The following is a 40,742-nucleotide window of genomic DNA, read 5'->3' on the forward strand; positions in this document are numbered from 1 at the left end:
ACGATCAGATGGACCGGCTCGCTCAATCCCGCGACGCTCTTGCCGACTACATCGATGCGGCCGAGCGCATGGCCGGCGAGAGCTATCCGCCCTTTCACGATGCCGACCAGGAGCCCGTACCCGCCTGAGCGATCTGCTGGGTTTCCTGCCAGGAAACCCTGGGTCCCCGTCTTGACCCGTTCGCGCCGGATGGCGGTCCGCGCCGCGGTCGGAAGCCACCTGGATGTACCTAGGGCATCACGCCTCGATGCTGACGGCGGCACGGCGGGGATGCGGGGCCTCGATCTCGTCGAGCAGCGCCACCGCGAAGTCCGCGTACGTGATCCTGCTGGCCGGGTCCGCATGGTCGGCGATCCGGTACCGGCCGGTGCGCGTTCCGGCATGGTCGAAGTCGCCTGCCGGAGCGACGTACGCCCAGTCGAGGTCGCACTCCTGAAGCACGGCGAGACCCGCCGCGTGGCCGAGGTAGAAGGCGCGGTATTCGTTGGGATAACCGGGCTCGTCCATCAGCGGAGCACCCGAAGCCCCGGGCATGATCGATGCCAGGCCGACCACCGCCAGCCGGCGCACGTTCGCCTCCGCCAGACCGGTGGTCAGGGCGCGGGCCGACGCGGTGAAGAACTCGTGAGGCGGCGCGGACAGGTCAGCGGCGGCGCTGATGGCCGCGTCATGGCCCGCGGCCGCATGTGCGACGCCCGTCCCGTCCGTGACGTCACCCGCCACCACGCGTACGTCGGTCAGATCGCTGTGGCTCGCGGGGTCACGCACCACGGCGGTGACCCGGTGCCCCCGCCGGCGCGCCTCGGCGACGGCCTGCCTACCGGCTCTGCCGCCCGCGCCGAAGACCACAATGTTCATCGTGAACCGCCTTTCACCGGGGCCGGGTCCCGTTCGCCCGGCCGCTTCCCGGACGCTACCGAGGGCTGCGGTTACCACGGGGATACCGGTTATCGTGAGGCCATGAGGGAACCCCTGCCCGCCGACATGTTCGACGAGCTGTGCCCGTCCTCGCTCAATCCGATCCGGTTCGGCGACAAGTGGGCGGCGCTCGTCATCCGTTGCCTCGAGCACGGGCCGCGCCGGTTCTCCGAGCTGCGTGTGCCGCTGAGCCGCGTCACCCCCAAGGTCCTCACCCAGTCGCTGCGCTCCCTCGAACGGGACGGTCTGGTCGAACGCACCGTCTACACCGGCGCCGCCCCGCATGTCGAGTACGGGCTGACCCCGCTCGGCCGTAGCATGCTCGGGCCGATGGCGATCGCCTGCGCCTGGACGCAGGAACACTGGGACGAACTGCTCGACGCCCGCGAGTCGTACGACAACAGCTCTCGTCTCGACCGCGCCGGCTGACGCGATGGCCATGGTCGTCAGCTTCAGCTACGACGGCATCCCCATCACCCACCTGACCGAGGCTCACCTGGAACAACACCTCACCGAAGCGGAAGCCCTGATCGCGCCGAGCGGACAACAACGAGCCGTACGACCTTTCGCAGACCCCTGAAGCATGCGAGCGCTGGCGTCAGGACCTTGACATGTACCGGGGCGCGCTGTCTTCTGCCCCCGGACTCTGGTGCAGGAGCATGATCCGGCACTGGATCGACTTCGACGGGACCACAATCTCGCGTTCGCCCCGCATAGAGCAGGGTCATCCTGCTGTGCGCAGCGACGCGCCGCTCTCCCCACGGATCGGGTTTCCGTGCGGGCACCGGAAGGCCGCGGCGGGTCAGGTGAGCAGGCGCTGCGGGTGCATGCCGTCAACCAGCCCCGTGTCCGGCGGATGCACGCTGTAGCCGAGCATGTGGCGGACCCGCCGGCTCAGTTGCCTGGCCACCTCCCGGCCGGGTGACAGGGTGAACGCCTCCCTTGTGCGCAGCCACGGCTCACAGTAGTGCGCAGTGATCGTCAGATTGGGGCCGCCGGCCGGGGGGACTTCGGCGGCGCCGTGCCAGAGGGTGCCGAGGATGATCACGCAAGAACCCGGCGGGGGCGTGAGGGCGACTCCGGGCTCGTCCGGACGGCGGGCCGAGGGCCAGCGGTGGCTGCCCGGCCACAGGGTGAGAGTGGCCCCTTCGTCGAGGGTCCACGTAGCGACGACCGAGAGGGCGGGCCGGGGACGGGGAACGGGATAGTGGTCGTCGTCCGCGCGGGGCGGGCGGGCGGCGGCGCCAGGGGCCCTTTCGATCACGTCCAGTTTCGAGAGCAGGAAGTTCGGCAGCAGGAGCCGATCGAGCAGCGCCACGACGTACTGGTGGTCGAGGAGGGCGTCGACGGCGCGGGTGTTGTGCAGGACGCCGAAGATCTGCCGAGTGTGACGCGACCTGAAGGGGTCGCGACCGGCCGGCACCAAGAGGGGGGCGAGCTCCGCTCGGATGCGCCGGCGGCGGCCGGCCGCGAGGAGGCCGGGGAGCACGAGGTAGCCGTCGCGGTGCAGGCGCGACATGGCGCCCGGATTCATGGCGCACCGCCGTCACGATCGCCGGTGACACCCAGTGCGGAGACGGTGAACAGCCAGACCTCGCGCATCACGGCCTGCTGATCGGGGCGCGGGCTCTGGTTCAGGACGATGGCGAGGATGGCGCGCATGCCGCCGACCACCGCGGCGGCCAGGAGCTCCGGGTCGCGATCGCCGGCCACGTGTCCTTCGGCCTGGCTCGCCGCGAAGTGCTTGGCGCCCAGGTCGATGACCCGTTTGAAGCACTGGGCTTCCAGTGCGGCCACGCGGGCGTCGCCGACCATGCGGCCGAGGACGACGGGCGCGAGTGGGTCCGCGTACATGTGCTCGACCCAGGTGGCGACCTGCGCCCGCCACCGTTCGAGCCAGGTCGCCCCCTCGTAGTGTCCGAGCACGGTGTCGGCTATGAGCCGCTCGTAGAAGTCCTCCAGCAGGGCGCTCATGAGGCCGCTGCGGGTGCCGAAGTAGTGGTACGGGAGTCCGGTGCTCATCCCGGCGCGTCTTGCCACGGCGGCCACCTCGACGTCACCGCTGGCGATCAACTCTTCCGCGGCGGCTTGCAGGAGGCGCCGGCGGCTGGCGCCGGCACGGTCGGAGACGCGTTCCATGGCTACAATTTTGGTTGAGCTCAACTCAATCCGCAAGCGACATTTCGTCTCGCCTGTCGTCGGCGGCGGGCGAGACGGCCGTTCCCCGCCCGACGAGGCCAGTACGGCAGCCAAACTGAAAGAGACCGCCATGGTTGAAGACACAATGCTGAGCGGCGGCAACTGGTTACTCAGGGCGGTGACCCCCAGAAACAGCTGGACGAGCGACAGCGTCCAGAAACCCATCTGCGCCCAGTTGAGAAGGCACAGCACTTGAACGCCGCGAGGCATGAACCGCGCCAGCTCGCCTCCTCCGTCGCACTCTGGCCGTGCCGAGACGCTGCGTGGATGCGCTCAAGGTCGACCGCGAACGCCGGGAGGTAACCAAGAAGGCAGTAGATGAGAGCTGGCAGGACAACGACCTCGTGTTCGCGTCCAAGGTCGGCACCGAGCTGGACTCTCACAATGTCCGCCGCTCGTTCCGTACCGTCCTCGTCCTCAAGAAGGCTGGCCTCAACCCCTTGAACGGGGTACCCAGGGAGATGCGGCACATCTCACTGCTCTCCGACTCGGGAATGCCGATCGAGGCCATCTCACGCCGGTCGGCCATCGCAACACCAGCGTGACAGAGACCGTCTACCGCAAGCGGCTGGAGGGCGCCGAGGCAATGGATCGGATCTTCGACCCAGGTCAGTGATCTTTGAGCCAGGATTCCAACACGTTCAGCTCGTACCAGAGGGCTTGTCTCGCTCAGGAGGACGAACGCCTCTCGCCCTCCGTCGTCGTTCCGGCCTCGTCCTGTCCTGGAACTTGAGAATGCCTAGCCGTACCGCATCGTCCTCATGCGTGAAGATCCATCGATGCTCGGTGGGCTCGTCATCCCAGGAAAAGCGGTGTCATCGCCCTGAGTGACCCGCACCAGGCCGTACAGAGGTCCCGGAGAGCATCGGTCACATAAGACACGACCATCCGGGCCTCACGCCCTTCATGGGAGATGGTGACCACAGCCCACCCATGCTCCGGCGCTCCATAGGAGAACTCGATCCTCGACATGGTGGTTATCGTCGCCGAACCGCTAGTCACTCAGAAGATCACAAAGGCCCTTCCCGATCACCCAGAAGGGCCTTTAACCTGGGTGGGGTGTTCACGAGAGCGGATGGCCTGGCGGAATAGGCGCCGTTTGAAGATCGCTTCCCGCGTGCAGGTTGATCGTTTCCCAGTGCTGTCGGTGGACTTGCACGTACAACGCGAGCGGTTCTCTCGGCAGGTGCCGTTCCCGTTCGGGACATCAGCGGGGGCGCGGGTCTGCGTGTGTCCGAGTACGGGTTCAGGGTTCGAAGCCAGGTATGGACGGGACGGTAACGAGGTTGTGTGCCGCTTCCCTGACAGGCGATGATCAGCTACTGCACCGCGGAGAAAGGGAGCCTCATGGGAAATGTGCTGGTGACTGGGGCCACCGGAGGGATTGGGACGGCACTGGTCAGCGCGCTTGTGGAGGCGGGGCACCGGGTGATCGCCGTGGGGCGCGATGTCGGGCGGCTGGATGTGCGCGGCATCGAGGCGGATTTGGCCGAACCCGGGACCCTGGCTGCCGCGTTGGGAGCACTGGAGGATGCGGGAGAACTGCAGGACGTGCAGGCGCTGGTGCATTGCGCGGGAATCTCTCCCGTCGAAGCCGTTGCCGAGGCAGTCCCCGAGACGTGGCGGCGGACGCTGGCGGTGAACGTGGCCTCCGCCGCCGAGCTGGTGCGGCTGACGTTGCCCGCGTTGCGGCGGTCCAGGGGGCATGTGATCTTCGTCAACGCCTCGCCCGGGATGACCGGTGTCCCCCGCTGGTCGGCGTTCGTCGGCAGCAAGGCGGCACTGCGGGAGTTGGCCGATTCTCTGCGCGAGGAGGAGGCAGCCCATGGGATACGTGTCACCACGGTCTATCCCGCAGCGACGGCGACCGACCTGCTGGGAGAGGTAAGGAGCGCCTTTGGGCGCCCATATGATCCCGAGCTGTGCATCCGGCCGCAAACGCTGGCGGCGATGATCGTCTGGGCGCTGAGCGCGCCGGCTGACTCCTACGCCTGCGAGCTGTCCGTCCTGCCGTCGCCGCGCTGAGCTTCTTGCCTGGGAGTTGGGCTGCCGCTTTCCGCGACAACGTCGATCACGTCTGCCGCCACGGCGTCCGCTACATCGCCGAGCCGGGTGGTTCGATCCGGTCCGGGGAGGTGCACGACGCCTGCCGGGAGCACCAGAGCGCGCTGGCCGCACCGGCCTTCGAGTGTTCCGCCATTGAGGATGCATGGCCTGAAAGGATCTTTAGGCCCTATAGTGACTGCCAGTGTTTCGCCGTTTACAGTGCGGAGTTGTTGGCTGCATGGCGTGAATGCGGCAGGCGCGTACGGCTGCTTCTCCTGTGGGAGGCGATGGCGGGTGTCACTGTTGGAACGCGTGGCCCTGCCGAGACGGCTGCGCTACGGCAGGCCGAGGACTTGCGGGCGCAACTGGCCGCGGTCGAGGAACGACTGCAGCGTTTGGCCATCACGCGTGAGACGCTGGCCTGCCCGCTGATGCCCGCCAGGCTCGCGCAGGCCACCACCGGCCTGGACGACGCGGCCATCCGAACACCATCGGGAGAACTCACCGCGCTGATCGCCTCGCGAGAGTCGTACTTGCTGCGTCTCAAGCAGAGAGCGAACGCAGGCGGCGCGATCCGCTTGCAGTGCCGGGCAGCAGGCACCTTCCCGTCGCTCACCTGCCCCGCTTCGACCACCTCTACCAGCGCGGGCCCCGCCGGTCCACCGCGGTCGATCCGACCGACGCCCGGCAGCGAGCCGCCCACGCCGCGGCCAAACCTCGTGTCCTGCCCTCGACCCCTGACCACAAGACCGGCGACCTGCCGAAGATCTACCACCAGCAGACCATCACCCTGCATCCCGGCGACCTCGGCCACCCCGACAAGTTCCGCCAGGACCTGCCTTACCTCAGCCCCTCCTGGCGAGGGACGTACTCCACTGCCAGGGCTATGACGGAGGGGCTGAACGGCCGCCTCAAGGGCCACGACCTCGACCTGAGTGACCCGAAGAACCGGCTCACCCACGGCCGCGTCGCCCAGACCATCCTGGTCGCTCTGCTCGTCGCCGTCGCCAACGACCACTTCCTCGACCAGTGGCGCCACACCCACCAGCCCCCAGACGAGCCGGACACATCCACCGACATCTTCGAGATCCCGGCAGAGCGCCTCGACCGCTCGCCGCTCACCGGCCGGAGCAGGCCACCACCCGTCCCATAACCTGAACGTCAGATCACCTTGTCGCAGCACCCAGCCCGGAGCCGATTTCGCCATGCCCGGCTACGCGAACTCCGGCCTCCACCAGCGCCTCGACACCACCCGGGCCTCCCCAGGCACCTGCTCCGCGGCTCCCGAACCAGGACGAACCCGATTCGGAAACCCCTGAAACGACGAGATCCCGCCCGATCGCGATGATCAGACGGGATCCCGTCAACTTCAGTCCGGCCGTTTCAAGAACGGCCTCTGGTGGAGATGAGGGGATTCGAACCCCTGACCCCTTCGATGCGAACGAAGTGCGCTACCGGACTGCGCTACATCCCCAAGACCTCGACCAGGTTAGCAAACAACCGAGGGTCCTCGCGCCACAGTATTCAGTCACCCACCGCTCGCCGAGGCGGTTCGGCGTACTGGTCGAAGAGAACGTCCTCCTGCGCCCCGGTGAACTCGATGACCTCTGCCTCCCTGGCCGCGATTTCCTCGGCGCGGCGGCGGGCGCGGATGCGGCGGGTGCGCTCGCGGGCCTGGAGGGCGCGCTGGCGGCGTTCGCGGTCGACCTTGACGGCGATGCGCAGGAACACGAGGTAGAGCAACATGACGGCGCCGGACGGCGCGACGCCCCACCAGGGGATCATCTGGACCGAGGCCGTGACCACCGAGGCCACCACCAGCAGGACGGTGAAGAACAGCAACCGCCGCCGGCGCGCTACGATGATCGCCCGCCGCCGGTAACGGAACTGGCGCGGGTCGACGCGTTCGGTCTCCACCGGCTCCTCGTCGGGCGCGGTGGTGAGGTCGGGGATCTGGTGTTCGCCGGTGTAGTGCTCTTCGAGCTCGGCCAGTTCGGCGAGGTTGGATTTGTCCCGGCGCAGCCACATGGGCACCAGCACGCAGAGCCACATGATGACGATGGCGAGGTAGAGGAGAGCACCGCTCACAGGCACCTCCGGGCAGCACGAGAACGCCTCGGTGCGTCGGGCGTTCTCATTGTGCTCACGTCACGCACCGTAAGACCGCGTGTCACTGATTGACGAGCATTCGATGCGGTGTGTCGCGAGATCGTCAAACCTCTTCCACGGACGACCGGGCGCGACGCCACTGTACGAGCAGGCCGCCGGGGACGTCCTCCGCGGTCAGCGCGTAGCAGATGTGGTCGCGCCAGGCTCCGTCGATGTGGAGTTGGCGACGCCGGGTGCCTTCTTCCCGGAAGCCCAGTTTCTCAACCACTCTACGGCTGGCTTGGTTCTCGGGGCGGATGTTCGCCTCGATCCGGTGCAGGCCGGTGGTGAAGAAGCAGTGGTCGACGGCCATGGCGAGGGCGGTCGGCGTGATGCCGCGGCCGGCGAGCGCGCCGTCGATCCAGTAGCCGACCTGGGCGGATCGGGCCGAGCCCCAGACGATGGCGCCGATGGTGAGCTGCCCGGCGAAGCGGCCGCGGTAGGTGACCACCCAGGGCAGGGCGAGGCCCTGCCGGGCCTCGCGGCGCAGGGTGGCGACCATGGTGATGTACGGGCCGAGCCCGGTGCGGAAGAGCGGTGTCTCGGGGTTGCTCGGCTCCCAGGGGCGCAGCCAGTCGGCGTTGCGCACCCGGGTGTCGCGCCAGACGCGTACGTCGCTCAGCCGGAGCGGCCTGAGGGACACCGGGCCCTCGGTCAGCGTCGCAGGCCAGCCGCGTAGTCGATCCACATCTGACATCATCCCCCGATTCGGCGCGATGCCGCCACGGGTCTGGTGGCGCATCTGAGGTCAGCGTGGGTGGTCGCCGCCGCGGATCTGGTCGACGGCGTGCTTGAGCACGGGGGCGAGCACGGCGACGCCGTCGCGGACGCCTCCGCTGGAGCCGGGCAGGTTGACGATGAGGGTGTGGCCTGCCTGGCCGGCGAGGCCGCGGGAGAGGATCGCGGTGGGCACCTGGTCACGGTTGGCGGCGCGGATGGTCTCGGCGATGCCGGGGATCTCCCGGGTGATCACGCGGGCGGTCATCTCGGGGGTCAGGTCGGTGGGGGTGAGGCCGGTGCCGCCGGTCGTCACGATCACGTCGTACGCCTTGGTGACGCCGTGGCGCAGAGCGGCCTCGACGGGTTCGCCGTCGGGGACGACGAGTGGGCCCTCGACGGTGCAGCCGGCCTCGGTGAGCAAGGAAACCAGGAGCGGTCCTGACTTATCGGCATAAATCCCAGCAGACGCCCGGTTCGACACCGTCACCACCAGCGCCCTGATCACGCCCGCCTCCACTCGCCGGTCTTGCCGCCCGTCTTCTCCTCAACCCGGATGTCGGTGATCACCGCTGCCGGATCGGCCGCCTTCACCATGTCGAACAGCGCCAGCGCCGCCGTCGACACCGCCGTGAGCGCCTCCATCTCCACGCCGGTGCGGTCGGCGGTCTTGACCCGGGCGGTGATCGTCACCCCCCAGTCGGCCACGTCGAGCGTCACCTTGACGCCGTGGATGGCGATGGGGTGGCACAGCGGGATGAGGTCGGGTGTCCGCTTGGCGCCCATGATGCCGGCGATGCGGGCCACGCCGAGCGCGTCGCCCTTGGGCACGTCGCCGGACCGCAGCAGCGCCACCACCTCGGGCGACAGCAGCACCCGGCCGGTGGCCGTCGCGGTGCGGGCGCTGACGTCCTTGGCGGACACGTCCACCATGCGCGCGGCGCCGGTCTCGTCGACGTGCGTCAGCTCGCTCACAGCCTGATCACCTCCACCTGCTCGCCGGCGGGCACCTCGGTGACGTCCTCCGGCACCACGATGAGCGCGTTGGCGGAGGCCAGGGCGGCGAGCTGGTGTGATCCCTGGCCGTGCACGGGGGCGACGGAGCCGTCGGAACCGAGCATGCCACGCAGGAACGACCTCTTGCCGGCCGGGGAGCGCAGCGGCGCCGTGGTGCGGACGGTGACGGTGGCGGGCGGCCCCGCCGGGAGGCCGCGCATCTTGTCGAGCGCGGGCCGGACGAAGAGCGTGAACGACACGAACGACGAGACGGGGTTGCCGGGCAGCGCGAAGATCGGCACCTGGTCGTCGCCGACGGTGCCGAACCCCTGGGGCATGCCGGGCTGCATGGCGACCTTGTCGAACCGTACGGTGCCGAGCGGGCCGAGGGCTTCCTTGACCGGCTCGTACGCGCCCATGGACACCCCGCCGCTGGTCACGACGGCGTCGGCGCGGACGAGCTGGGCGTCGAGACGCTCCAGGAACGCAGCCGGGTCGTCGCCCACGGTGGGGGCGCGGAAGCCGTCGGCGCCGGCGGAGCGGGCGGCGGCGGTGAGCGTGAAGCTGTTGGAGTCCCAGATCTGGCCGGGGCCGAGCGGCAGCCCCGGCTCGATCAGCTCGGCGCCGGTCGCGAGCACGACGACGCGCGGCCTGGGCCGGGCCAGGACGCGGCGGCGGCCGACGCCGGCGATGATGCCGAGCTGGGCGGGGCCGATGACGGTGCCGGGCTTGAGGACGACCGCGCCGGCCTGCACGTCCTCGCCGGCCAGGCGGATGGCGTTGCCCTCCCGCACGGTCTCCTCGATGCGGACCTGGACGGTGCCGCCGTCGGTCAGCTCGACGGGCACCACGGTGTCGGCCCCCGAGGGCATCGGGCCGCCGGTCATGATGCGGACGGCGTGGCCGGGGCCGACGGCGAGCAGTTCGCCGGCCCCGGCCGCCACGTCGTCGATCACCGGCAGCGTGACCGGCGCGTCCGCGATGTCGCTCGCTCGTACGGCATATCCGTCCATGGCGGAGTTGGCGAACGGCGGGAGCGGCACCGGGGAGGTGATCTCTTCCGCGAGCGTGGCGCCGAGGGCCTGCTCCAGCTCCAGCTCCAGCGGCGCGAGCGGGCGCACCGTGGCGAGGATGTCGGCCAGGTGCGCGTCAACCGATTTCATCGAGGAACTCCCGCAGCCAGGGCAGGAAGTCGGGGGCGAGGTCGGGCCGGTCGGCCGCGAACTTCACGACCGTGCGCAGGTAGTCGAGCTTGTCGCCGGTGTCGTAGCGGCGGCCGCGGAACAGCACGCCGTGCACCGGCCCGCCCTTGTCGGCGTCGCGGCCGGCGAGGGTGCGCAGCGCGTCGGTGAGCTGGATCTCGCCGCCGCGGCCCGGCGGGGTCTCCTCCAGCACGGCGAAGACCTCCGGGTCGAGCACGTAGCGCCCGATGATCGCCCAGTTGGAGGGCGCCTCCTCGACCGGAGGCTTCTCCACCAGGTCGACGACCTTGACGACGTCGTCCTCGCCGGTCGCCTCGATGGTCGCGACCCCGTACAGCGAGACCTGCTCCCTGGGGACCTCCATCAGCGCGATCACACTGCCGCCGTACGCGCCGCGCACCTCGATCATGCGCTGCAGCAGCGGGTCGCGCCGGTCGATCAGGTCGTCGCCGAGCAGGCAGGCGAACGGGTGGTCGCCGACGTGCTGCTTGGCGCAGAGGACCGCGTGCCCGAGCCCCTTGGGCTCGCCCTGCCGCACGTAGTGCAGGGTCGCCAGTGAGGCCGGCTCGCGGACCTGGGACAACCGGTGCTCGTCGCCCTTCGCCTCGAGCACGTCCTCCAGCTCGTACGCGCGGTCGAAATGATCCTCTATGGACCGCTTGTTCTTGCCAGTGACCATCAGCACGTCGAGCAGGCCAGCGGAGGCGGCCTCCTCGACGACATACTGGATGGCGGGCTTGTCGACGATGGGCAACATCTCCTTGGGTGTCGCCTTGGTCGCCGGAAGGAACCGGGTGCCCAGACCCGCGGCGGGCACGACGGCTTTCGTCACAGGGTCGAAGTCAGCCATGCCTAGACCCTAGTGGAGGTACCTGTGGACAAGCCGCACCTGCGTCGCGAACTGCTCGCGGCGCGCGCCTCGCTCACCCCCGATCAGCTCCGCGCGAACGCCACCAAAGTCCGCGAAACCCTGCTCGACCAGCCCTGGGTCCAGATGGCCGGGCTGGTCGCCTGCTACTGGTCGATCGGCGCCGAGCCCGGGACGCACGGGCTGGTGTTCGCGCTGTGGAAGCACGGCGCGACCGTGATGCTGCCGGTCCTGCGCGAGGACGACGACCTCGACTGGGCGGTGTACGACGGGCCTGACACCCTGGCGCCGGGCCGGTTCGGCCTGATGGAGCCGGTCGACACGCGGCGCGGAGTCGACGCGATCCGCACGGCGGCGCTGGTGATCGCGCCCGCGCTGGCCGTGGACCGGCGCACCGGGGTGCGGCTGGGCCGCGGCGGCGGCTCGTTCGACCGGGCGCTGGCCCGGGTCGGGCCGAACGTGCCGACCGTCGCGCCGCTGCACGAGGGCGAGCTCAGGGACGACATCCCGGCGGAACCGCACGATCGGGCCGTCCGCTTTGCGATCACACCTTCGGGACTAATTAAACTTACCTAGACACAGGTGATCAAAGGGGGCCAGATGACGCTGGATGTCTGGCTCCTCGTCAGTGCCGTCATCGTCATCGCCGCCGTCATCTCGGTACGGGTCGCGCACCGCAGCGGGCTGCCCAGTCTGCTGCTGTTCCTCGGGTTCGGGCTGGCCCTGGGAGACGCCGGGTTCGGCATCCCGTTCGCCGATCCCGGCCTGGCCAAGGACATCGGCTTCCTGGCGCTCGCGGTGATCCTGGCCGAGGGCGGCCTGACCACGAACTGGAGTCAGGTCCGCCGATCGGTGCCGCTGGCGCTGATCCTGGCCACGGTCGGCGTCGCGGTCAGCATCCTGGCCGTGGCCATCCCCGTCCGTTACCTGCTGGGCGTCGACACCATCACCGCGCTGATCATCGGCGCGGTGCTGGCGCCGACGGACGCCGCCGCGGTGTTCTCCGTCCTGCGCCGGCTGCCCCTGCCGCCCCGGCTGGCGGGCATCCTGGAGGCGGAGTCCGGCTTCAACGACGCCCCGACGGTGCTCGCCGTGGTGCTGCTGAGCGGCACCGTCCACGCGTCGCCCGACCTCGGCTCGTTCCTCGTCGAGACCGGCAGCGAGCTGGCCATCGGCGCCGCCGTCGGGCTGGCGATCGGCCCGGCGGGCGCGTTCGCGCTGCGCCGCATCGCGCTGCCCGTCTCGGGCCTCTACCCGATCGCGGTGCTGGGCCTCACCCTCTTCTCGTACGCGGGAGGGGCGCTGCTGCACGGCTCCGGCTTCCTCGCGATCTACTTGACCGCGCTCGTCCTGGGCAACTCGAAGCTGCCGCACCGAGCCGCCACCCGGGGGTTCGCGGAGGGCATGGCGTGGCTGGCGCAGATCGGGCTGTTCGTGATGCTGGGCCTGCTGGCCAGCCCGATGGAGATGTCGTCGGCGATCGTGCCGGGGCTCATCGCCGGCACGGTCATGCTGGTGCTGGCACGGCCGCTCGCGGTGCTGGTCAGCGCGTCTCTCGGGCGGCTGATCGGGCAGGGCTGGGTGTCGTGGCGGGAGCAGGCCTTCCTGTCGTGGGCGGGGCTGCGCGGCGCGATCCCGATCGTGCTGGCCACGATCCCGTGGGCTGCCGGGGTCGAGGGCTCCAAGGACATCTTCAACGAGGTGTTCGTGATCGTCATCGTGTTCACCCTGCTCCAGGGGCCCACGCTGCCGTGGGCCGCCCGCCTGCTCAAGGTGACCACACCCGTCGAGGCGCACGAGCTGGAGGTGGAGGCGGCTCCGCTGGAGGAGCTGAACGCCGACCTGCTGCAGGTGTCGGTGCCGCCCGGGTCACGGCTGCACGGGGTGGAGATCTTCGAGCTGCGGCTGCCGCGCGACGCCCAGGTGACGCTGGTCGTGCGCGACGGCAGGTCGTTCGTGCCCGGCGAGACCACTCGGATCAGGGCCGACGACCAGCTCCTGCTCGTCACCACCGCCGCCACCCGTGACCAGGTCGAACACCGGTTACGCGCCGTCAGCCGCCGCGGCAAGCTCGCCGGATGGTACGGGGAGCGGGGATTGGAATAGGCGTTTGACCGCATCGGTTACCATTAGCAGTCGCAAGGCATGAGTGCCAAAGCCTGCTAGGAGGAACGCGTGCCGACCTACCAGTACGCCTGCAACGACTGCGCCGAGCAGCTCGAGGTCGTTCAGAAATTCAGTGACGACGCGTTGACCGTGTGCCCCGCGTGCGAGGGGCAGCTGCGCAAGGTGTTCTCGGCGGTCGGGATCGTCTTCAAGGGCTCGGGCTTCTACAAGACCGACAACCGCTCGTCGTCGGGCTCCTCCTCGTCCTCTTCCTCGAAGTCCGACAGCTCGTCCTCTTCGAAGTCCGAGTCGAAGTCGGACAGCAAGCCCGCCGAGTCGGCCCCCGCCCCCGCCGCCGCCTCCAACTAGCGAGGGCGGTCCACCAGGGCTCCGAGCAGATCCGGAGCGACCCGGTCGAGCAGCTCCTCCAGCTGCGGATGCGGCCCCCAGTCGGCGACCGACCTGCTCAGCGCCTCGCGTGAGCAACGCAGCAGCCGCAGCGCGGCTTCCTGGCCGCGCTCGGTGAGCCGCAGCATCTCGCCGTCCGCCGAACGCTCCAGAAACCCGTCGTCGACGAGCTGGTCGGCGTACGGTCTGCCCTGCTCCCTGCTGACCCGCGCCCGTTCCGCCAGGGCGGCGGCCGACACCCAGCCCTTGCCGCCCAGCCGGGCGATGATCCACACCCCTTCCGGCCTCATGCCCGCCAGCCCGGCCAGATCGCCCATCCGGGTGTAGTAGCCCGTGCGCAGCTCGGCGTCGGCGAGCCGGACCAGGCCCCGCTCCACCTCCTCCAGCGACGAACGCTCGGCGGACGTCGCGCCCAGGCATTCGCCCAGGTCGGCCGCCTTCGTCGTCTCCCTGAGCCGCTGCTGCGGGATGAACCACGACAGCAGGAACGCCACCAGCATGACCGGCGCCGCCACCCGGAACACCATGGCGATCGAGTCGGCGTACGCGTGGAGGAACTCGGCCGCGAGGCCGGGCGGCAGCCGCCGGACCACCGTGGGATCCTTCTGCACCTCGGCCGGGTCGAACCCCGGCGGCAGCGACGACCCGGCCAGCACCTCGCGCACGTCCTGCGCGAGCCGCCCGGTGAAGACCGCCCCGAGCGCCGCGACCCCGAACGACCCGCCGATCGACCGGAAGAACGTCGCCCCCGACGTGGCCACCCCGAGGTCCTTGAACGAGACCGCGTTCTGCACCACGATCACCAGCACCTGCATGGTCATGCCGATGCCCACGCCGAGGATCAGCAGGTAGACCGCCAGGGCCGGCATGCCGCTCGACTCGGTCAGCGTCGACAGCAGGAACATCCCCACGGTCGCGATGCCCGTGCCCGCGATCGGCAGGAAGCGGTATTTACCGGTCTTCGAGATGACGAACCCGCTCACGACCGACAGCGTGAGCATGCCCGCCATCATCGGCAGCAGGTAGACCCCCGACAACGTGGCGCTCACCCCGTGGACCACCTGCAGGTAGAGAGGCAGGTACGTGAGCGCGCCGAACATCCCGAACCCGACCACGAATCCCACGACCGACGACGCCGCGAATGCCTGGTTCCTGAACAGGGCGAGCGGCAGCACCGGCTCACGCGCCCGGCGCTCGGCCGCCACCCAGCCGGCCAGCATCACGACCGCCGCCACCGCCAGCCCGACGATCACCGGGTCGGCCCACGGGTAGACGGTGCCGCCCCAGGTGGCGATCAGCACCAGGCAGGACGTCGCGCCGCCCAGCAGGACCACGCCCGCGTAGTCGATGGTGTGGCGGGCGCGCTGGCGGTCGCCGGGCAGCGCGGCGGTGATCACGAGCAGCGCGACGGCGCCGAGCGGCAGGTTGACGTAGAACACCCAGTGCCACGACAGATGGTCGACGAACAGGCCGCCGACCAGCGGCCCGACGACGCTCGACACGGCGAACACGGCGCCGAAGAACCCCTGGTACTTCCCCCGGTCGCGGGCCGAGACCACGTCGCCCACGATGGCCTGGGCCAGCACCATCAGCCCGCCGCCGCCGAGTCCCTGGAGGCCGCGGAAGCCGATCAGCTCGCCCATGTTACGGCTGAGCCCGCACAGCGCCGAGCCGGTCAGGAAGATCACGATGGCGGCGATGAACAGCCGCTTGCGCCCGTACTGGTCGCCGAGCTTGCCCCACAGCGGCGTGGACACCGTCGAGGCGAGGATGTAGGCCGTCACCACCCACGACAGGTGATCGAGCCCGCCCAGGTCGCCGACGATCGTGGGCAGCGCCGTGGACACGATGGTCTGGTCGAGCGCGGCCAGCAGCATGCCGAGCATCAGCGCGATGATGATCAGCCCGAGGCCCCGTTGCCGCATGCGCCGATAATACGCCGCGTATCGTATCGGCCACGTTGGGTGGTCGCGCCTTGTCCACAGCCCTCACCCCGCCCGCCCGCGATATCCACAGAACGAGATTCGGCCTCTTCGACCCCATTCCCCCGCCCGCTACTCTCAGCGCCATGGTCATTCGCGCAGACATCGGCGTCATCGGCGGCTCCGGCTTCTACTCCCTGCTCGACGAGGCGGAGGAGGTGGAGGTCGCCACCCCCTACGGCCCGCCCAGCGACGTCGTCACGGTGGGCCGCATCGGCTCGCGTCCGGTGGCCTTCATCCCCCGCCACGGCCGGGACCACCGGTTCCCGCCCCACCGCATCCCCTACCGCGCCAACCTGTGGGCCCTGCGCTCCCTCGGCGTCCGCCAGGTCCTCGCCCCCAGCGCGGTCGGCTCGCTGAAGCCCGAGCTCGGCCCCGGCGCGATCGTGGTCCCCGACCAGCTCGTCGACCGCACCTCCGGCCGCGTCCAGACCTACTACGACGCCGGCGGCGCGGTCCACGTCTCCTTCGCCGACCCCTACTGCCCGTCGGGCCGCGAGGTCGCCGTCGCCGCCGCCCGCGCCGGCGAGTGGCAGACCGCCGACGGCGGCACGCTCGTGGTCATCGAGGGCCCGCGCTTCTCGACCAGGGCCGAGTCGCAGTGGTTCCAGCGCAACGGCTGGACCATCGTCGGCATGACCGGCTTCCCCGAGGCCGCGCTCGCCCGCGAGCTGGCCCTCTGCTACACCTCGCTGTCGCTGGTGACCGACCACGACGCCGGCGTGGAGGCCGGCGAGGGCGTCACCCACGAAGAGGTGCTGGCGTTCTTCGCCCGCAACGTCGCCCGCATGCGCACCCTCGTCTCCGACACGGTCCAGGCCCTGCCGGAGGAACGCACGTGCTCCTGCGGCTCCGCCCTCGACGGCATCAAGCTTCCCTTCGAGCTGCCGTGATCCGCGCCTGGCTGCGGCGGTGCGAGCGGCGCCGCCGCCTCGTCGCCGCGGTCCTGGCCGCCCTCGGCGTCCTGTGCGGCCACCTCGCGCTGCGCCCGCCCGCGGGCCCGGCCGTGCTGGTCGCCGCCCGCGACCTGTCACCCGGCGTGCTCCGTCCCGGCGACCTGCGCGCCGTGCCCATGCCCGCCCCGCCCGACGGCGCCCTCCGCACGGGCGCCACCGGCCGCGTCCTGGCCGCCCCCATGCGCCGCGGCGAGCCGCTCACCGACGCCCGCCTCCTCGACCGCTTACGCCTGCCGCCCGGCATGGTCGCCACCCCCGTACGCATCTCCGACCCCGACGCCGTGCGCCTGATCTCCCCCGGCTCCCGCATCGGCGTCCTCGCCGCCGGCGACACCCAGACCGCCTCCCTGGTCGCCGACGACGTGACCGTGCTGACCATCCCGTCGGCCGACGACGACCACGGCGCCCTCGTCGTCCTGGCCACCACTCTCACCCAGGCGGAGTCCCTGGCAGGCGCCCAGGCGTCGGGCCACCTGTCCATCGCCATCAAACCGGCCTGAAGGCCCTCGTGTGATCGAGAATGGCGTCGACGACCGTGTCCCACTGGGCGCGAGGGAAGACCTCGTGACCGGTTTGCTCCATCGCCATGAAACGTGCGCCGGGGATCTCCTCGGCCAGGGCGCGTCCGTGCTCGATGGGGAACATGGGGTCCTCGGTGCCGTGCAGCACCAACGTCGGCGCGGTGATCTGCCCGAGCCGGCCCCGCCACGGCTCCCCGGCGTCGATCATGAAAGGGTTGGTCAGCTGGGCGGCGATGTTCCTGGTGCGTCCGGCCACCCGGGCGGCCATGGCCCGCATGCCCGCCTCGTCGAACGGCCTTGAGGCGGCGGCGAACGGCCGCTCGGCCTCCACCAGGTAGTCGATGACGCCTGCCCGGTCGGACCAGTCGGGCCCGGGGTCTTCCTCCGCGAACAGGGCCTGGAGGTCCGCCGACATCCGCGGCAGGTCCGGATGCTCGTGCCCGGGCCCGCCGGGCGTGGCGGAGGCGAGGGTGAGCGAGGCGACCCGGCCGGGGTGATCGAGCGCCAGAAGCTGACCGATCGCCGCGCCCTGCGACATGCCGACGACGTGGGCGCTGGTCAAGCCGAGGGCCTCGATCAGGCAGGCGGCATCGGCGACCAGGTCACGCAGCTCGTACGCCGGCGCTCCCGCCGGATAGTTCGTCGACAGGCCGGCGTCCCGGCTGTCGTAGCGGATGACGTATCGGCCCCCGGCCACCAGTCGCCGGACGAAGTCCTCTTCCCATGCCAGCAGTGAGTGACCCGCGCCATGGACCAGCAGGATCGCGGGATGCTCCGGCCGGCCGAAGGACTCCGTGCTCAGCTCGACCCCGTTGACCTCGATCATGCGCTGCTCGAACGACATCACGCCTCCGCTCTTTGGTTACATGTAACGAAGACGATAGAGGAAGTCTCGTTACATGTCACGAAAATTCCTTACACTGATCCCCATGACGAGACCGCGACCGCAAGAAGAGACCGCGCGCCAGGCCTGGGCGGCCTACCGCAGGCTGCACCTGCTCGTGGACGCGGAGATCGCGCGCGACCTGGAGCGGGACACCGGCCTGTCGATGGCCGACTACGAGGTGCTGGACGCGGTGGCGGCGATGTCCGACGGCGAGCACTGCATCCGGGTGAACGGCCTCACCGCCCGGATGAACTGGGCCCACAGCCGGCTGTCCCGCCAACTCGGCCGGATGGAACGGCGAGGGCTGATCGCCCGCCAAGCCTGCGAGCTCGACGGCCGCGGCGACGACGTCGTGCTCACCGAGTCAGGCCGGCAGGTCTACGCCGAGGCCGCCCCGGCCCATCTCGCCTCGATCCACCGCCACTTCACCGCGTCGCTGTCCGCACAACAACTGGAAGCCCTGATCGGCATCGAGCAGACCATCGGCGCGTCGGCGACGAGCATGCGTGAAGAGCTCTAAAGCACCGAGTCGGCCTCGGGATCGTACTCCCAGTGCCACGGCTCGAACGGGCTGCGGTAGGCCCAGTCAGGGTGGATCCACCCGTACTTCTTGCCGTACTTCTCCAGCCAGTTGAACTCCGCCGACCGGAACCTCTCCACCCCGCCACACAGGTCCACGGCCAGCCCCAGCCCGTGGTTGCTCTTCCCCGGCACGGCCGCGAACCCCGGCCGCCGGTAGTAGACCGACTGCTGCTCCGCCAGGCTCCGGTAGGCGTCCGTCACGCACATCGGCCTGCCGAACTGCTTGCGGTAGGCCTCGTTCAGACTGACGAACGCGATCGCCGCGTCCGCCCGCAGGCTGTGCCCCTTCTGCTGCAACGGGCAGAGCATGCTCGTCGGGATCAGCCCGTTGGGGTAGTCGTTGGCCGTGGCCGCCCGCAGCGGGTTGCACCCGAGCGCCGCCTTCTCCACCTTGTCGATCTTGATGCCGAGCTTCACCAGCTGCTGGGTCAGCGACTTGACGACCTTGTCGGACTTCTTCCTGAGCAGGTCGATCTCCGCCGCCATCTGCGCCTCGGCGAGCAGGTTGCCCGCCCGCAACTCCTGCGCGTCGCCGGCCAGCCGCTGCGTGTGCAGGGTGAGCGTGCTCGTCTCCTCCACCGCGTGCTGCCGCACCGTGACCATGTGGTTGACGTTCGCCAGCGCCCGCAAGGTATCGCTGTTGGAGTCACCGGCCAGGAACGACGCCACCCCGTCGGCGCCGACGGGCTGCTGGTAGAGCAGCTCGGCCAGTTGCGACACCGGCCGCCGCACCTGCGCGAGCTGCCGCTCCGCCACCTCAAGGGCCTTCAGCTTCTCCTTGAGCTCCTTCTCGGCGGCGGCGAAGTCCGTGCGGCGCTTCTCCAGAGCCTTGGTGGCGTCCTCCAGCTCCTGGGCGGAACGCTGCGCTTCCTTGCGCAGCGCGGTGAGGTCCTTCGGGTTCTCGTTCGCCCTCTTGTTCGCCTTCTTGTTCGCCGCGGCCTCGCGTACGGACTGCTGACCGGCATGCGCGGCCTGCCCGGCGGCCTGGGCCGCCCCGGCCGCGGGCACGCCCGCCAGGGAGGTCATCGTCATGACAACCGCGATCAGACCTGCTGACCGAGGGGCTGGCACGTTCGACTCCTCCGCTTTGCAAACTCGTGACGCGGGTCCGGCACGCACGTTACTACAGCCCTCTGAGTGTCCGGACCGAACTCCGGAGAGCCGTTATGACATGAACGACGCTTTTGCCCCTTCAAGACGACCGCTGCCCTTGTCTGTCAGTACGCGGCGGACAGGCTTGCGGTTCTATGGCGAGCGGGATTCAGGGCGGCTGGGCTTCTCGACTTCTGGGCTTCTGGACTGCTGGGCTTCCGGCAGGTTGGGCATTCGGCACCCTCGGCTTTCGGCACGCTTGGCTTGCGGCGCCCTGGACCTCCTGCGCCCTGGGCCTCCTGCACCCCCGGCCTCCTGCACCCCGACTTCCGGGAGGCTCGGCTCCGGGCACCTGGGCTTCCGGAAGGCTTGGCCTCGGGCACCTGGGCTTTCGACGTGCCTCGGCTTCTGGCACGGCGAGACTTCTGGGGCAGGGAGTTTGCTGGGGCTCAGGACGCGGCTCCGAGCCCCAGCCACCCCCACACCGGGAGTCAGTCACGGCGCCGCGACCCGGCCGCCACCCTCCGCTCATGCTCCCGGCAGAACTCCCACAGCCACGTGTCCTCCCACTCCTCCGGACACGCCTCCGCAGTCGGCGACGGCTTGCCCCGTGACGTCTCCCTCACCACGTCCTCCGGCTCCCGAGTCCGCGACCGAACCTTGGGCGCCACCACAGCTCTCACCACCGGCGCCTCCTCAACGACCGGAGCAGGTGCCACCTGAGCAGGCACCGGCGCCGCGAACGCCCGTACCGGATGAGCCGGCGCAGGCGCGACCACCGGCCCGAACAGGACCGGCCTCTCCCCCGCCACCACACCCCGCCGACCACCCACCCGCTCGTCCCGCCCCGCTTCCCCGGCCGCCAACCCAGCAGCGAAGATCGCCGGCGCCAGCAGCGCCGCAAACAGCACCACCGGCCGCCGGCGCGCCTGCCTCCGTCGCCTCGCATCCACAGGTGGGACGGTATCCGCGTCACCTGTCCCGAAAGGTGATCACTTGCCAGGGCTTTACCGCAGCTCACACCACCCATGACGTGGGCTCCGGCAAGTCACCGGGGCCGGGTGGCACACGGAGGGCCGGACTTTCGCTAGGCTTGGTCTGTCCGCCTCCGTAGCTCAGGGGATAGAGCACCGCTCTCCTAAAGCGGGTGCCGCAGGTTCGAATCCTGCCGGGGGCACTCTCTTCGACCAGGATTTTCGCCCGTTGACCTGCGGTTTCACAGCCGCAGGTCTTTTGCTTTCTTGATCCTTCATGGGCCGCCGAGAGCACCCGTGTGCAGCCATAGGACCTTGATCACGGGAGATATACGGGATGATCTTGAGGCCTATTCCGCCATGCCGACCAGGGAAGACACTGCCCGCGTCGACCACGTAGAGCCGCCAGAAGGCCGTCCAAGCCTGCGAGGGGCTCCGTTCGGCGATATCAGACCAATCCAGACGATTCGGTTGCTCTGACTCCTGCACCGCAGTCCAATGGCGTCACACCTCGATCTCGTGTCCCATCGCCGCGCCCGAGGGAGTCGCGCATGACCCGGGAGCAAGTGGAACAGGCGTTACGCCGAGCAGAGCAACTCACCGACGAGGCCAGGACCAGCCTCGACCGGGCGGTGACGCTGATGGCGCAGAACATCTGGACCGGGCCGGCCGCCCAACGCTTCGGCCAGGAGCTCACCGGTCAGCGCCAGGTCCTTCTCAAAGCCTGCATCGAGACGGTGAACGAACTTCGAGCGCTGCTCGCCCGCACCCCGGCCGACAGCCCCGGCTGAGCCATGGGCGAGCTCGAAGGCATGGTCCCCGAAGGCGTCCGAGCGCTGAAAGCGGCCATGCACACCGCCGAGACCTCGTTGGGCTCCATCGGCGACGAGCTATGGGAGCTGCTGCGGGGAGCCTGGATATCGCCTGTCCCGGCCAACAAGATCCGCCAGGTAGCCGCGTGGGCCGGACAGCAAGGCCCGGAGATCAACCGGCGGTTACTGCTCCTGGAGCGGATGGAGCTCAACAAGCCGGAATTGTTCAGCGGCGGCAAGCCCGTCATGGTGGACGAGGCGTTACTCGCCCCCGGCGCGGTGCTCCCGGTGACCGGAAGTTTCTGGGACCGTCTCGGCCAGCAGCTCCAAGCCACCTTTGATCCCAACCTCAACTCCGGCGACCCGGTGATCGAACTCGCCAAGGGCGCCGTCGAGGGCGCAACCGGACTAGGCCAGACCGTACTCACCATGACCCCCAACCGCATCATCTTCGACTACTGGGGGTGGGAACGCGACGCCGGTGACGTCGCCCAAGCAGTGATCGCGGGCGTTCAGGATCCGCTCGGGTTCGCCAAGGCAGCGGCGGACTGGGACACCTGGATAACCAACCCCGAACGAGCCTTCGGCCGCCTCATCCCGGACATCCTTGCAGCCCTCGGATCAGGCGGGTCGAGCAGCGTAGCCTCTGGTGGCAAGCGCGTTGCCGGAGCTCTAGCGAAGGCCGCGGAGAGCACGAGGGTACGCCCTTCAGGGAAGACATCATCGCTCGACAACGGAACTCCTGGACGCGTAGACCAAGGAACTCCCCCGCTGTTCCGGGGCGACGGCCGACGAACGGGGAGGATATTCGAGAACGGCATGACCGCCCGCAACCCTGAGATGGGCCTCGAAGAACACATGACCGGCGGAAACGGCTTGATCGCGGCTTCCGAAAGCAAGAACGTGGCACGAGGGTTCGCGATCAAACACAAGGGCTTCATCTACGAGATAGACAACTGGGGTAACGGCGAGCCCGTGAAATACAGGGACGGCGTGAAGTACCTGCTGCCTGAGCAGGAAGTTGTGTTCAAGCGGATCGAACCAGGCCAGATCAGGGGCGCTTGGCGGCTAGGCCGATTCGACCAGCCGGACACGTGGATACCCAACCCGAACTATGAACCGAGGTGAGCATGTACCGGCTTGAAGCAGTAAATCTCGCAGATGAGTCACGCCTGCCATGCGTCGTAACGCTACGGGACATCGAAGACGACGATATTTGCGAACTCCGCTTCGACCGGCAGAACGCTGCGCCTCTGGTGTTCCGATCACCAGTGGACTTCGAGGACACGCTGACGGAGTTGAGGCAGGAACTTGAGCGCCAGGGCCTGCTCTTGCTGTGCAACAGGTTCCGCCGGAACGCGTTCGTCTCCTCGATGGCCCGGCAGATGAGTACGGGCCTGTCCTGCTATCTCGTGAGCCCCGGCCAGCCGGTAGACCCTGAGAAGCTCGTCGACTCCCTCGGCCCGGCCCCCAGGGAGGCCGTGGTTCTCGCGGAGGAAGCGGCGAAGTACATCGAGGGCTGGATCGCCGGCTTCGACGAGTGATGGCGCTGACTATCGACCGTAGACCTGGTGGCATACCCGGTTGTGCAGACGGGACGCAGGGCGGGAAGGCGGGAACAGCGCGTCGCACCTCGCGGCGATCAAAGGAACCAGCGGGTTTCCGGTACCGCGATGCGCGCCCCTGCTCTCGGTCGCTCTACCTCGGCCCGCGGATACGGAGGGCTTCCTACGCGGTTCGACCCGAACTACGCGCTGCCTCCGGTGACGGCTCACGCCCGATGCTTCTGCCCGTTCACGCTTCACGGTTTTCACTGGCGTAGATTTCGGGCTTGGCACGGTAGAGGCCCGAGCGCTGTTCGTGGGCTCTGGCGACGGGGGAAGCGATACGGCCGGCTTCTCTGCCGTACTCAGGTGGTGTGTTGTCCCCGTGGCGCCTCTCGACCCCTCGGAGGCCCCGCCGGTGCCTGAGACGCTCGACCAGACGCCGAGAACCATGCAGGCCAGGAACCCGGCGGCCAGTGCGAACCTTGCCCGACGATCCGAGCCGTGCAATGTCGACTTCGTCGGCGGCGTCGGAGTCGCGTACCTCCTCCAGCGGAGATCGGCGTTGGCGTCAACGGGCCGAGCTCGCCTTCGAAGTGGCAAGCCGTACGGAGGTCGGCGCAGTGGAGGAAGGTCTTCGGTCGAAGGGCCAGGGCGGTCGTGCTCATCGTGCATAGGGTCTCCCTGATCACTACCCGTGCATCAAAGATTGACGTACCGTGGCGTCGTCTCGTGGGACCGACTCGGCGGACGCTGCGCATGAAGCAGAAGGCCCCGGTCATGCCGGGGCCGAAGTCGAAGGCGGGCTATGGGTCCAAGGCGTCGTTGATCTTGCTGTTGATCTGTTCTTGCTGGCCGTCCATGCACTTGGCGTAGACCCGCAACAGGACGTCAACGCCGTGACCGGCGCGCTTGGCGATCTCCGGTGCCGGGACTCCCGCGTTCAGCCAGAGCGACACAGCGGCGTGACGAAGGTCGTATGGCCGTGCGGCTAGCGACGAGGCGGCCTGTGCCGGGGTGAGGGCGAGTTTCCGGGCCTCTTGCCAGACGTAGGAGTACGCCGAGCTGGAGTAGCTCCCATCGGTGCCGGTCCGGAAGATCCTGCCGTCCTTGGCAGTGCCGTACTCGGCGATGTGCTCGCGGAGCATGGCGACCAGGACGGGCGGGATCGGGATCTCTCGCGTCTCCTTGTCCGCGCGGTGCTTCAAGCTGCGCGACTCGTGGGTTTCGCCGGAGTTGGTCCAGCGCTTCGTTCCCTGTGGCCGGGCCCGCTCCAGGATGATCAGGCCCCAGCCCGATTCCGGCAGGGTGCAGTTCTTCTGCCGCAGATCGGCCGCTTCCTCCGGCCGGAGGGCGGCGTAGTAGATGCAGGCGAACAGCGATTTGAGCCGCGGACCTCGCTTGCGCCCCACCTTGGGCACGGCGTCGAGGAGCTGACGCGCTTGGGTCGGATTGACCACCGTTCTGGGGTCGACGACCGTCACGGCTTTGGGTGCCGTCCATTTGATCGCATCCAGCGGGTTGCCGCTGAACGTTTTCTGCTCGACCGCATGCTCCAGCAGGTGATGAAGGACGGCACGCTTACGACGCACCGTGTTCGCACCCGCTGGGGTATCGGCGAAGGTGACTGAGATGGCGTCGAGGGCCGTACGGAGAACGTCTGCCTCCCCGAGGGTCGACAGCGGAAGCGATGCCCGTTCCAGCCAATGCAGAGTCGCCGTCTGTGTCGTGGTCAGGGCGGCCCGCCGCTTCTCCGGAAGCAACGCATGGATCCTGAGCACCTCCCGCAGTGCCTCCGCAGAGGGACGGCGCGGCGCGTCCCTCACCAGGGCGGGGATGAGGCTCAGGAGCGCGTACGCGTCCGTCTCCCGAGTTCGAGCCGCCGAGGTGTTCCAGCGCCGGAGCGCGTACGACTGCGCGAACTCCAGGAACGATGGACCGGAGCTTGGTGGCGCTGCCATCGACACCGGCAGGCCGGTGGCGACATCGAACTCTTCCCCCAGCTTGGCCGCTTGCCGAAGGTCGGACATGAAGGCGTTGGCCAGCCCTTTGGTACGGAAGCTCTTCGACCTCTCCTTGCCTGCCACCCGCCAGCGCGCGACGAAGCTCGACGCGCCACCATTGGATCTTTGCTGGATCTGGCTGAAACGCACGTCGTAGGTGGTGTTCACACTGCCTCCCGTCGCGAGTCGAGCCAGGCCATGAGGTCGCTCCGCCAGACACGGAGTTCGAGGTTGGGCAGTTGAACGCAGACCGGCGCGCGGCCGAGTTCGCGCCAGCGGTAGAAGGTGCGTCGAGAGACCCCACCGAGTTCGGAGAGGACCTGCGGAACCGTCAGCAGCTCGTCACGCCTACTCATCAAGCATCACCACCAGTGGCGGGAAGCCGTGTGCCGGTGAGTGCGGCGGCGAGGAGTTGGTCTCCGAGGGAGAGGCCCTGTCCGGCGTACTCCCAGTGCGCGATGACGAGGACGGTGTCTTCCTCGAAGAGGGGCAGGCGGCCGGTGGTGACGTTCTCGGCGCACTTGTGTTCTTCACGGGCGGCGCGGAGGGCGCCGAGGGTGGTGGAGTAGCGGCGGGACTTGGTGGAGAAGTGGCCGCGGAAGCCGAGCATGTGAGCCCACTGGATCAGCCGGAGTTCGGCCAGGCTGTCGAGGGCGCCCAGGCGCAGGCATACGGCGATCAGCCGGCGGGCGTGCGGCCGGATCGGGAGCTCGTCGAGGTCGTCGAGGAGTTGGATGCGCCGATCCAGGGTGCCGACGCATTCGGCGGCCTTGGTGGCGTACTTGGCGATGTAGGCGGCGACGGCCTGCTCGGTGAGTTCACCGTCCAGGGTGATGCGGCGGACGTCGAGTTGGCTCCCCCAGCGGAAGACACGGCCGAGTGGCTTGATCTCGGCGGTCACGGCTGCCGCCGCGTGCTGGACGGCGTCGGCCAGGGCCTCAGCCGTGGCCCAGGCGGGGGGCGGCGATGTGGGGCCTTCTGGACCGTCGAGGCGGATCACGGCATGGAAGTGGACGACACCGCGCCGCTGGTACTCGGCGACCTTGGCGAACGAGATGACCGCCTGCTCACGCAGGGCCTTCAGCGTCAGGCCGGAGAGTTTGGCGAAGCGGCGGCGCAAGGCTTCGGTGAAGCGCCGCCACAGCTCAGGGCTGATGGCGTTGAACAGCACCGAGCCGTCGTAGTCGTAGCAGTCCGGACACAGCGGCTCCCCGAGTCGAGGATCGTCGGCGGAGTGCCGGGCGGTGCAGGACATGATGCGGTCGTGCGGGCAGGTGGCGGCGTTGCGGCGGGCGTGGCAGGGCAGGACCTTGCCGTTCTTCTCCCGCCGGACATGCACGGCTCCGAAGGACGGGGCGGTCAGGGTGACGAACAGGCACGGATGCGCGCTGACCGTCTCCGGCACGCTCTTGCCGCCAACGAGGCCAGCGCGGATGAGTTGGTAGGTGTCGGCGCGGTAGATCTCGGCGCAGGACGGGCAGCGGGAGGCGCGGCGGGTCTTGCACGGGACGCGCAGGATGCCGTCTGGTTCGGTGCGGGTGGTGTAGCGGTGCAGGAGTTGGCCGGTGGCCTGGTCGTAGTGTTCGACCTTGCCCCGCAGGTGGATGGGTTGGCGGCAGCCGCCGGTACGGCGGATCTGGGAGGCCCAGCGGTCGTAGTCGGGATGGTTGAGCCGGTCGATCATTCCGGCGACGGCGTGGGAGTGGGCAAGGCAGGGCAAGATGGGACCGTCCTATCCAGTCATCTGGTGTGGGATGGCCCCCGGCCTGGCGGACGTCTTGGCGGATGTGTGGCCAGGCGGGGGGCGCTACAGCGATTCAGGCGCCGTGGTTGTCGAAGCCGGTGCCGTGGCAGTCGGCGCAGGTGTCGTCGGTGAGCCCGGTGCCGCCGCAGGTGCCGCAGCGGTAGCGGGCGATCGGGATGGCGTCGAGGATCTCGGGCCAGTCGGCCCAGGGCTGTTCGGTCATGGCGGTCACCGGTTCTTGCGCGGGCTGATCGTCACGTACATGCGGTAGCTGCGGGGCCGGGCGCGGTCGGGGTAGGCCCGCGACATCGAGGTGACGTCGAAGGCCTCGCGCAGGTGGAACATGCCGAGCGCGATCTCGGCGCGGTTCCCTTCGAGGCGGATACGCACGATGGGTTCTCCTTTTAGTGGGTGTCGGGTGTGATGCAGTCGCGGTAGCTGTCGTGGGCGGCGTGGCGGGCGCGGGCGTCGGACAGGATGGCCACGGCCCGGTACTCGACGGGGCCGAAGCACACCGAGGTGACGTAGTGGCCGCTGTCCTGGTCGGCCGTGCTGCCGAGAAGGCCGGCGATGGCGTCGATCTGGGCGCGCATCTGGTCGTCGTCGGCGTCCTCGGCGAAGTAGTGAACGACGGCCCTGCGAGGGGTGGGCACGTCCGGGTTGGCTTGCAGGAAGGCGGCCAGGTGGATGAGGCCATGTACGAGGGCGAGGCGGTCGTCGGTCATCGGTGATCTCCTGTTCATGCGGTACGCAGGGTGCGCAGCAGCTCTGAGGCGAGCTGGTGGGACACGCCCAGTCGGGCGCGGAGCTGGTCGCGGGTGATGGGCTTGCCGTGGGTGGTGTGGTGTTCGTCGGCGACTCGGCGGGCGTAGTCGACGAGTGCCGGGTCGGGCGTGGGCCCGTCCTGCCGGTCGTCCTGGCCGTCCTCGGTGGCGGGGACGAGCGCGGGGCGGTCCTCGTACGGGACGGCTTGCGGACGCTCCGGGACGGGCGGGGACACTGCCGTCCAGGACGGGGACGTCTGCGGCACGTCCGGGGACGGCTCCAGGCGGCTGGCGGCGGCGCGGCGCTCCAGCATGGAGACGGCGACGAGGAACGCAGCGGCCGGGGTGGCGGCGGTGATCCAGCCCCACACGGTCGAGTCGGCCTGTTGCAGGTTTGCGGCCAGCGACAGCACGACGCCGCCAGCCAGGACGAGCACCGGCCAGGAGACCGGGCCTCGTCGGATGCGGCCGGTCTTCTTGTCGCGTTGGCGTTCGCGGGCGGCCATGACGCACGTGAGGTCGATGCATACGGCGACGGCCCAGGCCATCCAGCCGGTCTGGCCGTGCTCGGTGGCGGTGTCGCGGATGTGGGTGAACGAGCCCGCGCCCGCGATGAGGGCCAGGACGAGGACGGGACCGGTGTCGAGCAGCCAGGCAACCAAGCGGCACATCACAGTTCCTCCCTTCTGGTCAGACGGTCAGGCGGTCTGCGAGTCAGGCAGTTCTTGAGGCTGCGCGGCCATCACGTCCGCCCAGGCCGGGGCGAGGCCGGCATAGGCGTGGGCGGCGTGTTCGGCCGCGGCTTCGCTGACGTAAAAGGAGCGGGCCCGGTACCACTGGCCGTCCTGGCTCGCGACGATGGCGACGCCGGGCGTTTGGGCGGGGATGGCGCGGGCGGAGTCGAGCGCGGCCGGGTCGAGGTCGCCGAGCGTCATGGTCGCGGTCTCCGGGTCGTTGACCCGGTGGCAGATACGGCCCGAGCACTGCGCCCGCAGCGCGGTGACGCCGGGGCCGAGGTCGGAGCCGATCCGCTGGCCGCAGCAGAACAGGTAGATGCCGAACGCCCGCCCGAGCTGCGCCACCCGAAGGAGCGCTGTCGAGGTCTTGGCGATCTCGTCCTTCTCGCTCTTGTCGGCCATCAGGTACAGCTCGGCCAGCTCGTCCACCAGGACCACGACCGGGACCGGTCGCATGGTCGGCGGGAGTTGCCAGATGTTGCGCGCGGCGGCCATCCGGCACACGCCCATCCGGTCGGTCATGAGCGCCACCAGGTCATCGAGCAGCCCGCCGCATTCGGCCCGGCTGGTGGCCAGCGCCGACAGGCGCGGCGCGTACGGGGTGAACTCGACGCCGCCCTTGAGGTCGAAGCCGACCAGCGCCACCGGTTGCGGAGCGAGGCCGACGATCAGGGCGTTGGCGAGGTTGGACTTGCCGGACTGCGTGGCTCCGGCGTTCAGCCAGTGCGGGACGGTCTTGAAGTCGACGACCCACGGCCCGCCCGTCTCCAACCTGCCGACGGTGACCTTGAGCAGTTCGGTCGAGGCCGGGAGCTGGTCGACGGTGACCAGCGGGTCGCGCATGGTCGCGGCCAGCCGGACCCGTCCGGGCTTGTCGGAGGAGACGCGCACGGCGTGCACGCCCCAGGAATGGGCGAGCCGTTCGGCGACGTCGGCATAGTCGGCGGGGATCTGTCCTTCCAGGGTGTGCAGGGTGACGCGCCAGCCGTGCCGAGTCGGCATGGGCAGCCACATCCAGGGCTTGGTGTCCACGGCGACGCGCTGGAACTTGCGCCGGACACGGACAACGCCGGTCGAGGAGACCAGGCCGGGGACGGTGGTGAACCAGAAGCGCTGCCGCTTCTTGGTCAGGCCGCAGCCGAGCGCGACCTTGCGCCAGGTGGCCCGCACGGTGATCGCCGTGATCGGGAAGCCGACGACGAGCCAGAAGGAGCGGTAGTGGAAGCGGCGCCAGGCCCAGAGCCCGGCCACGACGGCGGCCAGGACTCCGAGCATCGGCCAGAGCTGATCAGACACTGGCGGCCTCCTGCTGCGGGAGGAGGGCGGTGGCGCGGTAGGAGATGCCCCACTTCCCGGCGATCTCCCAGACGTAGCCGAGCAGGCCGACGGCGTTGACGGGGTCGCCGGCCTTGATGGGCGGTTCGCCGGTGATGCCGATCTTGACGAGTTCGATGCGGCCGGTCTCGTCTTCGACGGAGACGGTGACTTCGTAGACGGTGTTGCCGTTCTTGTCGGTCTTGATCTCGCCGGTGTCGCGGTTGAGCACGCGAGGGCGCGGTGCCTTCACGCAGGTGATCGTGAGCTTGTTCGTGTCGACGGGGATGGGGACGGTGCGCATGGCGGGTTCCTTCGAGTAGCGGATCAGTGACTCTCTGCATACATAGAACGCTTAGCATTCCAAGTTGTCAAGGGCTTCCACGCAGACTTGGTTGGCATGTCGTGCCGCCTGTGCTGAACTGGAGAGACAGGCACCTCGTGGAAGGCGGCGGATGGTCGAAAAGACCGGTCAGCCCGGCTATCTCCAGATAGCCGACGACCTGCGCGCGCAGATCAGATCGGGCTCACTCGCGCCCGGCGCCGCGCTGCCGTCGACCGCCCAGCTCGGCCAGCGCTACGACGTGTCCGCCAGCGTGGTCAAGGCGGCCATCAGCGTGCTCCGCACCGAGGGGCTGATCGTCGGCCAGCAGGGCAAGGGCGTCTTCGTCCGCGAAGACGCCGCAGCCCGAGCCGAGGAGACCGAGCAATCCGAGCAGGCCGGCTCTTCAGAGCTCATGGAGCAGCTCGCCCAGATGCGCGGCGCTCTGGCGGATCTCGGCGAGCGGATCGCCGACCTGGAGAAGGCCGTGTTCCGAGAGCCGAAGCGATCTCGCTGACCCGGCAGGCCAGCTCCTCCATCTCGGACCGGATCGCACGAAGCTCATCCAGCAGTTCTTTGTTTGCGGTCATTTCGGCACCCCTTTTCTGGCTGGTCGTTATCCCGGCGGGGATGCCGATAGTTCACCGCGGATTCGCGCTCTTGAGTATCACGGAGCGTTAGCTAAGCTTCTGCATTGCTGCCTGCACGGCGGTTACACATGCTCTTACACACGCCCGCCCCTCGAAGTGCGTCAAAAGGATGCGATGAAGACAATTCACCGCCCCGGATGGCAGCCGATCATCCTGCGCCAGCACCGCGAAGCACACGGCCTCACCTTGGAAGCCGCAGGTGACCAGCTCCGCCAGGTCGCCCACCGGCACGGCCTGTCCGCACCGGCCGCCAATTTCCAGACACTCTGGGCACACGAACAGGGATCGGTATATCCCGGACCTCACTACCGCCGCGCCTATTGCCTGCTCTATCAGGCGAATGAGCCGACCCTGGGTTTCCGGCTGCCGCTACCCGGCGAAATAGTCGAAGTGGAAAATTCTATCTCGGATTTGCCCCAACCCTCCGACCCCGCCGCCGACAACGCCGCCGCCCAGGTCATCGAACAGACCCTCGTCAGAGTCTCCGGCGCCCCCGCCAACGCCGAACAAAACGCCCTCCACAACCGCGTCGTGGACGCCTGGCGCCGACGCCACGGCCAAGGCAGCCCCAAACCGATCCTGACCCTCGTCGGCGGCTACGCCGGATCGGGCAAGACCGAGTTCTCCCGCTTTCTGTCCGACATCACCGGCTGGGCGTTCCTGGACAAGGACTCCATCACCCGCGCCATGGCCGAACGGCTGCTCGTCTCCCTCGGCGGCGACCCGCACGACCGGCATACCGAGCTCTACCTGAGCGAGGTCCGGCCGCTGGAGTACCGGTGCCTGATGGAGACCGCGTTCGACAACCTCAAGGTCGGCACCTCGGCCATCCTCGCCGCACCGTTCATCGCCGAACTGGCCGACCCCGCCTGGATCTCGCGGCTGACGAACCGGTGTGCCGCCAAGGGCATCGACGTGGCGGTGGTGTGGGTGCGCTGCGACGCCGAGTCCATGCGCGAGTACATCGAGTTCCGCGGAGCGCCCCGGGACGGCTGGAAGCTGAAGAACTGGGAGACATACACCAGCGGCCTCCAGACCGACACCAGCCCCGATACCGCGCACATCACCGTCGACAACCGGCTCGGAGCCGCGATCAGCCTGGCCGACCAGACCCGCGAGACGTTGAAACGGATCCTGGCATGAGGGGCGTGGTGCTGTACGGGCCACCGGCCAGCGGCAAGAGCACCGTGACCGCCGCCCTGACAGCGCTCGATCCCCGGTTCGTGCTGTTGCGCAAGCTCAAGGCCGGCATCCCACGCGGCAGCGAGTACGAGTTTGTCAGCTTCGAGCGCCTGGTCGAGCTGCGCAACTCTGGGCGACTGCTCGTCGAGAGCCACCGGTACGGCAATGCCTACGCCGTCGACCGCCGCCAGGTCGAGCAGATCACCGAGGCCGGGCAGATACCGGTCGTGCACGTGGGCAACATCCCCGACATCCGCCGCCTGGCCGCGTTCGGCCCGTGGCTGGCCGTCCTGCTGTGGGTGTCGCGCGAGGCGTGCGAACAGCGCTCTCGCCAGCGTGGCGACGGCGACACCGCTCAGCGGTTGCGCGCGTGGGACGAGACCTTGGCCGACCTGGACGCCCACGATGACGGCTTGTTCGCCTGCCGCTTTCAGACAGACGAGATCGCCCCCGCCAAGGTCGCCCGGCTGATGGCGTGGGTCTTCGCTGATCAGCAGCCGACCGCGTTTGGTCACCGAGCCGGGCCTGTCGAGCTCTACCACGCCTGACCGCGCAGGATCTGTTCCCACAGCTCGATGGCGTCCCGTGATGGCGTCCATGGGCTTTCGGTGATCGCACCGTTGTCGGCGACTCGTCGCACGAACCACAGGCCGGCGGCTGCGCACAACTCGAAGGCAGGTCGGCGACAGCAACAGGTGTGGGCGCGCACGCGCACCCGCTCAACGCGGTGTGCCGGTGAACTCCAGTCCACCAGCTCCGCGTCCGGGCTGGGACTGGCGACATGGGGACCGTGATACGTGTCCTGCAGGAAGCCGCTCTTCGCCATCACTTCGTCTCCCCCTGCTCTTGGCCCAGCGATCGCCGTCCGCGGTGCAACCGTGTGCACGCTGGGGTTGTGCCGGTGTACGAGTGCAGCCTAAGCAGCGAACCTACGGTTGTCTATAGTCCCCTATAGAGCCACCCGGAGCACGACGGTAGATCACGGGCTCCTACAGTCCAAGCGTGGAGTTTCGCGAGGACCAGCCCAGATGGCAGCAAGTCGCCCAGGTGATCCGCGAACGCATCGCGGCCGGCACCTACCGCCCAGGCTCACGCGTCCCCAGCGAGAACGACCTGATGCAAGAGTTCGGCATCGCCCGGATGACCGCCCACAAGGCCATGCGGGCCCTCCGCGAAGAGGGCACCATCTACACCGTCCGCGGCATGGGCAGCTTCGTCAGCTCTCCCGAGAGCGCCGGAGCCGAGGACGCATAGCTCGCGACAAGCGCCCCATAACCACCAGTCTTCGCCGGAGTCACCAACACGAGCCGGACCGAGAACCCGCAGGTCACAAGGTTGTCGCTCCACCGGATGAGACTTTTCTCCACGGTTTCAAGGGCAGCCCGCCTGCGGCGGCCTGCCGCGCGTCGGGCGGACGCTGGCCGCGCTGCGGCTCTACGGCCGGTCGCGGCCAGCACCGCCCACGCGAGTCAGTCTGCCGACGGACTTGAAACCATTTCATCCTCGGGTGACTGAGCAGTTCCGCGACTCTGCAACACGGCGCAGGCCTTGACGAGGCGGCCAGTCTTGCTGGGACAGTAACGGAACTCACGGAGATGGGCCAGCACTTGAGCTGGGCATTCGCGATCGCCACTTTCCAAGTGCGGCGCTTTGGGCTGCCGCGTGGCTTCCGCTCCTCGGGCCTGGCGGCCCTGCGGTGCGGGTCCACTTGCCATCGAATAATTAGGAGAGCCGCCGACCGGGACACTGTGTTCAGCGGCGGGACACAGCAACACCTCTTTACGAATCACACGGCACCGGTCCACACCTACGGCGCGGGCAGGGCAGGCCTACGTCAGCAAACGCTCCGGCTGGCGAGCAGACGCTCGCATGACCTGCTCCGTCTCGCTCGACGAACCACCGATCAACAGCTATCGTACAGGTGTGCTAACGAGGAAGATTCCCCCGATCCGGTACCCGCTGCGCGCCATCGACCTGTTCTGCGGAGCCGGGGGGCTGACTGAGGGCTTCAAGCTTGCCGGCTTCGAAGTGACCTTCGCCTTGGATAAAGATAAGGACTCCTGCGAGACCTACCAGCTCAACCACCCGGAGGTCCGGGTCGAGTGCGGCTCGATCACCGACTACTCTCCGGCGGAAATCGCTGCAATGGCAGGCGGCCGGGTAGACGTAGTGATCGGAGGCCCGAGCTGCCAGGGGTTCAGCACGGCGGGACGCAGGAGTGGTTGGGTCCGGCCAGAGGACGAGCGGAACAGCCTATGGGAGCACATGCTGGCCGTCGTATCGGAACTCAAACCGCGCGCATTTCTCATGGAGAATGTACCCGGAATGGTCTACTGGAAAGCAGGGCATTTCGGTGCAAAAATCCTAGAAGCTTTCGAAGCGCTCGGATATTCGGTAACAAAAGACATCCTACTCTCTGCCGATTATGGCGTCCCCCAAAGGCGTCGACGACTTTTCATTGTCGGCTTGCTCGGAGAAAAAGAATTTACTTTCCCAGAACCCACAAACATGGGTGGCTGGCGGCGTGACACCCTCCACCTGTGGGAGGCGAAGCGCGTCAAGAATGGACTCGAGCGGCATCTGACCGTCTGGGATGCGATTGGCGACCTGCCACCCATCGGCACCGGACCTGGGGTTCCGACGACGAACTATATCGAAGGGCGTTCAACGCCTTTCACTCGCATTATGCGGGGTGACGAGACAGAACTACACGACCATGAGGTCACCCTCCTAAGCGCGGATCATCTGGCACTGATCCATCACGTGCCACAAGGAGGGACATGGCGGGACATTCCTCCACATCTACTTCCAGAGCGATTCATGGGAGGAATGCGGCGCACCGACAGCACGAACCTAATCGGCAGATTGGATCCCGAGCTTCCCTCGTATACCATCAGCACTCAATTCGGGAACGTGACTAGCGGCTGCTTTACCCATCCATATGAGGACCGTTCACTCTCGGTCCGGGAAGGCGCCCGCCTACAGACATTCCCCGATCGTTACCGTTTTATCGGATCGATCCCCTCTCGGGCTAGGCAGATCGGGAACGCGGTGCCACCCCTACTCGGCGGTGTTCTCGCCAGCGCCATTGCCCAAGCGGTAGGGGGACCGAAAGCGCAGGTAGTGCACAAGCGGCCGGTAGTACCTCGGCCAGCCAAGAGCTTGCCAGCACCTCATCCGACCGACGAAGCGACTCGGGCACGGATGCAGCGCCAAGGCAGACGGGACACGGCGCCGGAAATGCGGATCCGTGGGCTGCTAGAGGCCCAAGGCTTCAAGTTCGAAGTCGACGGAAAACCAGAGCCAGGGCTACGACGCACTGCGGACATTCTCTTCCGTCAAGAGAAAATCGCCATCTTCGTTGACGGCTGCTTCTGGCATGGATGCCCGCAGCACGCACGGAAGACGAAATCCAACACCAAGTGGTGGGCTGACAAAATCGAAAAGAACCGCGAGCGGGATGCCCATACATGTGAGACTCTCGAGGCGGCGGGCTGGCGCGTGATCAGGGTCTGGGAGCATGAGGAGCCAGGCAAGGCCACTGAGCGGATTGTCGATGAAGTCCTTAGTCGGCGTACCCACGGAGGTCTCGCCGTTGTCGTCGGCTAGCAGCCATGGTCTTGACGCTTACCACTGCGTCCGCTCGAAGACCTATAGACAAGTCGACCCAGCAAAGGACGTGGTCGCGGTCTAAGACGGTCGAGTCGCCCTTGCTAGACAGTAAAGCTGCGTCGCGAGCTATCGTCCGCAGCAGGAACAACCATGGGCCGGCAGAGTCATAGTCTCCGTGGCAGATAGCCAGGCGCACCGTGTACTCCGCCAAGAGCCAAGCTCTCATCGCGACCATATAAGCGCGGAGTCGGTCCTGGGTGTGTCGGGTCCCGGGCGTCTCCGTCTCCTTGGCATCGGCGACGAAGAGTCGGCGGTGGCGTAGGTCAAGACGGACGACGTCCGGTGTGAGGTCGTCCGTGATCCGTGAGGGTACGGTGTAGCCAGCCAGCACCGCCACAGCGTTCAGGATGTCGACTCGGGTTTCGTGTTGTGGACTCGGCTTACCCATTTCTGCTTGCCCTCCCCATCGATGCACGCAGTGTCAGAAGTTCTTCGAGTAGTAGCACCCGTGTCGGCTGGGGGTCAGGTGGATCCCCGAGGAGCTCCGCCTGCGTCTGAGCCTTGGTGAGCAGGCGGTTGTACTCAGGTTCCTCGATAGTGCCCTCGCACAGAAGCGTGATGTACTCCACCTCTCTCGCTTGTCCGCGACGGTGGATGCGGTCAAGACTCTGTAGATAGTGGGCGGCTTGGTTCGATAGCGACTCGTACACGGCGATCCTCGATCGGTGCAGCGTCAGACCAGCTCCTGCCGCAGCCGGGTTCCCAAGAAACACCATCACGTTGTCGTCTTCCTGAAACCGACGGACGGCTTCCCTACGTTCCTCGGACGGAATGGAGCCGTCCACGCGAACGAGTCCCAGCGGACCATATCGGACTGCCAGATTGTCCAAGTTCGAACGATAGAAGGACCACAGCACCACCTTCTCGTTCTGTTGATTCACGAGCTGGTCGAGCAAATCATCGAGAGCGGCGACCTTCGCCGGCAGTTCCTCATAGCCATCCAAGACCCCAGAGGGGTCCGAACACAGCCGCAGTAGTGAGGAACGACGCGCGAGGAACGACACGGCCTGGCGGCGGAACTCTGCGTCGGTAATCTGGCGGACGTCGGTGATGAGACCTTCGAGAGTGGCAGCGTAGGCAGCAGCCTGCACCGGCTGCATCTGAACCTTAACCCGATTGAAGGATCGGCCAGGCAAGTCCTTCAGTACTACGGATTTGAGGTTCCGAACATAGTGGCCCCGCTCGGTTACTGCTTCGCGAACTTGATTCAGCGCCACCTCCGGCTCCTCATCGAGCCGGACCGCCCCGAAAGTGTGTCCGAAGTCCACCAGGTCGAACTGAGCCACCATGTCAGCTGGGGAGTTAGGGGCCGGTGTGCCGCACAAGGCAAAGGCATGTGTGCACCACTCACGGATTCGGGCAATGGCTCCCGTTCGGCGGGCGTCCGGGTTCTTAACGTTGAATGACTCGTCCACCGCCAGTACAGCGCGACAGCGCCGTGCCAGCAGTCGCACGGCGGGCTCCGATGTCACGGCCGATTCGTAGTTCATTACCACCACATCAGCCCCGCTGGTCAGTGCCTTAGTCTTCTCGGCCTTCGAGCCATCGACCACGGCAACCCGGTAGACACCTTCGGCAAAGTGCTCGAACTGCACCTCCCACTCACGCACCATGGACTTCGGAGCCATGACGACCAGCACGTCAGCGAGATTGCGCTCCACGAGCAGATCGAACGTCGCGATCATCGTGATGGTCTTGCCCGTGCCCTGCTCATCGAACACGCAACCGCCCCAACTGCTGTCTACAGTGAGTGCCGCGACATTCAAGACCTGGTGGTCATCGAGCCGTTCGGCCAGACGACTGTCGGCAATGGCTGCCCGGGCGGCGTCCACACCGCCAGCAAGCACCGCGCGAGCCCGGGCTACGACCTCCGTCGCGCTCTCACGCATCCGGACTCGGTTCTGCACGGCTCTCTCTGCATCTACTGTCCAGTCGAGCAGTCCTCTGCCTGCCGTCATCACCTGCGGTCCGTCCTCGAACCGGAATAGCAGGCTCCCGTTGTCTGATCGACCCCTGGGCATATCTGGCACCTGACGGAGAGCGGACCGCAGCTTCGCCAAGTCCTGATGGCGGGGCACCACTAGTACACCGCGCCGCCCTGGGTCCAATTCCACTGTGCCGAGCGGCCCGCTCATGGGCGCTCTACTGGCGCAATCCCCTGGCTGCGAAGGGCGCCGTCCACAGCACCCAACGCACCAGTTAGCACCCGGTCAAGGTTCATCAGCATGGACTGGTCGATGCGTGCCCAGTCATCGGGGGAAGCTGACCCGAACCGTGCGACGGCTGTGTGCAACCACTGCTCGAAGCCGATTTTCTTGGTTGGACTGTTACGCGAGGCGAGCCCGATCGCCTCGTTCACCATGCTCAAAGCCCGCGGCTGGTCCGTGGCCGCGAGGGCATGGGCCTCCATCAATACCTTCAAGGCATTCTCGTCCGCGACAACCTGGTGCAGTTTCCGGACCTGGGCGCCGCTATCGAGCACATCGTACATCAGGTCATAGACCACACCCTTGAGGTCGTCGTCCTGGTCCAAGCGCTCGGTCAGTTTTTGCCCCTTCTTGCCAGCGTCGATCTCGTAGAACCACTGGAAGATGTCGTTGGCGCGGTACTTCGTCTCTGCCCGTTCGCGTCCCTTCTCCTCGTGATAATCCTGGAAATCCTCGCTCCACTGCATCATCTTCAAGTAACGGTTGACCTCTTGCGTCCGGATCGCGAACCGCCCAGCAACCTCCCGCTTGATCTGGTTGTCCAGATTGGTCGTGAATCGACCGCGGACGTCGCTGCGAGCGAGTCGATACGCCGCGACCACCTGCCGTGCCTTGACGTACTCCTCCCATGCCTGCTTGTACTCCGGCTCGAAGTTCAAGGCAACGACGATCGCTTCGAACTGGTCCTCGGTTGTCCCCTTTGGGGCCCGCCAGACGCGGATCCACCGCGCCCGATCGCGCTCCTCGGCAGTGAATCCCTTGGCGGACAGAACATACTTGGCGGCGGCGATGCGTCGGTTGCCGTCTTTCGGTTCGCCTTCGTGGGTTACGATCGGCGGCCGCTCGACGCCCTTACGCGCGATGCTCCGGGCCAACGCTTCGATCTCGAAGGGATCTTCCTTACCCATACTGGGCAGATCCAGTTGACCTTGTACGAGCATAAGCATCTCGTCGTCGTCGGGGAGACGGTGGTTGCGCTCCTTGAACTCCTCGACCTGCAATTCGACTCGGTGGTTGTCTTTCCACAGGATCAATTCGTTGACATCGACGTACCCCTCGGTCATCGGAATAGCGTGGTTGTGGAACTGCGGTGTCGGCAACACTTCCCGAGGGTCGAGCCCATGCTTAGAAACCAGCCTGATTCCACCGTCGCTCGGCCCGGCAGGGATCCGAGGGGTAGCGACCAGTTCGCTCACCCTGCGTTGAATGTCGCGGACGACCCGTTCCCTGGTCGCAGGGTCCGGGTTTCGACCTCCGGTACGCAGGACCACCAGAATCTCGGTGAACAGACGGTCCGCGTCTGCTGTGCTCAGAGGCTGCGCAGCGGCCAGTTTGAGGGCCTGATTGACCTCGTCTCCGTAGTCCGCGGTGAGTTCGGCCAGTTCCTCGTTGAGCGCATCAAAGAGAGTACCGCCGCCAAGGTGCATCGAGTTACCCTCGGTCATCATCGTGATCGTCTCCCTATCCATGGATTCATGTCTACTGTTCGTGGACCATCTGGTTCGTGACGAAGGTCGCCAGCCGGTCGAGACCGCGCTTGCGCCAGGTACCGATCGAGTTCGCCTCAACGCTCTCTCCGAGGATGTCGCTGGCCTGAGTGGCGACCTCGGTGATCGTGAGCGGATCACCCTCGTAGATCCCTGCCAGATACAGCAGGGTCACCACACGGATCCGCGCGTTCTCCCACGTCTTCACGTGAGCGACCATCTCCGTGTACCGAGCGGTAGAGAGAGCCTCCTGTTCGGCAGAGGGATACTCGCCGTCCAGGTGCACAGCGTCCGTGCTCAGAGCGAGGGCCTTCTGCCGCCGTCTCAGCCCGTTGCGGGCGCAGGAGTAGAGGTATTTCTTCATGTCCTCGATCGGTGTTTTCCGTGCGTTACGCTCGAGCAACCGGACGATCGCGTCGAGGATCGCGTCCTCCACGTCGGCCTGGTTGACGCCCATCGACTGCACGAGCATGCGCACGCAGCCGTCGAAAAAGCCGGTCGAGATCAGGTGCGTGATCTCCTGCTCTAGGTCTGTAGGCCCGCTCAGTTCGCCGCTGAGGTCTCGATCGCTCACACCAGTAAGAGTCGTGAGATGACTACTTTTTGACACTCAGCTCAAGATTCTTTGGAACTCCGGAGGTCCTGCCAGCTCAACGTGACGAAGGTCAGCACGGAGCCAGCGCCGAAGCAGGTCGAGGAAGCGGTGTGAGAACTCCCTGTACGGATCGAGACGGCTCGGCGACACGGGCCGCTCGTGTCGTCAGCCCCGGAGCGCATCACCCACGGACAATGCCATACCGCCGCAGTGACAGCCTGTGCACAAGCATCCTTCGACAGTCGTCAACGACCTTCTAGGCTGTGGCGGCGGGCGGCCACGGTCTTCGGCGCCGGAGAAGGATGAGGTGTTCCCACCTAAGGGTGGACAGGCATATTGCCGTGCTGCTGACTCCGGGGCGCGGGACATACGCGGGATGATCAGGGAGCCACTAGTCGACGACTACGGCATTTAGCCAGCTCAGAGTGAGTGCATAGGCATCTCGACCACCGCTCTCCTAAAGCGGGTGCCGCAGGTTCGAATCCTGCCGGGGGCACTCTCTTCGACCAGGGTTTTCACCCGTTGACCTGCGGTTTCTCAGCCGCAGGTCTTTGCGTTCCTGATCCTTCATGGCCGCCGAAAGCACCCGTATGCAGCCGTAAAACCTTGTTGATTCCGTCGCCCCTCTCAATTCTTTCGGGGGCGCCGCCCCAGGCGTTCGACCAGATGCCGAGCACGACGCAGGCCAGGAACCCTGCGGCCAGCACAAGTCTGGCCCGACGGTCCGAGCCGTTCAATGTCGATCTCGTCGGCGACGCCGGAGTCACGGACCGCCTCCACCGGAGATCGGCACTGGCATCGACGGGGTGGACTCGCTTCCGAAGCGACATGCCGTACGGAGGTCGTCGGCGCGCGCGCACAGGTGACCGAACAGCCCGCCCGGCACCGATACCGGTCTCCGCGTTCACATCGACGGAATCCCTGCGCGATCCACTCACATGGGGCCAGAATGACGGGCATGGAAACAAGACTCCATTAGAGCCCGCGTTCCGCAGCTAATCCATGATCCAGGGCATGTTCGGGTGTGAAACCGCAGGTCGGTGGCTTACGACTTGGTGGAAACGGCGAAAGGCCCTAGTGACACGATTTCAGCGATAACACCATCACT

General features: G+C 67.6%; 45 protein-coding genes and 3 tRNA genes (1 of these 48 running past the window's edge). 22 read left to right on the forward strand and 26 right to left on the reverse strand.

The genetic code is table 11. The features are described from left to right. A protein-coding gene (locus ABD999_RS40840) for a MerR family transcriptional regulator (RefSeq protein WP_219552471.1) crosses the window boundary here: on the forward strand, nucleotides 1–128 show its 3' end. 280 nt of this gene lie to the left of the window's left edge; only the last 128 of its 408 coding nucleotides appear in the window; its start codon lies off the left edge, out of view; the stop codon is at nucleotides 126–128. Between the two features lie 109 nt (nucleotides 129–237). Here the strand turns inward: ABD999_RS40840 and ABD999_RS40845 are convergent, their stop codons facing one another. Next, nucleotides 238–858: an NAD(P)-dependent oxidoreductase gene (locus tag ABD999_RS40845; protein ID WP_271275757.1), complete on the reverse strand. Its 621-nt coding sequence runs from the start codon at nucleotides 856–858 to the stop codon at nucleotides 238–240. A 102-nt stretch (nucleotides 859–960) separates the two neighbouring features. Here ABD999_RS40845 and ABD999_RS40850 point away from each other — a divergent pair, with 102 nt between their 5' ends. Both ABD999_RS40850 and ABD999_RS40855 read left to right on the forward strand, forming a co-directional pair. Beyond that, nucleotides 961–1,347, forward strand: coding sequence for a winged helix-turn-helix transcriptional regulator (locus ABD999_RS40850; RefSeq protein ID WP_148029042.1), 387 nt, complete (start codon nucleotides 961–963; stop codon nucleotides 1,345–1,347). Between the two features lie 4 nt (nucleotides 1,348–1,351). Continuing rightward, a complete protein-coding gene (locus ABD999_RS40855) occupies nucleotides 1,352–1,498 on the forward strand; it encodes a hypothetical protein (protein ID WP_271275758.1) in 147 nt (48 codons plus the stop codon). 222 nt (nucleotides 1,499–1,720) lie between these two features. On the opposite strand, the gene ABD999_RS40860 is transcribed toward ABD999_RS40855, so the two are convergent. After that, complete coding sequence (locus ABD999_RS40860; RefSeq protein ID WP_271275759.1) at nucleotides 1,721–2,437, reverse strand: phytanoyl-CoA dioxygenase family protein; 717 nt, start codon at nucleotides 2,435–2,437, stop codon at nucleotides 1,721–1,723. 11 nt (nucleotides 2,438–2,448) lie between these two features. Then, entirely contained in the window at nucleotides 2,449–3,057 is a 609-nt protein-coding gene (locus ABD999_RS40865) for a TetR/AcrR family transcriptional regulator (protein WP_271275760.1), read from the reverse strand. Nucleotides 3,058–3,380: 323 nt separating this feature from the next. Between ABD999_RS40865 and ABD999_RS40870 the strand changes: the two genes are divergently transcribed. The 3 genes from ABD999_RS40870 to ABD999_RS40880 all read left to right on the forward strand — a co-directional run bounded on the left by ABD999_RS40870 (nucleotide 3,381) and on the right by ABD999_RS40880 (nucleotide 6,316). Continuing rightward, nucleotides 3,381–3,662 (forward strand): hypothetical protein, encoded by a 282-nt coding sequence (locus ABD999_RS40870; protein WP_271275761.1) that lies wholly within the window; start codon nucleotides 3,381–3,383, stop codon nucleotides 3,660–3,662. Between the two features lie 766 nt (nucleotides 3,663–4,428). Then, entirely contained in the window at nucleotides 4,429–5,142 is a 714-nt protein-coding gene (locus ABD999_RS40875) for an SDR family NAD(P)-dependent oxidoreductase (protein ID WP_271275762.1), read from the forward strand. Between the two features lie 604 nt (nucleotides 5,143–5,746). After that, nucleotides 5,747–6,316, forward strand: a complete 570-nt coding sequence (locus ABD999_RS40880; RefSeq protein WP_271275763.1) for a hypothetical protein — start codon at nucleotides 5,747–5,749, stop codon at nucleotides 6,314–6,316. Between the two features lie 244 nt (nucleotides 6,317–6,560). Here the strand turns inward: ABD999_RS40880 and ABD999_RS40885 are convergent. From ABD999_RS40885 to galU, 7 genes are all read right to left on the reverse strand, one after another. After that, nucleotides 6,561–6,637: transfer RNA gene (locus ABD999_RS40885), tRNA-Ala, on the reverse strand. Between the two features lie 50 nt (nucleotides 6,638–6,687). Next, on the reverse strand, nucleotides 6,688–7,251 hold the full coding sequence (gene sepX / locus ABD999_RS40890) for a divisome protein SepX/GlpR (protein ID WP_271275764.1): 564 nt from the start codon (nucleotides 7,249–7,251) through the stop codon (nucleotides 6,688–6,690). Between the two features lie 124 nt (nucleotides 7,252–7,375). Next, nucleotides 7,376–8,008, reverse strand: a complete 633-nt coding sequence (locus tag ABD999_RS40895; RefSeq protein WP_271275793.1) for a GNAT family N-acetyltransferase — start codon at nucleotides 8,006–8,008, stop codon at nucleotides 7,376–7,378. Between the two features lie 51 nt (nucleotides 8,009–8,059). After that, nucleotides 8,060–8,548, reverse strand: coding sequence for a MogA/MoaB family molybdenum cofactor biosynthesis protein (locus ABD999_RS40900; RefSeq protein ID WP_271275765.1), 489 nt, complete (start codon nucleotides 8,546–8,548; stop codon nucleotides 8,060–8,062). Then, nucleotides 8,533–9,003 (reverse strand): cyclic pyranopterin monophosphate synthase MoaC, encoded by a 471-nt coding sequence (gene moaC, locus ABD999_RS40905; protein WP_148029030.1) that lies wholly within the window; start codon nucleotides 9,001–9,003, stop codon nucleotides 8,533–8,535. Before moaC ends, ABD999_RS40900 begins: the two co-directional genes overlap by 16 nt. Next, complete coding sequence (gene glp / locus ABD999_RS40910) at nucleotides 9,000–10,187, reverse strand: molybdotransferase-like divisome protein Glp (protein ID WP_271275766.1); 1,188 nt, start codon at nucleotides 10,185–10,187, stop codon at nucleotides 9,000–9,002. The genes moaC and glp overlap by 4 nt, the downstream gene beginning before the upstream one ends. Next, the gene (gene galU / locus ABD999_RS40915; RefSeq protein ID WP_148029028.1) at nucleotides 10,174–11,076 is read right to left on the reverse strand and encodes a UTP--glucose-1-phosphate uridylyltransferase GalU; all 903 of its coding nucleotides are present in this window, start codon (nucleotides 11,074–11,076) and stop codon (nucleotides 10,174–10,176) included. The genes glp and galU overlap by 14 nt, the downstream gene beginning before the upstream one ends. A 24-nt stretch (nucleotides 11,077–11,100) precedes the next feature. On the opposite strand from galU, the gene ABD999_RS40920 reads away from it, so the two are divergent. The 3 genes from ABD999_RS40920 (at nucleotide 11,101) to ABD999_RS40930 (ending at nucleotide 13,569) form a co-directional block, all read left to right on the forward strand. Further along, nucleotides 11,101–11,670 (forward strand): 5-formyltetrahydrofolate cyclo-ligase, encoded by a 570-nt coding sequence (locus ABD999_RS40920; protein WP_148029027.1) that lies wholly within the window; start codon nucleotides 11,101–11,103, stop codon nucleotides 11,668–11,670. A 24-nt stretch (nucleotides 11,671–11,694) separates the two neighbouring features. After that, a complete protein-coding gene (locus ABD999_RS40925; protein WP_271275767.1) occupies nucleotides 11,695–13,200 on the forward strand; it encodes a potassium/proton antiporter in 1,506 nt (501 codons plus the stop codon). 69 nt (nucleotides 13,201–13,269) lie between these two features. Beyond that, complete coding sequence (locus tag ABD999_RS40930; protein ID WP_219551114.1) at nucleotides 13,270–13,569, forward strand: FmdB family zinc ribbon protein; 300 nt, start codon at nucleotides 13,270–13,272, stop codon at nucleotides 13,567–13,569. On the opposite strand, the gene ABD999_RS40935 is transcribed toward ABD999_RS40930, so the two are convergent. After that, entirely contained in the window at nucleotides 13,566–15,533 is a 1,968-nt protein-coding gene (locus tag ABD999_RS40935; RefSeq protein WP_271275768.1) for an MDR family MFS transporter, read from the reverse strand. The two genes, ABD999_RS40930 and ABD999_RS40935, sit on opposite strands and share 4 nt — an antisense overlap. Nucleotides 15,534–15,676: 143 nt before the next feature. Between ABD999_RS40935 and ABD999_RS40940 the strand changes: the two genes are divergently transcribed. Both ABD999_RS40940 and ABD999_RS40945 read left to right on the forward strand, forming a co-directional pair. After that, the gene (locus ABD999_RS40940; RefSeq protein ID WP_148029023.1) at nucleotides 15,677–16,483 is read left to right on the forward strand and encodes an S-methyl-5'-thioadenosine phosphorylase; all 807 of its coding nucleotides are present in this window, start codon (nucleotides 15,677–15,679) and stop codon (nucleotides 16,481–16,483) included. Beyond that, nucleotides 16,480–17,046: an RcpC/CpaB family pilus assembly protein gene (locus ABD999_RS40945; RefSeq protein ID WP_271275769.1), complete on the forward strand. Its 567-nt coding sequence runs from the start codon at nucleotides 16,480–16,482 to the stop codon at nucleotides 17,044–17,046. Before ABD999_RS40940 ends, ABD999_RS40945 begins: the two co-directional genes overlap by 4 nt. On the opposite strand, the gene ABD999_RS40950 is transcribed toward ABD999_RS40945, so the two are convergent. Next, nucleotides 17,033–17,911 (reverse strand): alpha/beta fold hydrolase, encoded by an 879-nt coding sequence (locus tag ABD999_RS40950; RefSeq protein WP_271275770.1) that lies wholly within the window; start codon nucleotides 17,909–17,911, stop codon nucleotides 17,033–17,035. The two genes, ABD999_RS40945 and ABD999_RS40950, sit on opposite strands and share 14 nt — an antisense overlap. A gap of 85 nt (nucleotides 17,912–17,996) precedes the next feature. Here ABD999_RS40950 and ABD999_RS40955 point away from each other — a divergent pair, with 85 nt between their 5' ends. After that, nucleotides 17,997–18,473 carry a MarR family winged helix-turn-helix transcriptional regulator gene (locus ABD999_RS40955; RefSeq protein WP_271275771.1) on the forward strand — a complete coding sequence of 159 codons (477 nt, stop codon included), beginning with the start codon at nucleotides 17,997–17,999 and terminating at the stop codon, nucleotides 18,471–18,473. Here ABD999_RS40955 and ABD999_RS40960 read toward each other — a convergent pair. Then, nucleotides 18,470–19,567 carry a D-alanyl-D-alanine carboxypeptidase family protein gene (locus tag ABD999_RS40960; protein ID WP_271275772.1) on the reverse strand — a complete coding sequence of 366 codons (1,098 nt, stop codon included), beginning with the start codon at nucleotides 19,565–19,567 and terminating at the stop codon, nucleotides 18,470–18,472. The genes ABD999_RS40955 and ABD999_RS40960 overlap by 4 nt on opposite strands. 1,164 nt (nucleotides 19,568–20,731) lie before the next feature. On the opposite strand from ABD999_RS40960, the gene ABD999_RS40965 reads away from it, so the two are divergent. The 4 genes from ABD999_RS40965 (at nucleotide 20,732) to ABD999_RS40980 (ending at nucleotide 22,957) form a co-directional block, all read left to right on the forward strand. Beyond that, nucleotides 20,732–20,804, forward strand: a tRNA-Arg gene (locus tag ABD999_RS40965). 348 nt (nucleotides 20,805–21,152) lie between these two features. After that, nucleotides 21,153–21,392, forward strand: a complete 240-nt coding sequence (locus tag ABD999_RS40970) for a hypothetical protein (protein ID WP_271275773.1) — start codon at nucleotides 21,153–21,155, stop codon at nucleotides 21,390–21,392. A 3-nt stretch (nucleotides 21,393–21,395) separates the two neighbouring features. Further along, nucleotides 21,396–22,541, forward strand: a complete 1,146-nt coding sequence (locus ABD999_RS40975; RefSeq protein WP_271275774.1) for a hypothetical protein — start codon at nucleotides 21,396–21,398, stop codon at nucleotides 22,539–22,541. A gap of 2 nt (nucleotides 22,542–22,543) precedes the next feature. Beyond that, nucleotides 22,544–22,957 carry a hypothetical protein gene (locus tag ABD999_RS40980; RefSeq protein ID WP_271275775.1) on the forward strand — a complete coding sequence of 138 codons (414 nt, stop codon included), beginning with the start codon at nucleotides 22,544–22,546 and terminating at the stop codon, nucleotides 22,955–22,957. 806 nt (nucleotides 22,958–23,763) lie between these two features. On the opposite strand, the gene ABD999_RS40985 is transcribed toward ABD999_RS40980, so the two are convergent. From ABD999_RS40985 to ABD999_RS41025, 9 genes are all read right to left on the reverse strand, one after another. Further along, the gene (locus ABD999_RS40985; protein ID WP_271275776.1) at nucleotides 23,764–25,128 is read right to left on the reverse strand and encodes a tyrosine-type recombinase/integrase; all 1,365 of its coding nucleotides are present in this window, start codon (nucleotides 25,126–25,128) and stop codon (nucleotides 23,764–23,766) included. Beyond that, on the reverse strand, nucleotides 25,125–25,316 hold the full coding sequence (locus tag ABD999_RS40990; RefSeq protein WP_271275777.1) for a helix-turn-helix transcriptional regulator: 192 nt from the start codon (nucleotides 25,314–25,316) through the stop codon (nucleotides 25,125–25,127). Before ABD999_RS40990 ends, ABD999_RS40985 begins: the two co-directional genes overlap by 4 nt. Beyond that, complete coding sequence (locus ABD999_RS40995; protein ID WP_271275794.1) at nucleotides 25,316–26,644, reverse strand: replication initiator; 1,329 nt, start codon at nucleotides 26,642–26,644, stop codon at nucleotides 25,316–25,318. Before ABD999_RS40995 ends, ABD999_RS40990 begins: the two co-directional genes overlap by 1 nt. Nucleotides 26,645–26,777: 133 nt before the next feature. Next, complete coding sequence (locus ABD999_RS41000) at nucleotides 26,778–26,927, reverse strand: hypothetical protein (protein ID WP_271275778.1); 150 nt, start codon at nucleotides 26,925–26,927, stop codon at nucleotides 26,778–26,780. 5 nt (nucleotides 26,928–26,932) lie between these two features. Then, nucleotides 26,933–27,094, reverse strand: coding sequence for a hypothetical protein (locus tag ABD999_RS41005; protein ID WP_270153047.1), 162 nt, complete (start codon nucleotides 27,092–27,094; stop codon nucleotides 26,933–26,935). A gap of 14 nt (nucleotides 27,095–27,108) precedes the next feature. Further along, complete coding sequence (locus tag ABD999_RS41010) at nucleotides 27,109–27,429, reverse strand: hypothetical protein (RefSeq protein WP_271275779.1); 321 nt, start codon at nucleotides 27,427–27,429, stop codon at nucleotides 27,109–27,111. Between the two features lie 14 nt (nucleotides 27,430–27,443). After that, entirely contained in the window at nucleotides 27,444–28,139 is a 696-nt protein-coding gene (locus ABD999_RS41015) for a DUF2637 domain-containing protein (RefSeq protein WP_271275780.1), read from the reverse strand. A gap of 27 nt (nucleotides 28,140–28,166) precedes the next feature. After that, the gene (locus tag ABD999_RS41020; RefSeq protein WP_378525378.1) at nucleotides 28,167–29,480 is read right to left on the reverse strand and encodes an FtsK/SpoIIIE domain-containing protein; all 1,314 of its coding nucleotides are present in this window, start codon (nucleotides 29,478–29,480) and stop codon (nucleotides 28,167–28,169) included. Nucleotides 29,481–29,493: 13 nt separating this feature from the next. Beyond that, complete coding sequence (locus ABD999_RS41025; RefSeq protein ID WP_271275782.1) at nucleotides 29,494–29,823, reverse strand: SCO3933 family regulatory protein; 330 nt, start codon at nucleotides 29,821–29,823, stop codon at nucleotides 29,494–29,496. A gap of 151 nt (nucleotides 29,824–29,974) precedes the next feature. On the opposite strand from ABD999_RS41025, the gene ABD999_RS41030 reads away from it, so the two are divergent. From ABD999_RS41030 to ABD999_RS41040, 3 genes are all read left to right on the forward strand, one after another. After that, entirely contained in the window at nucleotides 29,975–30,358 is a 384-nt protein-coding gene (locus tag ABD999_RS41030) for a winged helix-turn-helix domain-containing protein (RefSeq protein WP_271275783.1), read from the forward strand. A gap of 247 nt (nucleotides 30,359–30,605) precedes the next feature. Beyond that, nucleotides 30,606–31,634 carry a P-loop nucleotide/nucleoside kinase family protein gene (locus ABD999_RS41035; RefSeq protein WP_271275784.1) on the forward strand — a complete coding sequence of 343 codons (1,029 nt, stop codon included), beginning with the start codon at nucleotides 30,606–30,608 and terminating at the stop codon, nucleotides 31,632–31,634. Further along, on the forward strand, nucleotides 31,631–32,221 hold the full coding sequence (locus tag ABD999_RS41040; RefSeq protein ID WP_271275785.1) for a guanylate kinase: 591 nt from the start codon (nucleotides 31,631–31,633) through the stop codon (nucleotides 32,219–32,221). Before ABD999_RS41035 ends, ABD999_RS41040 begins: the two co-directional genes overlap by 4 nt. On the opposite strand, the gene ABD999_RS41045 is transcribed toward ABD999_RS41040, so the two are convergent. Next, nucleotides 32,209–32,499: a hypothetical protein gene (locus ABD999_RS41045; protein WP_271275786.1), complete on the reverse strand. Its 291-nt coding sequence runs from the start codon at nucleotides 32,497–32,499 to the stop codon at nucleotides 32,209–32,211. The two genes, ABD999_RS41040 and ABD999_RS41045, sit on opposite strands and share 13 nt — an antisense overlap. 176 nt (nucleotides 32,500–32,675) lie before the next feature. Between ABD999_RS41045 and ABD999_RS41050 the strand changes: the two genes are divergently transcribed. Both ABD999_RS41050 and vsr read left to right on the forward strand, forming a co-directional pair. Continuing rightward, on the forward strand, nucleotides 32,676–32,927 hold the full coding sequence (locus ABD999_RS41050) for a GntR family transcriptional regulator (RefSeq protein WP_271275787.1): 252 nt from the start codon (nucleotides 32,676–32,678) through the stop codon (nucleotides 32,925–32,927). Nucleotides 32,928–33,542: 615 nt separating this feature from the next. Then, complete coding sequence (gene vsr / locus ABD999_RS41055; protein ID WP_271275788.1) at nucleotides 33,543–35,282, forward strand: DNA mismatch endonuclease Vsr; 1,740 nt, start codon at nucleotides 33,543–33,545, stop codon at nucleotides 35,280–35,282. A gap of 443 nt (nucleotides 35,283–35,725) precedes the next feature. On the opposite strand, the gene ABD999_RS41060 is transcribed toward vsr, so the two are convergent. The 3 genes from ABD999_RS41060 to ABD999_RS41070 all read right to left on the reverse strand — a co-directional run bounded on the left by ABD999_RS41060 (nucleotide 35,726) and on the right by ABD999_RS41070 (nucleotide 39,613). Next, the gene (locus ABD999_RS41060) at nucleotides 35,726–37,234 is read right to left on the reverse strand and encodes a DEAD/DEAH box helicase (RefSeq protein WP_271275789.1); all 1,509 of its coding nucleotides are present in this window, start codon (nucleotides 37,232–37,234) and stop codon (nucleotides 35,726–35,728) included. Between the two features lie 242 nt (nucleotides 37,235–37,476). Further along, entirely contained in the window at nucleotides 37,477–39,021 is a 1,545-nt protein-coding gene (locus ABD999_RS41065; protein WP_271275790.1) for a ParB/Srx family N-terminal domain-containing protein, read from the reverse strand. A gap of 10 nt (nucleotides 39,022–39,031) precedes the next feature. Beyond that, nucleotides 39,032–39,613, reverse strand: coding sequence for a sigma-70 RNA polymerase sigma factor region 4 domain-containing protein (locus ABD999_RS41070; protein WP_271275791.1), 582 nt, complete (start codon nucleotides 39,611–39,613; stop codon nucleotides 39,032–39,034). A gap of 435 nt (nucleotides 39,614–40,048) precedes the next feature. Here ABD999_RS41070 and ABD999_RS41075 point away from each other — a divergent pair. Next, nucleotides 40,049–40,130: transfer RNA gene (locus tag ABD999_RS41075), tRNA-Arg, on the forward strand. The last annotated feature ends 612 nt before the right edge of the window (nucleotides 40,131–40,742 follow it).

Source organism: Nonomuraea ferruginea (assembly GCF_039540635.1).
GTDB classification, from domain to species: domain Bacteria; phylum Actinomycetota; class Actinomycetes; order Streptosporangiales; family Streptosporangiaceae; genus Nonomuraea; species Nonomuraea ferruginea.

Excerpts from the sequence above, each read along its gene's own strand:
- ABD999_RS40845 (WP_271275757.1), bottom strand. The coding sequence starts at position 858 with ATGAACATTGTGGTCTTCGGCGCGGGCGGCAGAGCCGGTAGGCAGGCC.
- ABD999_RS40850 (WP_148029042.1), top strand. The coding sequence starts at position 961 with ATGAGGGAACCCCTGCCCGCCGACATGTTCGACGAGCTGTGCCCGTCC.
- ABD999_RS40855 (WP_271275758.1), top strand. The coding sequence starts at position 1,352 with ATGGCCATGGTCGTCAGCTTCAGCTACGACGGCATCCCCATCACCCAC.
- ABD999_RS40860 (WP_271275759.1), bottom strand. The coding sequence starts at position 2,437 with ATGTCGCGCCTGCACCGCGACGGCTACCTCGTGCTCCCCGGCCTCCTC.
- ABD999_RS40865 (WP_271275760.1), bottom strand. The coding sequence starts at position 3,057 with ATGGAACGCGTCTCCGACCGTGCCGGCGCCAGCCGCCGGCGCCTCCTG.
- ABD999_RS40875 (WP_271275762.1), top strand. The coding sequence starts at position 4,429 with ATGATCAGCTACTGCACCGCGGAGAAAGGGAGCCTCATGGGAAATGTG.
- ABD999_RS40895 (WP_271275793.1), bottom strand. The coding sequence starts at position 8,008 with ATGTCAGATGTGGATCGACTACGCGGCTGGCCTGCGACGCTGACCGAG.
- glp (WP_271275766.1), bottom strand. The coding sequence starts at position 10,187 with ATGAAATCGGTTGACGCGCACCTGGCCGACATCCTCGCCACGGTGCGC.
- galU (WP_148029028.1), bottom strand. The coding sequence starts at position 11,076 with ATGGCTGACTTCGACCCTGTGACGAAAGCCGTCGTGCCCGCCGCGGGT.
- ABD999_RS40925 (WP_271275767.1), top strand. The coding sequence starts at position 11,695 with ATGACGCTGGATGTCTGGCTCCTCGTCAGTGCCGTCATCGTCATCGCC.
- ABD999_RS40935 (WP_271275768.1), bottom strand. The coding sequence starts at position 15,533 with ATGCGGCAACGGGGCCTCGGGCTGATCATCATCGCGCTGATGCTCGGC.
- ABD999_RS40940 (WP_148029023.1), top strand. The coding sequence starts at position 15,677 with ATGGTCATTCGCGCAGACATCGGCGTCATCGGCGGCTCCGGCTTCTAC.
- ABD999_RS40950 (WP_271275770.1), bottom strand. The coding sequence starts at position 17,911 with ATGTCGTTCGAGCAGCGCATGATCGAGGTCAACGGGGTCGAGCTGAGC.
- ABD999_RS40955 (WP_271275771.1), top strand. The coding sequence starts at position 17,997 with ATGACGAGACCGCGACCGCAAGAAGAGACCGCGCGCCAGGCCTGGGCG.
- ABD999_RS40960 (WP_271275772.1), bottom strand. The coding sequence starts at position 19,567 with ATGACGATGACCTCCCTGGCGGGCGTGCCCGCGGCCGGGGCGGCCCAG.
- ABD999_RS40970 (WP_271275773.1), top strand. The coding sequence starts at position 21,153 with ATGACCCGGGAGCAAGTGGAACAGGCGTTACGCCGAGCAGAGCAACTC.
- ABD999_RS40975 (WP_271275774.1), top strand. The coding sequence starts at position 21,396 with ATGGGCGAGCTCGAAGGCATGGTCCCCGAAGGCGTCCGAGCGCTGAAA.
- ABD999_RS40980 (WP_271275775.1), top strand. The coding sequence starts at position 22,544 with ATGTACCGGCTTGAAGCAGTAAATCTCGCAGATGAGTCACGCCTGCCA.
- ABD999_RS40990 (WP_271275777.1), bottom strand. The coding sequence starts at position 25,316 with ATGAGTAGGCGTGACGAGCTGCTGACGGTTCCGCAGGTCCTCTCCGAA.
- ABD999_RS40995 (WP_271275794.1), bottom strand. The coding sequence starts at position 26,644 with ATGATCGACCGGCTCAACCATCCCGACTACGACCGCTGGGCCTCCCAG.
- ABD999_RS41000 (WP_271275778.1), bottom strand. The coding sequence starts at position 26,927 with ATGACCGAACAGCCCTGGGCCGACTGGCCCGAGATCCTCGACGCCATC.
- ABD999_RS41010 (WP_271275779.1), bottom strand. The coding sequence starts at position 27,429 with ATGACCGACGACCGCCTCGCCCTCGTACATGGCCTCATCCACCTGGCC.
- ABD999_RS41015 (WP_271275780.1), bottom strand. The coding sequence starts at position 28,139 with ATGTGCCGCTTGGTTGCCTGGCTGCTCGACACCGGTCCCGTCCTCGTC.
- ABD999_RS41020 (WP_378525378.1), bottom strand. The coding sequence starts at position 29,480 with ATGCTCGGAGTCCTGGCCGCCGTCGTGGCCGGGCTCTGGGCCTGGCGC.
- ABD999_RS41025 (WP_271275782.1), bottom strand. The coding sequence starts at position 29,823 with ATGCGCACCGTCCCCATCCCCGTCGACACGAACAAGCTCACGATCACC.
- ABD999_RS41030 (WP_271275783.1), top strand. The coding sequence starts at position 29,975 with ATGGTCGAAAAGACCGGTCAGCCCGGCTATCTCCAGATAGCCGACGAC.
- ABD999_RS41035 (WP_271275784.1), top strand. The coding sequence starts at position 30,606 with ATGAAGACAATTCACCGCCCCGGATGGCAGCCGATCATCCTGCGCCAG.
- ABD999_RS41040 (WP_271275785.1), top strand. The coding sequence starts at position 31,631 with ATGAGGGGCGTGGTGCTGTACGGGCCACCGGCCAGCGGCAAGAGCACC.
- ABD999_RS41045 (WP_271275786.1), bottom strand. The coding sequence starts at position 32,499 with ATGGCGAAGAGCGGCTTCCTGCAGGACACGTATCACGGTCCCCATGTC.
- vsr (WP_271275788.1), top strand. The coding sequence starts at position 33,543 with ATGACCTGCTCCGTCTCGCTCGACGAACCACCGATCAACAGCTATCGT.
- ABD999_RS41060 (WP_271275789.1), bottom strand. The coding sequence starts at position 37,234 with ATGCGTGAGAGCGCGACGGAGGTCGTAGCCCGGGCTCGCGCGGTGCTT.
- ABD999_RS41065 (WP_271275790.1), bottom strand. The coding sequence starts at position 39,021 with ATGGATAGGGAGACGATCACGATGATGACCGAGGGTAACTCGATGCAC.